At 71.6% G+C, this 56,707-nt stretch carries 51 protein-coding genes and 1 tRNA gene (2 of these 52 only partly in view); 25 read left to right on the top strand and 27 right to left on the bottom strand.

The annotated features are described in order from the left end of the window. On the bottom strand, window positions 1-1,170 hold the 5' portion of the coding sequence (locus V4Y03_RS05980; protein ID WP_332434244.1) for an exo-beta-N-acetylmuramidase NamZ family protein. 81 nt of this gene lie to the left of the window's left edge; only the first 1,170 of its 1,251 coding nucleotides appear in the window; it begins with the start codon at window positions 1,168-1,170; its stop codon lies beyond the left edge, outside the window. A gap of 141 nt (window positions 1,171-1,311) precedes the next feature. Here V4Y03_RS05980 and V4Y03_RS05975 point away from each other — a divergent pair, with 141 nt between their 5' ends. Further along, window positions 1,312-2,088, top strand: coding sequence for an SDR family oxidoreductase (locus V4Y03_RS05975; RefSeq protein ID WP_317874109.1), 777 nt, complete (start codon window positions 1,312-1,314; stop codon window positions 2,086-2,088). Between the two features lie 106 nt (window positions 2,089-2,194). Further along, a complete protein-coding gene (locus V4Y03_RS05970; RefSeq protein ID WP_056566227.1) occupies window positions 2,195-2,788 on the top strand; it encodes a TetR/AcrR family transcriptional regulator in 594 nt (197 codons plus the stop codon). 61 nt (window positions 2,789-2,849) lie between these two features. Here V4Y03_RS05970 and V4Y03_RS05965 read toward each other — a convergent pair whose 3' ends face one another. From V4Y03_RS05965 to V4Y03_RS05955, 3 genes are all read right to left on the bottom strand, one after another. Then, window positions 2,850-4,064, bottom strand: coding sequence for an acyl-CoA dehydrogenase family protein (locus V4Y03_RS05965; protein WP_332434243.1), 1,215 nt, complete (start codon window positions 4,062-4,064; stop codon window positions 2,850-2,852). A 6-nt stretch (window positions 4,065-4,070) separates the two neighbouring features. Then, window positions 4,071-5,093, bottom strand: a complete 1,023-nt coding sequence (locus tag V4Y03_RS05960) for a phosphotransferase family protein (RefSeq protein ID WP_317874111.1) — start codon at window positions 5,091-5,093, stop codon at window positions 4,071-4,073. Window positions 5,094-5,280: 187 nt separating this feature from the next. Continuing rightward, entirely contained in the window at window positions 5,281-6,192 is a 912-nt protein-coding gene (locus V4Y03_RS05955; RefSeq protein ID WP_332434242.1) for an MBL fold metallo-hydrolase, read from the bottom strand. Between the two features lie 189 nt (window positions 6,193-6,381). Between V4Y03_RS05955 and V4Y03_RS05950 the strand changes: the two genes are divergently transcribed. Continuing rightward, the gene (locus V4Y03_RS05950; RefSeq protein ID WP_317874113.1) at window positions 6,382-7,311 is read left to right on the top strand and encodes an NADP-dependent oxidoreductase; all 930 of its coding nucleotides are present in this window, start codon (window positions 6,382-6,384) and stop codon (window positions 7,309-7,311) included. A gap of 52 nt (window positions 7,312-7,363) precedes the next feature. Here V4Y03_RS05950 and V4Y03_RS05945 read toward each other — a convergent pair whose 3' ends face one another. The 5 genes from V4Y03_RS05945 to V4Y03_RS05925 form a co-directional block, all read right to left on the bottom strand. Further along, window positions 7,364-7,690 (bottom strand): DUF202 domain-containing protein, encoded by a 327-nt coding sequence (locus V4Y03_RS05945; RefSeq protein ID WP_317874114.1) that lies wholly within the window; start codon window positions 7,688-7,690, stop codon window positions 7,364-7,366. After that, window positions 7,687-8,082, bottom strand: coding sequence for a YidH family protein (locus tag V4Y03_RS05940; RefSeq protein ID WP_332434241.1), 396 nt, complete (start codon window positions 8,080-8,082; stop codon window positions 7,687-7,689). Before V4Y03_RS05940 ends, V4Y03_RS05945 begins: the two co-directional genes overlap by 4 nt. Window positions 8,083-8,118: 36 nt before the next feature. After that, window positions 8,119-8,640, bottom strand: coding sequence for an NUDIX domain-containing protein (locus V4Y03_RS05935; protein WP_332434240.1), 522 nt, complete (start codon window positions 8,638-8,640; stop codon window positions 8,119-8,121). Between the two features lie 89 nt (window positions 8,641-8,729). Continuing rightward, window positions 8,730-9,494 (bottom strand): glucose 1-dehydrogenase, encoded by a 765-nt coding sequence (locus V4Y03_RS05930; RefSeq protein ID WP_317874117.1) that lies wholly within the window; start codon window positions 9,492-9,494, stop codon window positions 8,730-8,732. Further along, window positions 9,491-10,141 carry a TetR/AcrR family transcriptional regulator gene (locus tag V4Y03_RS05925; protein WP_317874118.1) on the bottom strand — a complete coding sequence of 217 codons (651 nt, stop codon included), beginning with the start codon at window positions 10,139-10,141 and terminating at the stop codon, window positions 9,491-9,493. Before V4Y03_RS05925 ends, V4Y03_RS05930 begins: the two co-directional genes overlap by 4 nt. A 93-nt stretch (window positions 10,142-10,234) precedes the next feature. Between V4Y03_RS05925 and V4Y03_RS05920 the strand changes: the two genes are divergently transcribed. After that, window positions 10,235-11,890, top strand: a complete 1,656-nt coding sequence (locus tag V4Y03_RS05920; RefSeq protein WP_332434239.1) for an FAD-binding dehydrogenase — start codon at window positions 10,235-10,237, stop codon at window positions 11,888-11,890. Window positions 11,891-11,910: 20 nt separating this feature from the next. On the opposite strand, the gene V4Y03_RS05915 is transcribed toward V4Y03_RS05920, so the two are convergent. The 3 genes from V4Y03_RS05915 to V4Y03_RS05905 are packed head-to-tail and all read right to left on the bottom strand — an operon-like array spanning window position 11,911 to window position 14,328. Further along, window positions 11,911-12,342, bottom strand: a complete 432-nt coding sequence (locus V4Y03_RS05915; RefSeq protein ID WP_332434238.1) for an ASCH domain-containing protein — start codon at window positions 12,340-12,342, stop codon at window positions 11,911-11,913. A gap of 52 nt (window positions 12,343-12,394) precedes the next feature. After that, complete coding sequence (locus V4Y03_RS05910) at window positions 12,395-13,792, bottom strand: GntT/GntP/DsdX family permease (RefSeq protein WP_332434237.1); 1,398 nt, start codon at window positions 13,790-13,792, stop codon at window positions 12,395-12,397. Window positions 13,793-13,809: 17 nt separating this feature from the next. Beyond that, window positions 13,810-14,328, bottom strand: coding sequence for a gluconokinase (locus V4Y03_RS05905; protein ID WP_317874122.1), 519 nt, complete (start codon window positions 14,326-14,328; stop codon window positions 13,810-13,812). Window positions 14,329-14,475: 147 nt separating this feature from the next. Between V4Y03_RS05905 and V4Y03_RS05900 the strand changes: the two genes are divergently transcribed. The 3 genes from V4Y03_RS05900 to V4Y03_RS05890 all read left to right on the top strand — a co-directional run bounded on the left by V4Y03_RS05900 (window position 14,476) and on the right by V4Y03_RS05890 (window position 16,994). Next, a complete protein-coding gene (locus tag V4Y03_RS05900; RefSeq protein ID WP_317874123.1) occupies window positions 14,476-15,177 on the top strand; it encodes a FadR/GntR family transcriptional regulator in 702 nt (233 codons plus the stop codon). 102 nt (window positions 15,178-15,279) lie between these two features. Next, window positions 15,280-16,365, top strand: a complete 1,086-nt coding sequence (locus V4Y03_RS05895; RefSeq protein WP_317874124.1) for an S-(hydroxymethyl)mycothiol dehydrogenase — start codon at window positions 15,280-15,282, stop codon at window positions 16,363-16,365. Beyond that, complete coding sequence (locus V4Y03_RS05890; RefSeq protein ID WP_332434236.1) at window positions 16,365-16,994, top strand: MBL fold metallo-hydrolase; 630 nt, start codon at window positions 16,365-16,367, stop codon at window positions 16,992-16,994. The genes V4Y03_RS05895 and V4Y03_RS05890 overlap by 1 nt, the downstream gene beginning before the upstream one ends. Here the strand turns inward: V4Y03_RS05890 and V4Y03_RS05885 are convergent. Next, entirely contained in the window at window positions 16,978-17,907 is a 930-nt protein-coding gene (locus V4Y03_RS05885) for a pseudouridine synthase (RefSeq protein WP_317874126.1), read from the bottom strand. The two genes, V4Y03_RS05890 and V4Y03_RS05885, sit on opposite strands and share 17 nt — an antisense overlap. Before the next feature lie 71 nt (window positions 17,908-17,978). Then, a tRNA-Leu gene (locus V4Y03_RS05880) sits at window positions 17,979-18,066 on the bottom strand. Between the two features lie 218 nt (window positions 18,067-18,284). Here V4Y03_RS05880 and V4Y03_RS05875 point away from each other — a divergent pair. The 3 genes from V4Y03_RS05875 to V4Y03_RS05865 all read left to right on the top strand — a co-directional run bounded on the left by V4Y03_RS05875 (window position 18,285) and on the right by V4Y03_RS05865 (window position 20,876). Further along, entirely contained in the window at window positions 18,285-19,610 is a 1,326-nt protein-coding gene (locus V4Y03_RS05875; protein WP_332434235.1) for a M20/M25/M40 family metallo-hydrolase, read from the top strand. A 141-nt stretch (window positions 19,611-19,751) separates the two neighbouring features. After that, entirely contained in the window at window positions 19,752-19,985 is a 234-nt protein-coding gene (chpH, locus tag V4Y03_RS05870; RefSeq protein ID WP_030218232.1) for a chaplin ChpH, read from the top strand. A gap of 141 nt (window positions 19,986-20,126) precedes the next feature. Beyond that, entirely contained in the window at window positions 20,127-20,876 is a 750-nt protein-coding gene (locus V4Y03_RS05865) for a chaplin (protein ID WP_332434234.1), read from the top strand. 71 nt (window positions 20,877-20,947) lie between these two features. Here V4Y03_RS05865 and V4Y03_RS05860 read toward each other — a convergent pair whose 3' ends face one another. Next, window positions 20,948-21,136 carry a DUF5703 family protein gene (locus V4Y03_RS05860; protein WP_030692832.1) on the bottom strand — a complete coding sequence of 63 codons (189 nt, stop codon included), beginning with the start codon at window positions 21,134-21,136 and terminating at the stop codon, window positions 20,948-20,950. 47 nt (window positions 21,137-21,183) lie between these two features. Here V4Y03_RS05860 and V4Y03_RS05855 point away from each other — a divergent pair, with 47 nt between their 5' ends. Then, window positions 21,184-21,855: a hypothetical protein gene (locus V4Y03_RS05855; RefSeq protein WP_332434233.1), complete on the top strand. Its 672-nt coding sequence runs from the start codon at window positions 21,184-21,186 to the stop codon at window positions 21,853-21,855. 243 nt (window positions 21,856-22,098) lie between these two features. Here V4Y03_RS05855 and V4Y03_RS05850 read toward each other — a convergent pair whose 3' ends face one another. Together V4Y03_RS05850 and V4Y03_RS05845 are read right to left on the bottom strand one after the other, a co-directional pair. Then, the gene (locus V4Y03_RS05850; RefSeq protein ID WP_332434232.1) at window positions 22,099-24,378 is read right to left on the bottom strand and encodes a helix-hairpin-helix domain-containing protein; all 2,280 of its coding nucleotides are present in this window, start codon (window positions 24,376-24,378) and stop codon (window positions 22,099-22,101) included. Next, window positions 24,375-25,352 carry an aldo/keto reductase gene (locus V4Y03_RS05845; protein WP_317876820.1) on the bottom strand — a complete coding sequence of 326 codons (978 nt, stop codon included), beginning with the start codon at window positions 25,350-25,352 and terminating at the stop codon, window positions 24,375-24,377. Before V4Y03_RS05845 ends, V4Y03_RS05850 begins: the two co-directional genes overlap by 4 nt. Before the next feature lie 130 nt (window positions 25,353-25,482). Here V4Y03_RS05845 and V4Y03_RS05840 point away from each other — a divergent pair, with 130 nt between their 5' ends. Together V4Y03_RS05840 and V4Y03_RS05835 are read left to right on the top strand one after the other, a co-directional pair. Next, the gene (locus V4Y03_RS05840; RefSeq protein ID WP_317876822.1) at window positions 25,483-26,532 is read left to right on the top strand and encodes an LLM class F420-dependent oxidoreductase; all 1,050 of its coding nucleotides are present in this window, start codon (window positions 25,483-25,485) and stop codon (window positions 26,530-26,532) included. A gap of 231 nt (window positions 26,533-26,763) precedes the next feature. Further along, complete coding sequence (locus V4Y03_RS05835) at window positions 26,764-27,549, top strand: ferritin-like domain-containing protein (RefSeq protein WP_317876819.1); 786 nt, start codon at window positions 26,764-26,766, stop codon at window positions 27,547-27,549. Window positions 27,550-27,604: 55 nt separating this feature from the next. On the opposite strand, the gene V4Y03_RS05830 is transcribed toward V4Y03_RS05835, so the two are convergent. Further along, window positions 27,605-28,597, bottom strand: a complete 993-nt coding sequence (locus V4Y03_RS05830; RefSeq protein ID WP_317876821.1) for a magnesium and cobalt transport protein CorA — start codon at window positions 28,595-28,597, stop codon at window positions 27,605-27,607. A gap of 141 nt (window positions 28,598-28,738) precedes the next feature. Here V4Y03_RS05830 and V4Y03_RS05825 point away from each other — a divergent pair, with 141 nt between their 5' ends. The 5 genes from V4Y03_RS05825 (at window position 28,739) to V4Y03_RS05805 (ending at window position 35,460) form a co-directional block, all read left to right on the top strand. After that, window positions 28,739-29,428 (top strand): histidine phosphatase family protein, encoded by a 690-nt coding sequence (locus V4Y03_RS05825; RefSeq protein WP_317876818.1) that lies wholly within the window; start codon window positions 28,739-28,741, stop codon window positions 29,426-29,428. Window positions 29,429-29,496: 68 nt separating this feature from the next. Continuing rightward, a complete protein-coding gene (locus V4Y03_RS05820) occupies window positions 29,497-30,087 on the top strand; it encodes a DUF3090 domain-containing protein (RefSeq protein WP_317876817.1) in 591 nt (196 codons plus the stop codon). Then, entirely contained in the window at window positions 30,051-30,887 is an 837-nt protein-coding gene (locus V4Y03_RS05815) for an SCO1664 family protein (protein WP_443079862.1), read from the top strand. The genes V4Y03_RS05820 and V4Y03_RS05815 overlap by 37 nt, the downstream gene beginning before the upstream one ends. Before the next feature lie 151 nt (window positions 30,888-31,038). Then, window positions 31,039-32,268 (top strand): cysteine--1-D-myo-inosityl 2-amino-2-deoxy-alpha-D-glucopyranoside ligase, encoded by a 1,230-nt coding sequence (gene mshC / locus V4Y03_RS05810; protein ID WP_317876815.1) that lies wholly within the window; start codon window positions 31,039-31,041, stop codon window positions 32,266-32,268. Window positions 32,269-32,382: 114 nt separating this feature from the next. Further along, window positions 32,383-35,460, top strand: a complete 3,078-nt coding sequence (locus tag V4Y03_RS05805; RefSeq protein WP_332434230.1) for an NPCBM/NEW2 domain-containing protein — start codon at window positions 32,383-32,385, stop codon at window positions 35,458-35,460. A gap of 62 nt (window positions 35,461-35,522) precedes the next feature. Here the strand turns inward: V4Y03_RS05805 and V4Y03_RS05800 are convergent, their stop codons facing one another. The 6 genes from V4Y03_RS05800 to V4Y03_RS05775 form a co-directional block, all read right to left on the bottom strand. Next, window positions 35,523-36,614, bottom strand: coding sequence for a PAC2 family protein (locus tag V4Y03_RS05800; protein ID WP_332434229.1), 1,092 nt, complete (start codon window positions 36,612-36,614; stop codon window positions 35,523-35,525). Window positions 36,615-36,755: 141 nt separating this feature from the next. Beyond that, window positions 36,756-37,817, bottom strand: coding sequence for an LLM class flavin-dependent oxidoreductase (locus tag V4Y03_RS05795; RefSeq protein WP_317874920.1), 1,062 nt, complete (start codon window positions 37,815-37,817; stop codon window positions 36,756-36,758). Between the two features lie 123 nt (window positions 37,818-37,940). Continuing rightward, window positions 37,941-39,545 carry a glycerol-3-phosphate dehydrogenase/oxidase gene (locus V4Y03_RS05790; RefSeq protein ID WP_332434228.1) on the bottom strand — a complete coding sequence of 535 codons (1,605 nt, stop codon included), beginning with the start codon at window positions 39,543-39,545 and terminating at the stop codon, window positions 37,941-37,943. A 5-nt stretch (window positions 39,546-39,550) separates the two neighbouring features. Next, window positions 39,551-41,077 (bottom strand): glycerol kinase GlpK, encoded by a 1,527-nt coding sequence (glpK, locus tag V4Y03_RS05785; protein ID WP_317874918.1) that lies wholly within the window; start codon window positions 41,075-41,077, stop codon window positions 39,551-39,553. 35 nt (window positions 41,078-41,112) lie between these two features. After that, the gene (locus tag V4Y03_RS05780) at window positions 41,113-41,871 is read right to left on the bottom strand and encodes an MIP/aquaporin family protein (RefSeq protein ID WP_317874917.1); all 759 of its coding nucleotides are present in this window, start codon (window positions 41,869-41,871) and stop codon (window positions 41,113-41,115) included. Between the two features lie 297 nt (window positions 41,872-42,168). Further along, window positions 42,169-42,933, bottom strand: coding sequence for an IclR family transcriptional regulator (locus V4Y03_RS05775; protein ID WP_317874916.1), 765 nt, complete (start codon window positions 42,931-42,933; stop codon window positions 42,169-42,171). Between the two features lie 242 nt (window positions 42,934-43,175). Between V4Y03_RS05775 and metH the strand changes: the two genes are divergently transcribed. The 3 genes from metH to V4Y03_RS05760 all read left to right on the top strand — a co-directional run bounded on the left by metH (window position 43,176) and on the right by V4Y03_RS05760 (window position 49,574). Then, window positions 43,176-46,694, top strand: coding sequence for a methionine synthase (gene metH, locus V4Y03_RS05770; RefSeq protein WP_317874915.1), 3,519 nt, complete (start codon window positions 43,176-43,178; stop codon window positions 46,692-46,694). Window positions 46,695-46,822: 128 nt separating this feature from the next. Next, window positions 46,823-47,521 (top strand): HAD family hydrolase, encoded by a 699-nt coding sequence (locus V4Y03_RS05765; protein WP_317874914.1) that lies wholly within the window; start codon window positions 46,823-46,825, stop codon window positions 47,519-47,521. A gap of 463 nt (window positions 47,522-47,984) precedes the next feature. Further along, on the top strand, window positions 47,985-49,574 hold the full coding sequence (locus V4Y03_RS05760) for an ABC transporter substrate-binding protein (RefSeq protein ID WP_317874913.1): 1,590 nt from the start codon (window positions 47,985-47,987) through the stop codon (window positions 49,572-49,574). Window positions 49,575-49,704: 130 nt separating this feature from the next. Here the strand turns inward: V4Y03_RS05760 and V4Y03_RS05755 are convergent, their stop codons facing one another. Both V4Y03_RS05755 and V4Y03_RS05750 read right to left on the bottom strand, forming a co-directional pair. After that, entirely contained in the window at window positions 49,705-50,382 is a 678-nt protein-coding gene (locus tag V4Y03_RS05755; protein ID WP_317874912.1) for a response regulator transcription factor, read from the bottom strand. Window positions 50,383-50,424: 42 nt separating this feature from the next. Then, window positions 50,425-51,327 (bottom strand): RecB family exonuclease, encoded by a 903-nt coding sequence (locus tag V4Y03_RS05750; protein ID WP_317874911.1) that lies wholly within the window; start codon window positions 51,325-51,327, stop codon window positions 50,425-50,427. A 122-nt stretch (window positions 51,328-51,449) separates the two neighbouring features. Between V4Y03_RS05750 and V4Y03_RS05745 the strand changes: the two genes are divergently transcribed. The 3 genes from V4Y03_RS05745 (at window position 51,450) to V4Y03_RS05735 (ending at window position 54,482) form a co-directional block, all read left to right on the top strand. Next, entirely contained in the window at window positions 51,450-52,640 is a 1,191-nt protein-coding gene (locus tag V4Y03_RS05745) for a site-2 protease family protein (RefSeq protein WP_443079748.1), read from the top strand. 18 nt (window positions 52,641-52,658) lie between these two features. Further along, complete coding sequence (locus V4Y03_RS05740; protein ID WP_056566344.1) at window positions 52,659-53,546, top strand: tRNA (adenine-N1)-methyltransferase; 888 nt, start codon at window positions 52,659-52,661, stop codon at window positions 53,544-53,546. Between the two features lie 318 nt (window positions 53,547-53,864). Beyond that, window positions 53,865-54,482: a hypothetical protein gene (locus V4Y03_RS05735; protein WP_332434227.1), complete on the top strand. Its 618-nt coding sequence runs from the start codon at window positions 53,865-53,867 to the stop codon at window positions 54,480-54,482. 4 nt (window positions 54,483-54,486) lie between these two features. Here the strand turns inward: V4Y03_RS05735 and V4Y03_RS05730 are convergent, their stop codons facing one another. Continuing rightward, complete coding sequence (locus V4Y03_RS05730) at window positions 54,487-54,798, bottom strand: ferredoxin (RefSeq protein ID WP_332434226.1); 312 nt, start codon at window positions 54,796-54,798, stop codon at window positions 54,487-54,489. A gap of 299 nt (window positions 54,799-55,097) precedes the next feature. Here V4Y03_RS05730 and arc point away from each other — a divergent pair, with 299 nt between their 5' ends. Then, window positions 55,098-56,707: the 5' portion of a proteasome ATPase gene (arc, locus tag V4Y03_RS05725; RefSeq protein ID WP_317873649.1), read on the top strand. Its footprint extends 157 nt past the window's final position; the window shows 1,610 of its 1,767 coding nt (coding positions 1-1,610); it begins with the start codon at window positions 55,098-55,100; its stop codon lies off the right edge, out of view.

The raw sequence follows: 56,707 nt of genomic DNA, 5'->3' as shown, positions 1-56,707 counted from the left end.
ACCCGCCCCCGCGTCGATCAGCGTCCGCACCCGGGTCGAGCCGGTCAGCTTGTCGATCCAGTGGTCCGCGCGCCAGGCGAAGCCGGACCACGAGTTCCTGGCGGTGACGAGGAGGCCGATGCCGGTCCGTACCGGGTCGAAGGACTCGCGGTCGTCGACGTGCAGCTGCACCCCGCCCACGGTCCTCCCCTGGAACTTGGAGAAGGTCGGCGCGAAGTACGCCTCCCGGAAGCGGACCCCGGGGAGCCCGAGGGCGTTCGCCGCCTCCGCCCACCGCCGGTCGATCCCCTCGGCGCCGAGGAGTTCGAACGGGCGGGTGGTGCCCCGGCCCTCGGAGAGGTTCGTCCCCTCGAAGAGGCAGGTGCCCGAGTAGACGAGCGCGGTGTCGGCCGTCGGCATGTTCGGGCTGGGCGGCACCCAGGGCAGCCCGGTGGCGTCGAAGAACTCCGTACGCCGCCAGCCCGTCATCCGTACGGTCTCCAGGGCGACCGGCGCGGCCAGGAACTCCCCGTTGAAGAGCAGGGCCAGCTCGGCCACCGTCATGGCGTGCGCCTGAGCGATCGGCTCGCGCCCGACGAACGTGGCGAAGGCCCGGTCCAGGACGGGGCCGAGTGCCGCCCGCCCGGTCACCGGGTTCGGCCGGTCCAGGACCACGAACCGCTTCCCGGCCAGGGCGGCGGCCACCATGCAGTCGTACAGCGTCCAGATGTAGGTGTAGAAGCGGGCGCCGACGTCCTGGATGTCGAAGACGACCGTGTCCACGCCGGAGGCGGTGAAGACGTCCGCGAGCTGCTGCCCGCTCTTCAGATACGTGTCGTAGACGGGCAGCCCGGTCGCCGGGTCGTCGTACCGGCCCTCCGAGCCGCCCGCCTGGGCGGTACCCCGGAAGCCGTGCTCGGGGCCGAAGACGGCGGTCAGGTCCACCCGCTCGTCGCCGTGCATCTCGTCCACCACGTGCCGTGCGTCCGGGGTGATCCCGGTCGGGTTGGTGACGATGCCGACCCGCTCGCCGGCCAGGAGCGCGTACCCGTCGGCGGCGAGCCGCTCGAAACCGGTCCGCACCCGGCCGGGCCCCGGCGGCCGTCCCGCCGCCGATGCGGTGGGCACGGCGGCCGTCACCGCCCCGACGGCACCTCCGGCGGCCAGCAGACTCCGACGCGACAGGCTCATGCGGGACCTCCCAGGAGTGACATGGGCACGCACGCTAGCGCTCCTGACCGCCCCGGGGAACGAGGCGTGCGGGCCGGGTCTTCCACGACTCCATACCGACTGGTTAGTCTGTCCCGGTCGTCACAGCCGAGAGGTGGGTCCATGACCGAGGACACGAACGAGCTCAGGGGCGCCGGCGTGGTGGTCACCGGAGCGGGCGGCGGCATCGGAGCCGCCCTCGCCCGCCGGTTCGCCGCCGAAGGGGCCCGGGTCGTCGTCAACGACCTCGACCCGGTGCGCACCAAGGCCGTCGCGGAGGAGATCGGCGCCCTCGCCGTCCCCGGCGACGCCTCCGACGTCGTCGACGAGGCCAGGGAGGCCCTCGGCGGCACCGTCGACATCTGGTGCGCCAACGCCGGACTCTCCTCGCCCGGCGACGTCTTCGCGGACGAGGAGGTCTGGGCCGCGGCCTGGGACGTCAACGTCATGGCCCACGTCCGCGCGGCCCGTGCCCTGCTCCCGGACTGGCTGGAACGCGGCAGCGGCCGGTTCGTCTCCACGGTCTCCGCCGCCGGACTGCTCACCATGATCGGCGCGGCGCCGTACAGCGTCTCCAAGCACGGCGCCTACGCCTTCGCGGAATGGCTCTCCCTCACCTACCGCCACCGCGGCCTCAAGGTGCACGCCATCTGCCCGCAGGGCGTCCGTACGGACATGCTGACCGCCGCCGGATCGGCCGGCGAGCTGGTCCTCGCCCCCACCGCCATCGAACCGGAGGACGTCGCGGACGCCCTGATCGAGGCCGTCGCCGCCGACCGCTTCCTGGTCCTGCCCCACCCCGAGGTCGCGGACTACTACCGCAACCGGGCCACCGACCCCGAGCGCTGGCTCGGCACCATGAACCACGTCCAGCGGACCTGGGAGACGGGCACCCGGTAGCGGGGAGACGGGCACGCGGTGACCGGAGCCCCGGCGGATGGGAAGATCTACGGGCGGGAACACGTTCCGCTGACCGAAAACGATCACCAAGGAAGGCGGCGGAAGCATGGCCAGGACGACGGACGGGAACGGCACGCCCGTCCCCCAGAGGCTCCTCGCCGCCGCCACCCGGCTCTTCGCCGAGCAGGGCTACGACCGCACCTCCGTCCAGGAGATCGTCGAGGCCGCCGGGGTCACCAAGGGCGCCCTCTACCACTACTTCGGCTCCAAGGAGGACCTCCTCCAGGAGGTCTACGCCCGGGTCCTGCGCCTCCAGCAGGAGCGCCTCGACGCCTACGCGGACGCCGACGAGCCCATCGAGGACCGGCTGCGCGCCGCCGCCGCCGACGTCGTCGTCACCACCATCGAGAACCTCGACGACGCCGCCATCTTCTTCCGCTCCATGCACCACCTCAGCCCGGAGAAGAACAAGCAGGTCAGGTCGGAGCGGCGCCGCTACCACGAGCGCTTCCGGGCGCTGGTCGAGGAGGGGCAGCGGGCCGGGGTGTTCTCCTCCGCGACCCCCGCCGACCTCGTCGTGGACTACCACTTCGGCTCGGTGCACCACCTCTCCACGTGGTACCGCCCGGACGGCCCGCTCACCCCCGAAGAGGTGGCGGGCCATCTCGCCGATCTGCTGCTGCGGGCGCTCCGCCCCTGAGCCGCTGCCAGAGGCACCGGAGGCGCCAGGGGCACCAGGGGCACCAGAGGCGCCAGAGGCACTAGAGGTACTTCTTCAGCTCCCGGCGTGCCAGCGACCGCTGGTGCACCTCGTCCGGGCCGTCCGCGAGCTTGAGCGTCCGCGCCGCCGCCCAGAGCTCGGCCAGCGGGAAGTCCTGTGAGACCCCGCCCGCGCCGTGCGCCTGGACCGCCTTGTCGATGATGTCGACGACCGCGCGCGGGGTCGCGATCTTGATGGCCTGGATCTCGGTGTGCGCACCCCTGTTGCCCACGGTGTCCATCAGCCAGGCCGTCTTGAGGACGAGGAGCCGCAGCTGCTCGATCGTCACCCGGGCGTCCGCGATCCAGTTCTGCACGACGCCCTGCTGGGCGAGCGTCTTGCCGAAGGCGGTACGGGTGACCGCCCGCCGGCACATCAGCTCGACGGCCCGCTCGGCCATGCCGATGAGCCGCATGCAGTGGTGGATGCGGCCGGGGCCGAGCCGGGCCTGGGCGATGGCGAAGCCGCCGCCCTCCTCGCCGATCAGGTTCGCCGCGGGGACCCGTACCCCGTCGAAGACCACCTCGGCGTGGCCGCCGTGGTAGTGGTCCTCGTACCCGTAGACCCGCATCGCGCGCCGCACCTCGACGCCGGGGGTGTCGCGGGGCACGAGGATCATCGACTGCTGGCGGCGGGGGTCGGCCCCGTCGGGGTCCGTCTTGCCCATGACGATGAAGATCTTGCAGTCGGGGTTCATCGCCCCGGAGATGTACCACTTGCGGCCGTCGACGACGTAGGAGTCGCCGTCCCGCCGGATCCGGGTCTCGATGTTCGTGGCGTCGGAGGAGGCGACCTCCGGCTCGGTCATCGCGAAGGCCGAGCGGATCTCGCCGGCGAGCAGCGGCTCCAGCCACTGCTTCTTCTGCGCCTCGTCGCCGAACTGGGCGAGCAGCTCCATGTTCCCGGTGTCGGGGGCGGCGCAGTTGAGGGCGGTCGGGGCGAGGTGCGGGCTGCGGCCGGTGATCTCGGCGAGCGGCGCGTACTGGAGGTTGGTGAGCCCGGCACCGTACTCGGCGTCGGGAAGGAAGAGGTTCCACAGGCCCTGGCGCTTGGCCTCGGCCTTCAGTTCCTCCACGACGGCCGGGGTGTCCCAGGGGGAGGCGAGCAGGGCGCGCTGTTCCTCGGCGACGGCCTCGGCCGGGTGGACGTGCTCGTCCATGAAGGCGAGGAGCTTCGCCCGCAGTTCCTCGGTGTGTGCGTCGTACGCGAAGTCCATGGCGGTTCAGCCTTCCTGAAGGGTGGTCAGGCCGTGCTCGATGAAGAGGGGGACGAGTTCCCCGATGCGGTCGAAGCCCGCGCCGACCGTCTGCCCGAGGGTCCAGCGGTAGTGGATGCCCTCCAGGATCACGGCGAGCTTGAACCAGGCGAAGGCCGTGTACCAGGCGAGGGCCGAGGTGTCGCGGCCCGAGCGGGCGGCGTAGCGCTCGGCCAGTTCGGCGGCGCTCGGGTGCCCGGGGGCCGTGGCGGTGGTGGAGATGGGGGAGTCCGGCAGGTCGAGCGGCGTGCTGTACATGACGAGCAGGCCGAGGTCGGTGAGCGGGTCGCCGAGGGTGGACATCTCCCAGTCGAGGACGGCCCGGATGCGGTCGTCCTCGCCGATGAGGACGTTGTCGAGCCGGTAGTCGCCGTGGATGACGGTGGGCGGGGGAGACACGGGGAGCGCGCGGCCCAGCGCGGAGTGCAGCTCGTCGATCCCGGCCAGCTCCCGGCCGCGCGAGGCGTCGAGCTGCTTGCCCCAGCGGCGCAGCTGCCGGTCGAGGAAGCCCTCGGGGCGGCCGAAGTCGCCGAGCCCCACCGCCTCCGGGTCGACGGCGTGCAGGTCGACGAGGGTGTCGACGAGGCCGAGGAGGGCGGCGCGGGTGCGCCCGGGGCCGAGCGGGGCGAGTTCGGCGGCCGAGCGGTACGGGGTCCCGTCGACGAACTCCATGACGTAGAACGGCGCCCCGAGCACGGAGTCGTCCTCGCAGAGCAGCAGCGTCTCCGGCACGGGGACGGCCGTGGTGTGCAGGGCGCTGATGACGCGGTGCTCGCGCCGCATGTCGTGGGCGGTGGCGAGGACGTGGCCGAGGGGAGGCCGGCGGACCACCCAGCGGCCGGCGCCGTCGGTCACGACGTACGTCAGGTTCGACCTGCCGCCTTCGATTAGCCGGGCTTCGAGGGGGCCGGACACCAGGCCGGGGCGCTCGCGGTCGAGGTGGCGGCGCAACTGCTCGGGGTCGAGACCTGGCGGCGGGGCGGAACTCATACGTGCGTACCTCCGGATCGACTGCGGTCGGCATTCATGATGACCGACCAGTCGGTATGTCGTCCAGAGGGGTGTGCTCCAGGCGACTCCCGCGCCCCCCGCCCACAGGGCGAGGAGCTGCCGGGCCCAGCGCGGAAACGCGCGCGCCCCGGACCGGTGGACCCGGTCCGGGGCGCGTCCGCGCCGGTCAGGCGTGGCAGGCCACCGGCACCCCGCCGTTCATCGCCGCCATGTCCCCGAAGACCGCCGCCGGGTCGAGCGGCGACCCCTCCGGCAGACCCTCCAGCTCCGCGTACGCCCGGTGCAGGTTCGCCACCAGCCGCTCGCTCTCCCGCCACTCGGCGAACTCGCCCAGCTCCGTCCGCCGCGCCGTCTCCAGCGGCGTCGCCCCGCGCGCGTACCCCTCCGCGGCCACCTCCCGCACCCAGAGCAGATACCGCTCCGTGGCGTCGTACGCCGAGGGGTCGGTCACCCGGCCGTGCCCCGGCACCACCGTCGGCGTGTCGAGGGAGCGCAGCAGGGCGAGCGCGCGCAGCGAACCGGCCAGCGACCCCATCGGCAGGAACGGCGTCCCGCCGTGGAAGACCAGGTCGCCGGTGAAGACCACACCCTGCTCGGGCAGGTGCACGATCGAGTCGCCGGTGGTGTGCGCGGGCCCCGGGTGGATCAGCCGTACCTCGATGTCCCCGACGTGCAGCGTCAGCCGCTCCCGGTAGGTGACGGACGGCGGCAGGATGTCGACGTCCCCGAAGTCGGTCGCCGGCCACAGCAGATGGAGCTGGTGCCCGGCCGCGAGCTGCTCGGTGCGGCAGTTCTCGTGCCCCACGATCCGGGCCTCGGGCAGGAACACCCCGTTGCCGTAGGTGTGGTCGCCGTGGTGGTGGGTGGAGACGACGGTGCCGGGCAGCGCGAGGCCCTCGGCGAGGACCGCCTCGCGGAGCAGCCGGGCCCGGCGCTCGGTGGCGGCGGTGTCGACGAGCAGCGACTCGCGCGCGTCGCCGAGGAAACCGGCGTTGTTCAGGCACCAGCCGCCGTCGGGCTGGACGAAGGCGTGGACGTTCGGCGCGAGCGCGACCACATAGGGATCGGTGGCAGACAAAGGGAATTCCCCCGGGTGAGAGCCCAACTGGACAGGGGAAGAGTGCCAGTTGCCCGGCCCGCGAGGAAACCGGCGCCCGGCAGGACCGCCGCCCGCCAGCAGGCCGCGCCCCCTCACGAGCCGCATCGGCCCCCCCACCCGTACCGCCTCCGCTTGCGTGCGCGCCTCCGCGCACCGAGGGTCGAAGGTATGAAGGCGATCAGCTACAGCCGGTACGGCGGCCCCGACGTCCTGGAGTACGGCGAGCTGCCCGACCCCAAGGTCGGCCCCGACGGCGTCCTGGTCAAGGTGCGGGCGGCGTCCGTCAACCCCGTCGACTGGAAGTGCCAGGCCGGATACCTCGACGGGATGCTCGACGCGGTCTTCCCCGTCATCCCCGGCTGGGACGTGTCGGGAGTCGTCGTACGGCCCGGGGTCTCCGTCACCGAGTTCGCCGAGGGCGACGAGGTCATGGGGTATGTCCGTGAGGACTTCCTGTCCCGTGGCACCTTCGCCGAGTACGTCGCCGCCCCCGTCCGCACCCTCGCCCGCAAGCCGCGCACCCTGGGCTTCGAGGAGTCCGCTGCCCTCCCGCTCGTCGGCCTCACCGCCTACCAGGCGCTCCGCCAGGCCCTCGCGGTCCGCCCGCACGACACCGTCCTGGTCCACGCGGCGGCCGGCGGCGTCGGCTCGATGGCCGTGCAGATCGCCAGCGACCTCGGCTGCCGGGTCATCGGCGCGGCCCGGGGCGCCGGTCTGGAGCGGGTCGCGGAGCTCGGCGCCGAACCCGTCCGCTACGACGAGACGACCTTCGCCGCCCAGGTCAGGGCCATCGCCCCGCTGGGCGTGGACGCCGTCCTCGACACCATCGGGGGACCGTTCCTGCGGATCTCCGCCGGACTGCTCGCCCCGGGCGGCCGGCTCGCCTCGATCGCCGACGGGGAGGTCCTCGCCCTCGGCGGCCGCTACTTCTGGGTGCGGCCGGACCCCGTCGACCTCGCGGCCCTCGCGGACCTGGTCGACGCGGGCGTGCTCACCGTACGGGTGGCGAGGACGTTCCCGCTGGAGCGGGCGGCCGACGCCCAGCGCGCCAACGCCGCGGGCGGCCTCAACGGCAAGGTCGTGGTCACGGTCCCCTGAGACCGTCCCCGCCGAGCCCTCGGGCCCGGTGGTACCGGACCCGGGGCCCGCGTCACCAGATGAGCGCGGCCCCGAACACCGCGAGCGCGATCGTGCACCCCGTCGCCAGCCACGCGCCCCGGTACGAGAGCGGTCCCGGCCGGGCCGCGCTCAGGGAGCGGATACGGCGGTGGGCGACGGCCAGGAAACCGATCCACACGAGGGCCGACAGCGCGAGCCCGGTCACGCCCACCGCCGTGATCTCGTCATGGACGGCCAGCTTGACGGCGAGCACCGCGACCACCGTGCAGGACAGCGTCGTGCGCCGCCACGCGAGCCGGGTCCGCTCCGGCTGGAGCCCGGGATCCCGGGCCTCGGGCGCGGAGTCCGCCGCCGTCAACGCCCCGCCCAGCCGAAGAGCACGACCACCACCATGGTGAGCGCCACCACCGCGACCACGAAGCTCAGCACCGCGGGGAAGCGCGACATCGGCAGGTCCTCGCCGCGCCGCATCGCCCGCTCGCAGCGCACCCAGTGGTTCACCGCCCGCAGCGCGCACAGCACCCCGGCGGCGAGCAGCGCGAGCGCCAGCCCGACCCGTACGCCCCACCGCAGGTCCGGCAGGAACTGGTCGACGGCGAAACCACCGCCGACCAGGGCGAGCGAGGTCCGGATCCAGGCGAGGAAGGTCCGCTCGTTGGCGAGGGAGAAACGGTAGTCGGGGGTCTCTCCCTCGTCCCGGACCCGCTGCGGCGCGAACCACAGCCGCAGGCTCTGCACGAAATCGCTCACCCGAGCACCCTAACGGCCGGGTGACCGGCCGGCCCGTCACGCCCCCTCCGCCGCCCTCGCCCGCAGCAGCTCGTACGCGGCGAGGCCGTCCGGCACCCACTCCCAGGTGCCGAGCCGCGCGGCCAGTTCGTCGTCCGTCAGGAATCCGTGCCAGGCGACCTCCTCCACCTGCGGGTGGACGGGCAGGGTGCAGCGGACCTCGTAGACCGCCGACCACCACTTCCCGGCGACGCCCCCGGAGTCGTACAGGAACCGCAGCACCGGCTCGGGGCGGGGGAGCCCCGACACCCCCAGCTCCTCCTCGGCCTCCCGCAGCGCGGCCTCGTCGTAGGACTCGCCCGCGCCGACGACCCCGCCGACGAACATGTCGTACTGCGAGGGGAAGACCAGCTTGGTCGGCGTCCTGCGGTGCACGAAGACCCGGCCCTCCGCGTCCCGGACCCGGACGAAGACACAGCGATGGATCAGGCCCCGCGCGTACACCTCACCGCGCGGGGCCTGTCCGGTCACCCGGTCGTGCTCGTCGACGACATCGAGAATCTCTTCTGCGGCGCTCATGCCGCCATCCAAGCAAAGCCGCCGCCGGAGCCATCGCCCCGGTCACCGGGGTCACGCCCCAGACGGAGTCACCGCCCCGGCTGTCCGGCTCACTGCCCCATGACGTACTTGACCGTCGGACCGGTGGTCCAGCCGCCGTCCACCGCCAGCTCCGCGCCCGTCACGTACGAGGCGGCGTCCGACAGCAGGAAGACGACCGCGCCCGCGATCTCGTCGGCCTCGCCGACCCGGCCCATCGGCGTGTTCGGGTAGTTGCCCTCGCCGCGCTGGATGCCGACGGAGGCGGTCATCGGGGTGTACGTCATGCCCGGGTGGACGGAGTTGACGCGGATCTTCGCCGTGCCCAGCTCCACCGCGCCGATCTTCGTCAGACCGCGCACGCCCCACTTGGAGGCGCCGTACCCGGCGGTCAGGGCCAGGCCCATCAGGCCCGCGGCCGAGGAGATGTTGACGATCGAGCCGCCGCCGGCCTCCCTCATCGCCGGGATCGCGGCCTTCATGCCGATGAAGACGCCGGTCAGGTTGATGTCGAGGACCTTGCGGAAGTGCTCGACGGACTCGGTCTCGAGGAGGGCGCCGGTGGAGATGCCCGCGTTGTTCACCAGACCGTGCAGCCCGCCGAACTCCGCCACCGCGAACGCGACGGCCGCCGCCCACTCCTCCTCGGAGGTCACGTCGTGGTGGAAGAAGCGCGCCTTCTCGCCGAGCGCCTCGGCGGTCGCCTCGCCCTCCTCGTCGAGCACGTCGGTGAGGACGACGTTCGCGCCGGCCGCGACCGCCTGGCGGGCGGCCTCGGCGCCCAGCCCGCGGGCGCCGCCGGTGATGATCACGGTCCTGCCGGTGAGGTCGTTCATGAGAGGTCCTTTCGGTGGTGCGCCTGCTCCGGCTGTGCGGCGCGCAGCAGGGCGGTGGTGGTCTCGACCAGATCGGCGAGGAAGAGCGCCTCACCGGTGAGAGGTTCGGTGCCGGCCAGGTACTGCCGGGCCCGGTCCGCCATCGCCGCGCCGACCACGGTCAGCGCCAGGTCGAGGCGTTCCAGGAGGAGCGGCTCGGGCAGCCCGTCGGCGGCCAGCCGGTCCGCGATCCGCTCGATCAGGCGCCAGTAGTCGGTGCCCGCGAGCGTCGGGTGGGGGGTGCGGGCGCGCACGCCGCTCTCGTGGCTGAGCTGCGCGGATATCCGCAGGCAGCGCCGGCCCCGGTCGGTGCGCAGCTCGCTGGCCTCGGCGGTGACGAGGGCCTCGACGAGGGCGCGCGGTTCGTCGGCGGCGACCGCGAGCAGCGGGGCGAGCACGCTCTCCGTACGGGCCTGGCGGCCTGCCATCACGGCGTCGAGGAGTCCGGCGCGCGAGCCGAAGTGGTACTGCACGGCGGACGGATTGGCCTGTCCCGCCCGTGCGACCACGTCCCGCAGCTGTGCGCCGTCGACGCCCTGGGCGGCGAAGATCTCCTCCGCCGCGCGGATCAGTCTGTCCCGGGTCTCGGGCCCCGATGTCCTCGCCATGCATTCATATTAATGCTCGACATTAGAAAACGGGAGCGCCGGGGGCGGTCAGGACGGTTGACTCGATACATCCGTGTATCCAAGATGCGGTCCATGCCCTACGACGCTGATGTGATCGTGATCGGGGCCGGCCTCGCCGGGCTCGTCGCCACCGCCGAGCTGGTCGACGCCGGCCGCACCGTGATCCTCCTCGACCAGGAACCCGAGCAGTCCCTCGGCGGCCAGGCCCACTGGTCCTTCGGCGGTCTCTTCCTCGTCGACTCGCCCGAGCAGCGCCGGATGCGCGTCAAGGACAGCCACGCCCTCGCCCTCCAGGACTGGCACGGCACCGCCGGCTTCGACCGCACCGAGGACCACTGGCCCCGGAAGTGGGCCGAGGCGTACGTCGACTTCGCCGCCGGCGAGAAGCGCGCCTGGCTCCACGCGCGCGGGGTGCGCTTCTTCCCGGTCGTCGGCTGGGCCGAGCGCGGCGGCTACGACGCCAACGGCCACGGCAACTCCGTCCCCCGCTTCCACATCACCTGGGGTACGGGCCCCGGCCTCGTCGCCCCCTTCGAGCGGAAGGTCCGCGAGGGCGTCGCACGCGGCCTCGTCCGGTTCCGCTTCCGCCACCGGGTCACCGGCCTCGGCCGTACCGCCGGAGCCGTCGACACCGTCACCGGCGAGATCCTGGAACCCTCCGACGCCGAGCGCGGCACCGCCAGCTCCCGCACGTCCACCGGCACCTTCGAACTGCGCGCCCAGGCCGTGATCGTCACCTCCGGCGGCATCGGCGGCAACCACGACCTCGTCCGCGCCCAGTGGCCCGAGCGGCTCGGCACCCCGCCCGCCCGGATGCTCTCCGGCGTGCCCGCGCACGTCGACGGCCTGATGCTGGGCGTCGCCGAGAAGGCCGGGGCCCACCACATCAACCGCGACCGGATGTGGCACTACACCGAGGGCATCGAGAACTGGAACCCGATCTGGGCCAAGCACGGCATCCGGATCCTCCCCGGACCGTCCTCGCTCTGGCTGGACGCCACCGGCAAGCGGCTGCCCGTGCCGCTCTTCCCCGGCTTCGACACCCTCGGCACCCTCGAACACATCATGCGGACCGGCCATGACCACACCTGGTTCGTCCTCGACAAGCGGATCATCGGCAAGGAGTTCGCCCTCTCCGGCTCCGAACAGAACCCCGACCTCACCGGCAAGTCGATCCGCGACGTCATCGGCCGTGCCCGCGCCGATGTGCCCGGCCCCGTCCAGGCGTTCATGGACAAGGGAGCCGACTTCGTCGTCGAGAACGACCTGTCCGCCCTCGTGCGGGGCATGAACCGGATCACCGGCGAAGACCTCATCGACGAGACCGCGCTGCGCCGCGAGATCACCGCACGCGACCGGGAGATCGCCAACCCCTTCACCAAGGACCTCCAGGTCACGGCGATCCGAGGGGCCCGCAAGTACCTGGGCGACAAGCTCATCCGCACCGCCGCGCCGCACCGCATCCTGGACCGCAAGGCGGGCCCGCTGATCGCCGTACGCCTCAACATCCTCACCCGCAAGTCACTCGGAGGCCTGGAGACGGACCTCGACTCCCGTGTCCTCACTTCGAGCGGTGAGCCGCTCGAAGGCGTGTACGCGGCGGGCGAGGCGGCCGGCTTCGGCGGCGGCGGGGTCCACGGCTACCGCTCCCTCGAAGGCACCTTCCTCGGCGGCTGCATCTTCTCGGGAAGGGCGGCGGGGCGAGCGGCGGCGAAGGCGTTGGGCTGACGGGGCGCCCCTCGGTCCCCTCAGTCCCCCTGAATCAGCTCCACCACCCTGAACCGCTCCACCACCGCGATCGTCCCGTCGTCCACCACGAAGTCCGGGTCGCCCAGCCCCTCCCGCATCTCCTCGCTGTGCCAGAAGTGCTCGTGGGCGGCACGCCACTCCGCGACCGACCGGAACCCCTCGCCCTCGTCGAGGGCGAGCCGGAGGTCCACCTCGCCCAGCGGCAGCGACCGGACCTCCGTCACCTCCACGATCGCGACCTCGCGACCGTCCGAGTCGACGAGCGCCGAGCGCTCGCCCACCTCGGGCAGCTCCTCGTTCTCGGCCTCCCACTCCACGAGGAGTCCCGTCGTGGCGGTCTTCTCGCCGGCGAGGACGGCGGCGACGAGCCGGTCCCGGACCGGGCCGGGGAAGGCGAGGAGGAAGGGCTTGAGCGCGTGAGGGCCGGTCATGGGCGACATTCTGTCAGCCACGACCGGCCCTCACCTGCGATCCGGGCGGGCGCTACAGCACCAGCGACAGCAGCAGGACGAACACGATGCCGACCACCGAGATGATCGTCTCCATCACCGACCAGGTCTTGATCGTCTGGCCGACGCTCATCCCGAAGTACTCCTTCACCAGCCAGAACCCGGCGTCGTTGACATGGCTGAAGAAGAGCGAGCCCGCGCCGATCGCGAGGACGAGCAGCGCCGTGTGACTGGTCGACATGCCCTCCGCCAGCGGCGCCACGAGGCCCGCCGCCGAGATCGTCGCGACGGTCGCGGAGCCGGTCGCCAGCCGGATCGCGACGGCGATCAGCCAGGCGAGCAGCAGGGCAGGGATCGACCAGTTCTCGGAGAAGTCCAGGATCATCTGGCCGACGCCGATGTCGATCAGGGTCTGCTTGAAGCCGCCGCCCGCACCGACGATCAGCAGGATGCCCGCGATCGGGGCGAGGGACTTCTCGACGGTCGAGGAGAGCCGGTCCTTGGTGAAGCCGGCCGCCCGGCCCAGGGTGAAGAGCGCGACTATGACGGCGGCGAGCAGCGCGATCAGCGGGGAGCCGATGACGTCGGTGACCTTCTGGAGGCCGTTGTCCGGGTCGTCGACGACGATGTCGACGAGCGCCTTGACCAGCATCAGGACGACGGGCAGCAGGATGGTCGCGACGGTGACGCCGAAGCCGGGGCGCTTCTCCAGGTCCTCGGAAGGACGGGTGGGGATCATCTTCTCGGGGGCCGGGATGTCCACCCAGCGGGCGGCGTACCGGGAGAAGACCGGTCCGGCGATGATCACGGTCGGGACGGCGACGACGAGACCGAGAGCGAGGGTGACCCCCAGGTTGGCGCCGACCGCGTCGATCGCGACGAGCGGGCCGGGGTGCGGCGGGATCAGCCCGTGCATCACGGAGAGACCGGCGAGGGCCGGGATGCCGATCCGCATCAGGGAGTAGTTGCCGCGCTTGGCGACGAGCAGCACGACCGGGATCAGCAGCACGATGCCGACCTCGAAGAAGAGCGGCAGGCCGATCACGGAGGCGATGAGGACCATCGCCCACGGCATGGCCCGGCCGCTCGCCCTGGCGAGGATCGTGTCGACGATCTGGTCGGCGCCGCCCGAGTCGGCGAGCAGCTTGCCGAGGATCGCGCCGAGGGCGATCAGCACGCCCACGCCGGCGACGGTGGCGCCGAGGCCGGTGGTGAAGGACTTGATGGTGTCCGCGAGCGGGGCCCCCGCGAACGCGCCGAGGGCGAGCGACCCGATGGTCAGGGCCAGGAACGCGTGCAGCTTGAACTTGGTGATGAGCAGGACGATGACGGCGATGCCGGCGAGTACGGCGATGCCGAGCTGGGCGTTGCCTGCCGAGGTGATGGGTTCGGCGGCGTCCGCTGCCAGGATCTCGACGCTGAGACTGGTCACGGTGGAGTCCTCGGGGGTCAGTGGGTGAGCCGGCGCAGCGCGGCGGCGGCCCTGGCGGTGATCTCTTCGGGGGTGCCGGAGACGTCGACGGCGACGCCGGCCTCGTCGTCCTGCAGCGGCTGCAGGGTGGCGAACTGGGAGTCGAGGAGTGCCGTCGGCATGAAGTGGCCCTTGCGGCCGGCCATGCGTTCCTCGATGAGCTTCCGGTCGCCGGTCAGATGGAGGAAGACGACACCGGGAGCGGCGGCCCTCAGCCGGTCCCGGTAGCTCCGCTTCAGCGCGGAACTGCTCACCACACCGCCGAGCCCGGCCCGGCCGTGCGCCCACCCTCCGATGGCGTCGAGCCAGGGCTCGCGGTCGGTGTCGTCCAGGGGGATGCCGGCCGTCATCTTTGCCACGTTCGCCGCCGGGTGGAAGTCGTCGCCCTCCGCGTAGGGGAGGCCGAGGGCTTCCGCGACCAGCGGGCCGATCGTGGTCTTGCCGGTTCCGGCGACGCCCATCACGACGACGACCTGAGGGTGGGGGGTGGTGCTCATGGGTGGTGCCTCGCTGTCTTCTTCGACATCGATCCGTCGCGCCCATGAAACCCATTGGGTACGACGTATTCAAGAGGCTGTGATCTAAAAGTAGTACTTTTAATTCCCGATGTGATCATCCAGGCGGGCACGCATAGGCTTGCCACCATGACGACACCGGCCCAGGGGCTTCACTCCCACGTCCTCGCCACCCTGGGTCTCGCGATCACCGCGGGGGAGTACCCGCCCGGCACGGTGCTGCGCACCGACGAGCTGGCCCAGCGCTTCGACGTGTCCCGGACGGTGGTCCGCGAGGTCGTCCGCGTCCTGGAGTCCATGCACCTCGTCGAGTCCCGCCGCCGCGTCGGCGTGACCGTGCTCCCCACCGCCAGCTGGAACGTGTACGACCCCCAGGTCATCCGCTGGCGCCTCGCCGGCGCCGACCGCCCCCGCCAGCTCCGCTCGCTGACCGTGCTCCGCTCCGCCGTCGAGCCCGTCGCCGCAGGCCTGGCCGCGGTGAACGCCACGCCCGAGCAGTGCCGCGAGCTCACCGAGCAGGCCCTCGGCATGGTCGCCACCTCGCGCGGCCGGCGTCTGGAGGAGTACCTCGTCCACGACATCGCCTTCCACCGGGTCGTGCTCAACTCCTCGGGGAACGAGATGTTCGCCCGCCTCGGGGACGTCGTCGCCGAGGTCCTCACCGGCCGCACCCACCACCACGTGATGTTCGAGGACCCCGACCCGGCCGCCGTCACCCTCCACGTCCAGGTCGCCGAAGCGGTACGGGAGCGGGACGCCGTCCGCGCCGAGGAACTCACCCGGCAGATCGCGGTCGGCGCCCTCCAGGAGCTGGACGTACTGGCTCCGTGAGGACCCCGTACGCCACCGGGAATCGGCCCGTCTCGCGTTTTGTCGGGAGATAGTGGTACCCAAGAGTCTTGCAAGATCCGTTCGGAGGAAGGAAAGTTCGCCATGCCGCAGCACGTCCAGGGGGTCATCGCCCCCGGCAGGAACGAACCGGTACGGGTCGAGACGATCGTCATCCCCGACCCCGGCCCCGGTGAAGCCGTCGTGAAGATCCAGGCCTGCGGTGTCTGTCACACGGACCTGCACTACAAGCAGGGTGCCATCAACGACGAGTTCCCCTTCCTGCTCGGCCACGAGGCCGCCGGAATCGTGGAGTCGGTCGGCGAGGGCGTCACCGACGTCGAGCCCGGCGACTACGTGATCCTCAACTGGCGTGCGGTGTGCGGCCAGTGCCGCGCCTGCCGCCGGGGCCGCCCCTGGTACTGCTTCGACACCCACAACGCCAAGCAGCGGATGACCCTGCTCGACGGCACCGAGCTCTCCCCGGCCCTCGGTATCGGCGCCTTCGCCGAGAAGACCCTCGTCGCCTCGGGGCAGTGCACCAAGGTCGACCCCGCCGTCGCCCCCGAGGTCGCGGGCCTCCTCGGCTGCGGCGTCATGGCCGGCATCGGCGCCGCCATCAACACCGGGAACGTGGGCCGCGGCGACACCGTCGCCGTCATCGGCTGCGGAGGCGTCGGCGACGCCGCGATCGTCGGCTCCCGCCTCGCCGGAGCCGCGAAGGTCATCGCCGTCGACATCGACGACCGCAAGCTGGAGACGGCGAAGACGATGGGTGCCACCCACACCGTCAACTCCCGCTCCACCGACCCCGTCGAGGCCATCCGCGAGCTCACCGGCGGCTTCGGCGCCGATGTCGTCATCGAGGCCGTCGGCCGCCCGGAGACGTACAAGCAGGCCTTCTACGCCCGCGACCTCGCTGGCACCGTCGTCCTCGTCGGCGTCCCCACCCCCGAGATGCAGCTCGAACTGCCCCTCCTCGACGTCTTCGGCCGCGGTGGCGCGCTCAAGTCCTCCTGGTACGGCGACTGCCTGCCCTCCCGCGACTTCCCGATGCTGATCGACCTGCACCAGCAGGGCCGCATCGACCTCGCCGCCTTCGTCACCGAGACCATCGGCCTCGGCGACGTCGAGAAGGCCTTCGCCCGCATGCACGAGGGCGACGTCCTCCGCTCGGTGGTGGTGCTGTGATGAGCGCCCGCATCGACCACCTCGTCACCTCCGGCACGTTCAGCCTCGACGGCGGCACCTGGGAGGTCGACAACAACGTCTGGATCGTCGGCGACGACACCGAGGCCATCGTCGTCGACGCCGCCCACGACGCCGACGCCATCCTCGCCGCCCTCGACGGCCGCGCCCTGCGCGCCATCGTCTGCACCCACGCCCACAACGACCACGTGGACGCGGCCCCGGCACTCGCGGCCGCCACCGGCGCCCGCATCCTGCTCCACCCCGCCGACCAGCCGCTCTGGAAGCAGACCCACCCCGACCACAGCCCCGACGGCGAACTCACCGACGGCCAGGTCCTCACCATCGCCGGCACCGACCTCACCGTGCTGCACACACCCGGCCACGCCCCCGGCGCGGTCTCCCTGTACGCCCCGGAGCTGGGCACGGTCTTCACCGGCGACACCCTCTTCCAGGGCGGCCCCGGCGCCACCGGCCGCTCCTTCTCGGACTTCCCCACGATCGTCGACTCGATCCGCGGGAAGCTCCTCACCCTGCCCCCGGAGACGGTGGTACGGACGGGGCACGGCGACACCACCACCATCGGCGCCGAGGCCCCGCACCTCCAGGAGTGGATCAGCCGAGGCCACTGAGAGCCAGCCGGCTCTCGAAACGCAGTCCCTCACCCGTGAACGGGTCGGTGAACTCAAGCGTCCGCGCGAGCAGTTGCAGCGGAAGCGAGAAGTCCTCCGGCCCGTCCGCGCGGACCACCGGATAGACCGGATCGTGCAGGATCGGCAGCCCCAGCGCGTTCATGTGCACCCGCAGCTGATGCGTCCGCCCGGTCTCCGGCACCAGCCGGTACCGCCCGAGCCCGCCCGCGTGCCCGAGCAGCTCGATCCGGCTCTCCGCGTTCGGCTCGCCGCCCGGCACCTCCCGGGCGGCCATCACCCCGCGCTCCTTCTCGATCCGGCTCCGCAGGGTCACCGGCAGCGCCACCGCCGGCTCGTACGGTGCCAGGGCCTCGTACTCCTTGCGCACCCGCCGGTCCCGGAACAGCGTCTGGTACGCCCCCCGGTCCTCCGGCCGTACGACGCAGAGCACGAGTCCCGCCGTCAGCCGGTCCAGCCGGTGCGCGGGCTGGAGGAACGGCAGCCCCAGCTCCCGCCGCAGCCGGGCGAGCACGGTCTCGGTCACATGCCGGCCCCGGGGCATCGTCGCGAGGAAGTGCGGCTTGTCCGCGACCACGATGCGCTCGTCCCGGTACACGACCCCGACCGGGAACGGCACCGGCTCCTCCACCGGGAAGTCCCGGTGGAACCAGAGATACCGGCCCACGGTGTACGGCTCGTCCCCGGCCACGGGCCCGTCGACCCCGACGAACCGGCCCTCGCGCAGCATCTCCTCGACCCGCCCGGCCCCGACGGCCGCCGCGTACCGGTCGAGCAGATGGTCCCGTACGGTCGCCCACGCCCCGTCCGGATCGTCGGGAAGCCGTACGCGGACGGGATCGACCCCGTCCCGCTGGGGCAGCGGCGCGGCCGGCGCCTTCGCTCTCCGTCTCACCGCTCCGCCTCGTGACCGCACATACAAAAGCGGAAGTCCCGGTCGAGATGATCTCGACCGGGACTTCCGTGTGGTGTCCGAGGGGGGACTTGAACCCCCACGCCCGATAAAGGGCACTAGCACCTCAAGCTAGCGCGTCTGCCATTCCGCCACCCGGACAAGGTGTCTGTCTTCCTGGCCGCTCGGCCCTTCCGACGTGGAAAACAATAGCAAACATCTGGGGTGGTCGATCACCACCCCGATCACCATCCCGGCCGGCCCCGTCGTGTGTCGGGCGCATGTCGCCCGAGGGCCGCCCTTGGGCGCGGGCGGGGGCACGCGGGAGGATGGGCGGGCACCGAAGCAATCACGTGGGGCACGTAGTGGGAGGAAGCAGCGTGAGCGAGTCGAACACCGGCCGAACCGTCACCGCGGAGAACGAGGTCGTGGACCTCTGTCGCGACCTCATCCGCATCGACACCAGCAACTACGGGGACCACTCCGGTCCCGGCGAGCGGGCGGCCGCGGAGTACATCGCCGAGAAGCTCGCGGAGGTCGGACTCGAACCGAAGGTCATCGAGTCGCACCAGGGGCGGGCCTCCACGGTCGCCCGCATCGAGGGCGAGGACCCGTCCCGCCCGGCCCTGCTCATCCACGGCCACACCGATGTCGTCCCCGCCAACGCCGAGGACTGGACCCACCACCCCTTCTCGGGGGAGATCGCGGACGGCTGCGTCTGGGGCCGCGGCGCCGTCGACATGAAGGACATGGACGCGATGACCCTCGCGGTCGTACGGGACCGGCTGCGCAGAGGCCGCAAGCCCCCGCGCGACATCGTCCTCGCCTTCCTCGCCGACGAGGAGGCCGGCGGCACCTACGGCGCCCGGCATCTGGTCGACAAGCACCGGGACCTCTTCGACGGGGTCACCGAGGCCATCGGCGAGGTCGGCGGCTTCTCCTTCACCGTGAACGAGAACCTGCGGCTCTACCTGGTCGAGACGGCGCAGAAGGGCATGCACTGGATGCGCCTGACCGTCGAGGGCACGGCGGGCCACGGCTCGATGACCAATGACGACAACGCCATCACCGAGCTGTGCGAGGCCGTCGGCCGGCTCGGCCGCCACCAGTGGCCCGTCAGGGTCACCAAGACCGTCCGCTCCTTCCTGGACGAGCTGTCGGACGCGCTGGGCACCCCGCTCGACCCCGAGGACATGGACGGCACCCTCGCCAAGCTCGGCGGCATCGCCAAGATGGTCGGCGCCACCCTGCGGAACTCGGCCGCCCCGACCATGCTCGGCGCCGGCTACAAGGTGAACGTGATCCCCGGTCAGGCCACCGCGCACGTCGACGGCCGCTTCCTGCCCGGCTACGAGCAGGAGTTCCTGGCCGACCTCGACCGGATCCTCGGACCGAACGTGAAGCGCGAGGACGTGCACGGCGACAAGGCCCTGGAGACCGACTTCGACGGCGCCCTGGTCGACGCCATGCAGCTGGCGCTGCGCGCCGAGGACCCGATCGCCCGCGCCGTCCCGTACATGCTCTCCGGCGGCACCGACGCGAAGTCCTTCGACGACCTCGGCATCCGCTGCTTCGGCTTCGCCCCGCTCCAGCTGCCGCCGGAGCTGGACTTCGCCGGCATGTTCCACGGCGTGGACGAGCGGGTGCCCGTGGACGGGCTGAAGTTCGGCGCGCGGGTTCTGGACCGGTTCATCGACGCCTGCTGACGGAGTCCGCCGAATTCGTTCGCGCGTTTGTATGTGACCAGAAAGAGTGAATGAACTCGGAGGCTCGTAGCCCCCACCATTCCCCCTCGTTACAGGTGTTGCGGTCCGCGGCTGGGACCGCGTTTCCAACTAGGAGGAATAATGATCAAGAAGGTCGTCGCTGCTGCGGCTGCCACTGGCGGTCTCGTTCTCGCGGGTGCGGGCATGGCCGTTGCCGACGCGGGTGCCCAGGGTGCCGCCATCGGTTCCCCCGGTGTCCTCTCGGGCAACGTCGTCCAGGTTCCGGTTCACGTCCCCGTGAACCTGTGCGGCAACACGGTCTCCGTGATCGGCCTGCTGAACCCCGCCTTCGGCAACACCTGCGTCAACGCCTGACGTTGTGCCTCGCCCCGTGAGGGTGTGAGCCGGTCCGGCCCCGGAGTGCGTGCCATGCACTCCGGGGCCGGTGGCCATTTCCGCCCCGGGTCCTCGGCCCGGTGGCACTCGTTCGAAGCCGAGCAGGCAGGGAAACAAGCTATGCGACAGGTCACGCGCAAGGGTCTGGTCATCGTTGCGGCAGCCGGAGGCGTTCTCGCCGCCGTCGGTGGCGGTTACGCGCACGCCGATTCCGGTGCGTACGGTACGGCCACGAATTCCCCGGGCGTCGCGTCCGGAAATTCCGTCCAGGTCCCGGTGCACGTTCCGGTGAACGCCTGCGGAAACACCGTCAATGTCGTCGGAGTACTGAATCCGGCGATGGGAAACACCTGTGCCAACACCTCCAGGCCCGGCGGTCCTGGCGGCGGTTCGTCCGCCGGTGGGCACACCAGCCACTCTTCCGGGGTCGCCTCCGGCAACACCGTCAAGGTGCCGGTCGACGTCCCGGTGAACGTGTGCGGCGACAGTGTCACGGGCATCGGCCTGGGCAACGCCGTCGCGGGCAACGACTGCGCGAACGGCGCGGACGGGGGGTACGGCGAGGACGGCGGGGACACGGGTTACGGGGAGGAGACCCCGGGGACCCCTGGTACTCCCGGCACTCCTGGTACTCCTGGGACCCCGGGCACCCCCGGTACTCCCGGCACCCCCGGCACCCCCGGTCACCCGGGTACCCCCGGCGGCGAGGTCGGGCCGAACACTCCCGGTACACAGGTCCTCACTCCGCCGCGCGGCGTCGAGGAACTCGCCGAGACCGGTTCCGGGCCGCTCGGCGTGATCGTCCCCGCCGGTGCCGGTCTGCTGCTCGCCGGATCGCTGATCTACCGCCGCGCCCGCAGCGCCGCCTGAGGCACCGCGGTCACGCACCACGCACAAGGGGCCCCGCACACCGCGGGGCCCCTTCTCGTCGTCCTGTTCCGCTACCAGGTCGCCCGGACCTGGCGGATGATCCGCCGCTTCAGCCGCACCCTGCGGCTCCCGTCCCGGTGCAGGCTCAGACGGTCCAACTCCCAGTGTCCGTACTCGGCATGGTCGGTCAGCAGCCGCGCCGCCTCCTTGCGGGAGACGCCGCGCGGCACGTACACGTCGACAAATTCGTATTCCGGCATCGCATCTATTGTGCGGGCACCGGCCCGGTACGGATAGCGTCTGTCCCATGTCTGATGCTGCGCAGCCCACCGCTGCCGAGGTACGCGCCGCCGCCGAGGCGGTCAAAGCCGCACTGGACCGTCACCTCGCGGCGGTCGAACGCCGCACGGGGGACGACGACCCGGCCGTCTACGAAGCCTTCAACGCCCTCGCCACGGCGGCCGAGGCGTACGACGAAATCCTCTACGACCGCTACGACGAGGTCACCCCCTTCGAGATCCCCGGAGCGGACGGCGCCCTGCCGCCCTACGCCGGACCTGACGAACCCCATGCCCTCAGCGTGCTGATCCGCCGCGACTACGCCGTGGCGGAACCCCAACGACTGCTCGCCCAGGCCCGCCGCGTCGCCGAGATCGACGGCCCGGCGGACACCACGGGCCCGGCCGCCAGGGCCGGCGTCTCGCCGCTCGCCGCGCTGGGCGTGCTCTTCGGCGAGTTCGAACCCGACGAGATCGCCTCCCGGCACAAGGAGTTCGGCCTGGAGGAGGGCGACTCCACGCTCTGGGTCACCGCCGCCGAGGAACTCCCGGAACCGGGGGAGTGGCTCAACGCCCCCTTCGACCACGCCGATCCGGAACGGATCATCTGCCGCTTCGACGTCAGCTCCGTCTTCGACGAGGACGAGGACGAGGGCGGCGACGGCGACGGGGAGGACCGGGCCGGCGGCTCCGGCTCCTGACGGTACGGAGAGCCGGGGGAGACGGCGGAGGGCCGGGACACCGATCGTGGTGTCCCGGCCCTCCGGCGGCTCTTCCCCGTTCTTAGACCGACCGGCAAATGGGGGGCAGCGTCGCGGGGCTGGGCACGCACATCTGCCGCGTTGTCGTCAATCACCATGGCTCCGCCATGCCTCAATCCTCCGCCTCGCAGCTGCACGCACCCAGCCCCGCTCCTTCTTCCACCCCCCATTTGCCGGTCGGTCTTACTCCTCGTCCGCGGCGAGCAGGGCTTCGAGGAGCGGCCGAAGCCGCGTCGTACGCTCCGGGGCCACCCCCTCGGCCACCGCACGCGGCAGCGCCTGGTCCACGCCGTGCACGACCGACAGATGGCGCTCCGCCCGGCCGAAGGCCGTGTACACCCACGGCCTGCTCAGGCCCCCGGCGGCGTCCCCGGGCAGCACCACGACCACCGCGGGCCAGCGTGCCCCGGCCGCCTGGTGGGCGGTGAGGGCCCAGCCGTGCCGCAGCGCCGACTCCACCCGGTCCCGGGGTACCAGGACCTCCTCGTCCGCGCACCGCAGCCGCAGGCCCTCGGCGTCGGCCGACAGGACCGTGCCCGTCACCGTCCGCCCCGGCACGGGCGCGTACGCCACCCTGTCCCCCGGGTCGTAGCCGCCGAAGCGGCCCGGTCCGGGGTTGAGCCGCTGCTTGAGCGCCGCGTTCAGCGCGCGCGTACCCGCCGAGCCGCCGTGGCCGACCGTGAGGACCTGCGTCTGCTCCGGGGGCACCCCGATCGCCCGGGGCACCGAGTCGGCCACCAGCTGGACCGTACGGTGCACGGCCTCGCCGGCGTCCCGCACGGGGACGATCACGATCTCCTTGCCGGGGGCCTCGACCTGGTTCAGCTCTCCGGCGCCGATGCCCGAGACCAGCTCGCCGAGCGGCCCCGGGTCCGGCAGCCGGGAGGCGATCCGGGGGCACACCCGGGCGGCGAGCGCGTCGGAGAAGACCCGCCCCGCACCGGGCGCGCCCAGGACCTCCGGGTCGCCGCTCAGCACCAGACGGCAGCCGTCCGGAAGGGACTCCACGAGCATCGCGGCCGTCTCCACGTCCAGCTGCGGCGCGTCGAGCACCACCAGGAGGTCCAGCGCGAAGGCGCCCTCCTCGTCGCGGCCGGGACCCGCCGTACCGGAGAGCAGCGCGGCGACCGTCACCGCGTCCGCCCCCTCGGTCCCGAGGGCGCGGCGTCCGCCGTCGGCGTGGACGGCGACCAGGGTGCGCAGCCCGCGCGCGCGGGCCGCCGCCGCGAGGGCCACCGGCTCGGCGCGGGAGGCCTCGCCGCCGGTGTGCAGCACGAGGCCGTGCGTACCGGCGGCGCGCTCCAGCTCGGAGCCGTCCCAGTCGTCGGCCGTCGCCGTCTTGACCAGCCGGGCGAGACCGTCCGCGAGGCTCTCCTCCGCGAGCGCGTACCGGTCGAGCCCGAGCAGCACGGGCGGGGCGGGCTCCTCGGAGACGGGCGGCTCGGGCTCCTCGTCCGTCTCGTCCGCCTCGGGCTCCTCCGCCGGGGTCTCCTCCTCCTGGAAGACGAGGACCGCGCCCGTGGAGATCGACTCCTCGACCGCCGCCTCGGGGTCGGGCACCCGGTGCCCGGTGAGTCCGGCGCGCACGGCCTGGACCTCCAGGGCGGTGTGCCCCTGGAGCGCGGCCCGCTCCAGCAGCCACACGGTCAGGGCGACCGTGCGGCGGGGGTCGTCGGGGCCGCAGGCGGCACCGAGCAGCGCCCGCGCGAAGCCGTCGGCCTGCTCCGGGCGCACCCCGGGCACCGCGAGCAGCTGCCAGGGGTCGTCGAGCAGGGCCGAGGCGGCGCCCTCACCGAGGGTGTCGGCGACCTGCCCGGCCAGCGCCTCGGGTGCGCCGCCCTTGGCCAGGACCTCCCGTACGGCCTCGGTGGTGCCGGGGGCCGGTGCGGGGGCGTGCGGGGGCGCGGGGGACCGTACGGTCGCGGTCGGCGACGCCTCGGGGGAGGGGCGCCGGGGGGCGGGCTCGGAGGCCTCGTAGAACGCGGTGCCCGAGGCCGAGCCGCCCTCGACGGCCCGTACGGCCGCGAGGAGGTCGGCCGCTGTGCCGCTCAGCTTGGCGCCGCTGGCGAGCGGCCCTTCCTTCTCGGCCTTCCGCGCCTCGATCCTGGCCCGCAGCTCCCGCTGCGCGGCGAGCTCGGCCTGCGCGTCACTCAACTCGGGCGTGTCGGCGGCCTCGGCGACGGCCTCGACGGTCTCGGCACCCGCCGCGTCGGCACCTTCGGCGCCGGTCTCGTCGGCACCGGCCGCGTCGGCCGCGTCGGCCTCGTCCGCGGCCTCGTCCGCGGCCCCGGCCTCGTCCGTCGGCTCATCGCTCGGCCCGTCGCTCGGCCCGTCCTGCGCGGCGGGCTCCTCGGAGGGGTCCCCGACCGCGACCGGTGCCGTGGTGTCGGCCTCCTGCGCGTCCTCGGTCGGCTCCACGTCCTCGGGTGCCTCGGGCGCGGTCTCCCCGGAAGGCTCGGTCACAAGGTGCTCCAGTCGTGATCCGGATAGCGGTGCACGGGCGCCGACACATCGTCCAGCGCCCGACAGATCTCGTCAGGAAGACTAAGGGTCTCCACCGACAACGCGGCCGTGAGCTGGCGTGCGGTGCGCGCGCCGACGATCGGCGCGGTCACTCCGGGCCGGTCGCGGACCCAGGCGAGCGCCACGTGCAGCGGGGTCGTCGAGAGGCCGTCGGCGGCGGTCGCGACCGCGTCCACGATCCGGCTCGCCGCCTCGTCCAGGTACGGCTCCACGAACGGCGCCATGGTCTCCGAGGCGCCCCGCGAGTCCGTCGGGGTCCCGGAGCGGTACTTGCCCGTCAGGACCCCCCGTCCGAGCGGTGACGAGGGCAGCAGGCCTATCCCGAGGTCCTGGGCGGCGGGCAGCACCTCGCGCTCCACGCCCCGCTGGAGCAGCGAGTACTCCAGCTGCGCCCCGGCGAGCCGGGTGCGGTCCCCGGAGAGCTGCCAGGTGCCCGCCTTCGCGAGCTGCCAGCCGCAGAAGTTCGACACGCCCGCGTACCGCGCCCGCCCGCTGCGTACGGCGATGTCGAGGGCCTGGAGGGACTCCTCCAGGGGCGTGTACGGGTCGAAGGCGTGCAGCTGCCACAGGTCGACGTGGTCGGTGCCGAGCCGGGCGAGGGAGGCGTCGAGCGCGGCGAGCAGGTGCCCCCGCGAGCCGTCCGTGCGCCGATCGGGGTCCGGCACGCTGCCCGCCTTGGTCGAAAGGACGAGGTCCTGCCGGGAGACGAGCCGCTCCATCAGACGTCCGAGCAGATACTCGGCTTCGCCTCCGCCGTACACGTCGGCGGTGTCCACGAGCGTGCCGCCCGCGTCCCAGAACGCCTTCAACTGCTCGGCGGCGTCGTGCTCGTCGGTGTCCCGGCCCCAGGTGAGGGTGCCGAGTCCGATGCGCGACACACGCAGGCCGGTACGTCCGAGATGCCTCTGCTCCATGGGCGCGAGATTACTGGCCAGGGCACCACGCGGAGAGAGCCTGTGGACAACCACGTCCTGACGGATGCCCCGGCCGCGCGCTAGAGTCCGGCCCAAAGGGACGTTACTGATGGGTAAGGGGTGCGTGGACATGCGGCTCGGCATCAACCTCGGCTACTGGGGTGCGGGCATGGACGGCGACAACCTCGCCGTCGCCCAGGAGGCGGACCGCCTCGGCTACGACGTGTGCTGGGCCGCCGAGGCCTACGGCTCCGACGCCCCCACCGTCCTCGCCTGGGTCGCGGCGAAGACCGAGCGGATCGACGTGGGCTCGGCGATCATGCAGATCCCGGCCCGTCAGCCCGCCATGACGGCGATGACCGCCGCCACCCTGGACTCGCTCACCGGCGGCCGGTTCCGGCTCGGCCTCGGCGTCTCCGGACCTCAGGTCTCCGAGGGCTGGTACGGCGTGAAGTTCGACAAGCCGCTGTCCAGGACGCGCGAGTACGTCGAGATCGTCCGCAAGGCCATGTCCCGCGAGCGCCTCACCCACGAGGGCGAGCACTGGACGCTGCCGCTGCCCGGCGGCCCCGGCAAGCCCATCAAGCTCACGGTGCACCCGGAGCGCGAGCACATCCCGCTCTACATCGCCGCCATCGGCCCCAAGAACCTGGAGCAGACCGGCGAGATCGCCGACGGCGCCCTGCTGATCTTCCCCTCCGCCGCCCATCTCGAGGAGACCGCGCTCCGGCACCTGCGCGCGGGCCGCGAGAAGGCCGGACTGACGATGGACGGCTTCGACGTCTGCCCGACCCTGCCGCTGGCACTCGGCGAGGACGTCGACGCCCTGGCGGACGTGTTCCGCCCGTACACCGCGCTGTACGTCGGCGGCATGGGCAGCCGCAAGCAGAACTTCTACAACCAGCTCGCGCAGCGCATGGGCTACGAGAAGGAGGCCGCCGAGATCCAGGACAAGTACCTGGCCGGCGACAAGACGGGCGCGGCGGCGGCCGTGCCGCAGAGCCTGATCGACCAGACCACCCTGCTCGGCTCCGTGGAGCGGATCGCCGAGCGGATGACGGCGTACGCCGAGGCCGGGGTCACCACCCTCACCCTTGCCCCGGCCGGCTTCACCCTGGACGAGCGGCTGACGGCCCTGCGGGCGGGCGTCGAGGCGATGGAGCGGGCGGGCCTGGCGTAACACCGGGAGCGCCGTCGAGAAGTGGTTCCGCGGCCGTGGTGGGGGCTCGGGGGTCTTCCCCGCCACGGCCGTCATGCAGCACAACGCTCCACGGGCCCCCCGGTTACGCCTTCCGGGCTCACTCTTTCGGCCGAGCCGTGGGAGCCCTCCTGTTGCCCCTCGGCGCCGACCGCATTTGACTCGGTCTCCCGGGACGTACGGAACGCGGACGTCCGCACGGAGGTGGCGGCGATGCTCACGGCCAGGAGCCTGTTCCAGGAAATCATCGACGAGGACGAGTCCTTCCGGCTCTTCTGCTCGATCGCGGCGAGCGGCGAGTCACAGGGCGGCTGGGAGAACGCCCGGATCGCGGCCCTCGTCGCCCCCGGCATGAAAGAGCTCACGCCCAAGATCACCCGGCACGGCGCCGACGAGGACAAGCACGGGCGGATCTTCAACGCGTTGATGAAGAAGCGCGGCCTCGAACCCGTCGCCGTACCGCCGGACACCGACTACACGATGCTGCTCGAACAGCGCGGCATCGGTCTCGCGCACGACAAGCTCCGCCGGGACCAGCGGCTGACCGAGAAGGACGTGATCGTCTACCTCGCCCACAGCAGGGTCACCGAGCAGCGGGCCGCCGACCAGATGACCATGCTCGTCACGTACTTCGGGGACCACTCCGAACTGGGCCGGGCCATCCGCATGATCGACAACGACGAGGCCAACCACCTCGCCTACTGCCACGAAGAACTCCTCCGCCTCGCGCGCGCGGGCCACGGCCGGCTGATCCAGCGGACCCTGCGCGACTCGGCCCTCGCCGAGATCCGGGTCTACCGCGACGTCAGCCTCGCCGTCATGCGCCACATGGGCCGCATCCTGGACTGGCCCCGCCCCAAGGCGGCCGTCCTCGCCGCCGGGATCCATGCCATGTACGCGTACGAGCGGGCCGCCGGGTGGCACCGGATGGTCGACCTGCGGATGCCCGAGCGACTCGACGCCCTCGGCGGCCCCGCGACCCCCGCCCCCGCCTTTTGACCCGTGCCCGGGGTCCCGGCTCCGAGGCCGCGCCCCGGGGTCCCGGGGCGCGGCCTCACATCCAGCCGCGCCGCTTGAACATCCGGTACAGCGTGAGGACGATGCCCGCCATCAGGCCGATCACCACCGGGTACGACCACGCCCAGTGCAGCTCCGGCATGTGCTCGAAGTTCATTCCGTAGATCCCCGCGACCATCGTGGGGACCGCGGCCATGGCCGCCCACGCCGAGATCTTCCGCATGTCGTCGTTCTGCCGCACGCCCATCTGCGCCAGATGCGCCGACAGCACGTCCGACAGCAGCCGGTCGAGCCCCTCCACCTGCTCGTTGGAGCGCAGCAGATGGTCGTTGACGTCCCGGAAGAAGGGCTGCGAGTGCTCGTTCACGAACGGCACCGAGCCGGCCGTCAGCCGGGCCATCGGCCCGGCGAGCGGACCGCTGGCCCGCCGGAACTCCAGGACCTGCCGCTTCGCCGTGTAGATCCGCGCCGCGGTGTTCGTCGGATTGCCCCCGGAGGGCGCGAAGACGTCCGCCTCCAGCTCCTCCAGGTCGACCTGGAGCTCGCCCGTCACATCGAGGTAGTGGTCCACGATCGTGTCGCTCACCGCGTACAGCACCGCCGTCGGCCCGTGCTTCAGCACCTCCGGGTCGGCCTCCAGCCGCCGGCGCACCTCCGCGAGCGGCGCGCCCTCGCCGTGCCGCACCGTCACCACGAACGAGTCGCCCATGAACAGCATCAGCTCGCCCGAGGAGACCCGGTCGCTCTCCGGCTCGTACACGATCGGCTTGAGCACCGCGAACAGCGAGTCGTCGTAGACCTCCAGCTTGGGCCGCTGGTGGGCCTTGAGCGCGTCCTCGACGGCGAGCGGGTGCAGGGCGAACTCGGAGGCCACATGGTCGAACTCCGCCTCCGTGGGCTCGTGGAGCCCCACCCAGAGGAAGGCGTCCCCGGTGGCGCGTGCCTCCGCCAGGGCGTCGGAGAGGTCGGAGGGCCCAGCCGTACGGCGCCCGTCCCGGTAGATGGCAGAGTCCACGATCACGGGCCGTATTCTCCATCGAACGGCCCCGGTACGCACGCGTGGATCCGCCCGGACCTCCCCGACCGCCCTCCGGCCCCGCCGTGAGAACGACCGGACGACCGACTTCCCCGCCCGCCGGGGAACCGCCGGACACCGCCTAGGCTGGCGGCCATGGCCACGCTGATCCTCGTCCGGCACGGACGCTCCACCGCCAACACCTCCGGGGTCCTCGCCGGGCGCACGCCCGGGATCGCCCTCGACGAGCGCGGGGCCGCGCAGGCCGCCGCGCTCCCCGGACGCCTCGCGGACGTCCCGCTCGCCGCCGTCGTCTCCAGCCCGCTCCAGCGCTGCCGGGAGACCGTACGGCCCCTCCTCGAAGCCCGCCCGGACGTTCCGCTGTACGTCGAGGACCGCGTCAACGAGTGCGACTACGGCGACTGGTCCGGCCGCAAACTGGCCGAGCTGAACGACGAACCCCTGATGGAGATCGTCCAGGCGCACCCCTCCTCCGCCGCCTTCCCCGGCGGCGAGTCCATGCGCGCGATGCAGGCCCGCGCCGTCGACGCCGTCCACGACTGGAACGCCCGGATCGACGCCGAGCACGGCGAGGACGCCTGCTACGTCATGTGCTCGCACGGCGACATCGTCAAGTCGCTCGTGGCGCACGCCCTCGGCCTCCACCTCGACCTCTTCCAGCGCATCCACGTCGACCCCTGCTCGGTCACCGTGATCCGCTGGACGCGCACGCGTCCCTTCCTCCTCCGCCTCGGCGACACCGGGGACTTCGCCGGGTTCGGCCCCCGCGAGCACCCCGACAGCAGCGGGACGGCCGCCGTCGGGGGCGGTGCGGGCGCACCGTGATCCCTTCGCGCAGTAGGGTGGACGCGCCGCCGTAGTACGACTGTCGAGACGCAAGGGAGCCGGGAAACGTGTCCCGTCAGGTGTTCCTCTACGACCCACCGGAGCGTTTCGTGGCCGGTACGGTCGGGCTGCCTGGCCGCCGTACGTTCTTCCTCCAGGCGTCCGCGGCCGGCCGGGTCACCAGCGTCGCCCTGGAGAAGACGCAGGTCGCCGCGCTCGCCGAGCGCATGGACGAACTCCTCGACGAGGTCGTCCGCCGCACCGGGGGCAACGCGCCCGTCCCCGCCGTCGCCCCCGCCGAGGTCTCGGACAGCGCGCCCCTCGACGTACCGGTCGAGGAGGAGTTCCGGGTCGGCACCATGGCACTCGCCTGGGACGGCGAGGAGCAGCGCATGATCGTGGAGGCGCAGGCGCTCGTCGAGCTCGACGTGGACTCCGAGGAGGACCTCGCCGAGGCCGAGGAGCGCATGCTCCAGGACGAGGAGAACGGCCCGCCGATGCTCCGGGTCCGCCTCAGCGGCGCCCAGGCGCGGGCCTTCGCCAAGCGGGCCCTGGACGTGGTCAACGCCGGCCGTCCGCCCTGCCCGCTCTGCAGCCTGCCGCTGGACCCCGAGGGCCATGTCTGCCCGCGTCAGAACGGATACCGCCGCGGAGCATGAGCAGCCCTTCGACGCCCCAGGACGCCGAGCTGCTCGCCCACGGTGAGCTGACCGTCCGCGGCCAGGTCCGCGAGGCCTCCAACGCCGTCCTGTACTGCTCCGTCGCCCACGAGGGACGCGAGGCGGCCTGCGTCTACAAGCCGGTCGCGGGGGAGCAGCCCTTGTGGGACTTCCCCGACGGCACCCTCGCGCAGCGGGAGGTCGCCGCGTACGAGATCTCCGAGGCGACCGGCTGGGGCCTGGTGCCGCCGACGGTGCTCCGCGACGGACCGTACGGCGAGGGGATGGTCCAGCTGTGGATCGAGGCCGATCCCGGGGCCCGGCTGCTCGCCCTCACCGAGGACGACGAGCCGGGAGAGGGCTGGAAGGCCGTCGGGCCCGCCCAGGTGGACGAGGACCGGACCGCGCTGCTGGTCCACGCGGACACCCCGGAGCTGCGGCGGCTCGCCGTCCTGGACGCCGTGATCAACAACGGCGACCGCAAGGGCGGGCATCTGCTCCCGGCCCCCGACGGGCACCTCTACGGCATCGACCACGGGGTCACGTTCCACGTGGACGACAAGCTGCGCACCCTGCTGTGGGGCTGGGCGGGCGAGGAGCTGCCCGCCGAGGCCGCCGGGGTGCTCGACGGGCTCGACCGCTCCCTGGCCCCCGGGGCGCCGCTCGCCACCCGTCTGGCGGAACTGCTGACCGGCGCCGAGGTGGCGGCGGTACGCGCCCGCGTGGGGGCGCTGCGCGCCACCGGACGGCATCCGGAGCCCTCGGGGCAGTGGCCGGCGATCCCTTGGCCGCCGGTCTGAGCCCGACCGAAAAGTTTCGGCCAAGGCGCGGGGAATGTGCGTGCACCCCTGGGGGGTATGCACGCACGCCTCCGACCCGCAAGAGCGCCTAATCGGTCAAGATCCCGGATCCGGTTCGTATCCGGAACACCTGTCCGGTTACGCTCGGGTCATGCATGCCTGGCCCGCTTCTGAGGTCCCCGCCCTTCCCGGCAAGGGCCGCGACCTCCGGATCCACGACACCGCGACCGGCGGACGAGTCACCCTCGCCCCCGGCCCCGTCGCCCGTATCTACGTCTGCGGCATCACGCCGTACGACGCGACCCACATGGGTCACGCGGCGACCTACAACGCGTTCGACCTCGTTCAGCGCGTGTGGCTCGACACCAAGCGGCAGGTGCACTACGTCCAGAACGTCACGGACGTGGACGACCCGCTCCTTGAGCGCGCGATCCGCGACGGCATCGACTGGGTCGGCCTCGCCGAGCGCGAGACCGCCCTCTTCCGCGAGGACATGACCGCCCTGCGGATGCTGCCCCCGCAGCACTACATCGGCGCCGTCGAGGCCATACCCGGCATCGTCCCGCTCGTCGAGCGCCTGCGTGACTCCGGTGCCGCCTACGAGCTGGAAGGCGACGTCTACTTCTCCGTCGACGCCGACCCGCACTTCGGGCAGGTCTCGAACTACACCAACGAGCTGATGCGCCACCTCTCCGCCGAGCGCGGCGGGGACCCGGAGCGCTCCGGCAAGAAGAACCCGCTCGACCCGATGCTCTGGATGGCCGCCCGCGAGGGCGAGCCGAGCTGGGACGGCGCCAGCCTCGGCGCAGGCCGCCCCGGCTGGCACATCGAGTGCGTCGCCATCGCCCTCGACCACCTCGGCATGGGCTTCGACGTGCAGGGCGGCGGGTCCGACCTGATCTTCCCGCACCACGAGATGGGCGCCTCCCACGCCCAGGCCCTCACCGGCGAGTTCCCCATGGCCAAGGCGTACGTCCACGCCGGCATGGTCGGCCTCGACGGCGAGAAGATGTCCAAGTCGCGCGGCAACCTGGTCTTCGTCTCGAAGCTCCGCCGCGACGGCGTCGACCCGGCCGCCATCCGGCTCGCGCTCCTCTCCCACCGCTACCGCGACGACTGGGAGTGGACCGACCAGGTCCTCCAGGACGCCGTGGAGCGCCTCGGGCGCTGGCGCGCCGCCGTCTCCCGCCCCGACGGCACCCCCGCCGACGCGCTCGTCGAGGAGCTCCGCGAGGCGCTCTCCGACGACCTCGACACCCCCACCGCGCTCGCCGCGGTGGACCGCTGGGCCGCGCTCCAGACGGCCGAGGGCGGCGACGACGACTCCGCCCCCGGACTCGTCTCCCGCGCCGTCGACGCGCTCCTGGGCGTCGCCCTGTAGTACCCCTCCCGCGCAACTCCCGTTTGTGCAACCGCCCTTGGACTTCCTGACGAAGTCCGGGGGCGGTTCCTTTTTGCCCTGTCGCGATGCTCGAATCTGCGCTAAATAAGCCCCATGCAATCATCAATGCGCATGAGAGCTGCGGTCGCCGGTGCACTGCTCGGGCTGCTCACCGCCTTCGCGGGCCCCGGTGCCACCGCCACCGCCGAACCGTCCGACACCTCCGCACCGGCCCCCGGCACCACCGTCGGCGAGGTCACCGCCTTCGCCGCCGACGGAGCCGTCTACCGGCTGACCGCCGGCCAGGCCCAGGCCCGGGTCAGCTTCGTCACCGCCGACACCTTCCGCATCGAACTGGCCCCCGACGGCACGTTCACCGACCCCACCGGCACCGACATCACCCTGCCCCAGGGCCCGCCCCCGGCCACCCGCTGGCGCGACCGGGGCGACCGCTACGAACTGAGCACCGCCAAGGTGACCCTGCGGGCCTACAAGTCCCCGCTCCGCTTCGCCGCCGTCCGCGCCGACGGCACTCCCCTGTGGAGCGAGACCAGCGGCCTCAGCTGGACCGCCGACCGCACCACCCAGACCCTCGACCGCGGCGCCACCGAGCAGTTCTACGGTGCCGGGATGCAGAACGGGCGCGGCAACACCTCCCACCGCGACAAGACCGTCGAGGTCGGCGTCGACTACGACTGGAACGACGGCGGCCACCCCAACTCGGTCCCCTTCTACCTCTCCTCCGCCGGATACGGCGTCTACCGCAACACCTACGCCCCCAACACCTACGCCTTCACCGAGCCCGTCACCACCAGCGCCAAGGAACAGCGCTTCGACGCCTACTACTTCGCCGGCACCGGCCGCGACGCCGTCAAGGACGTCATCGGCCAGTACACCCGGCTCACCGGCAAGCCCTTCCTGCCGCCCGTGTACGGCCTGGAGATAGGCGACGCCGACTGCTACCTCCACAACGCCAACCGGGGCGAGCGCCGCACCCTCGACGCCCTGAAGGTCGCCGACGGCTACGTCGCCAACGACATGCCCAACGGGTGGATGCTCGTCAACGACGGCTATGGCTGCGGCTACGAGAACCTCCCCGAGGCCTCCGCGGGGCTCGGGGAGCACGGCATGAAGCTCGGCCTCTGGACCCAGGACGGCATCGACAAGCTCGAAGAGCAGGTCAAGGCCGGCCAGCGGGTCGCCAAGCTCGACGTCGCCTGGGTCGGCGAGGGCTACAAGTTCGCCCTCGACGGCTGCAAGGACGCCCACGCCGGCATCGAGGCCCACAGCGACGCCCGCGGCTTCACCTGGGCCCCCGAGAGCTGGTCCGGCGCCCAGCGCTGCGGTGTCCAGTGGTCCGGCGACCAGTCCGGCAGCTGGGACTACATCCGCTGGCAGATCCCCACCTACGCGGGCGCGTCCATGTCCGGACTCGCCTACACCACCGGTGACGTCGACGGCATCTTCGGCGGCAGCGCCAAGACGTACACCCGCGACCTCCAGTGGAAGACCTTCCTGCCCGTCACCATGACCATGGACGGCTGGGCGGCCAACGACAAGCAGCCCTTCCGGTACGGCGAGCCCTACACCACGGTCAACCGCGCCTCCCTCAAGCTCCACGAGGCACTGCTCCCGTACATCTACAGCCACGCGTACCGGGCCACGAAGACCGGCGTCGGCCTCGCCCGGCCGCTCGCCCTGGAGTACCCGGACGACGCGAAGGCCGCGACCGAGGCCGCGAAGTACGAGTTCCTCAGCGGCGAGGACTTCCTCGTCGCCCCCGTGTACAAGGACGCGGTGGAGCGCGACGCCATCTATCTCCCGAAGGGCACCTGGATCGACTACTGGAACGGGCGCACCTACGAGGGTCCCGTCACCCTCGACGACTACAGCGCCCCGCTCGACACGCTGCCCCTCTTCGTACGGGCCGGGGCGACCGTCCCCATGTGGCCCGGCGGCATCCGCTCGTACACCGACCGCGCCCCCGGCGACCCGATCGCCTGGGACGTCTACCCCAAGGGCAGCTCCTCCTTCGAGCTGTACGAGGACGACGGCGTCACCCGCGACCACCGCACCGGCCGGTACGCCACCCAGCGCGCCGAGGTGCGTGCCCCGAACGGCGGCCCCGGCGACGTGACCGTCCGGATCGGCGCGAGCCGTGGCGCGTACCCGGGCAAGCCGGCCGCCCGGCCGTACGCCTTCACGCTCCACACCGGCGACGCCCCCGGCACCGTCCGGCTCGACGGGCGCGAGCTGCCCGCCCTCGGCTCCCGGGCCGCCTTCGAGGCCGCCTCCCAGGGCTGGTGGTACGACCGCGACGAGCGTGGGGGAGTGGTCCGGGTCAAGACAGCCGCCCTGTCCACCGGCCGCGCCTTCGAACTGCGCCTGACCGACACCAGCGCGGTCGGCGGCGCCGTACCGGGCGCCTCCGCCGTCCTGGCCGCACCCACCGGGCAGGAGCTGGGCGCCGGGGTGCCCGGCACCGTCGCCGTGGACGTCACCGCGGGCACCCGGGACGCCACCGACGTACGGGTCTCCCTGGACGTCCCGGCCGGCTGGCGGGTCACCCCGGCCGCGCCGGTCGACCGCGTCCCGGCCGGCACCACCCGCCGGGTCGAGGTCGCCGTCACCCCCGCCGCGGACGCCACACCCGGCGAGGCGACCCTCACGGCGACCGCCCGCCACCGCGCCGGGGACACCGACCGCACCGCCGTCCAGCGGTTCGCGGCCGGCGTGATGCCCCCGCCGCCGACCGGCGACGCCTGGGCGAGCGACCTGGTCTGGCTCCGGTCCACCAACGGCTGGGGACCGCCCGAACGCGACCGCTCCAACGGCGAGTCCGGCGCCACCGACGGCCGGCCCCTCACCCTGGCCGGACAGACCTACGAGAAGGGCATCGGCGCCCACGCCGACTCCGACATCGAGGTCTACCTCGGCGGCCGATGCACCACCCTCACCGCCGACGTCGGCATCGACGACGAGATCAACGGCTACGGGGAGGTGGCCTTCTCGGTCGAGGCCGACGGCAAGGTCCTGTGGACCTCGCCCCGGCTCACCGGCGCTTCCGCGACCCTGCCCGTGAACGTCGACGTGACCGGGGCGCGGCACGTCCGGCTGCGGATCACGGACACCAACGGGTCCAGGAGCGGCGACCACGGGGACTGGGCGGCGGCCCGGTTCGGCTGCGCCTGACAGGACCGCGCCCGGCACACGTACGGGAGGGGCGCCCTGGGGCACCCCTCCCGTACCGTGCGCTACTTCTCCGAATCGCCGTCCGCGTCGGGCGCATCCGGCCCGGACTCCGTCTCCGGCCCCGTCTCCGGCTCGGACGCCGGCTCGGACGCTGCCTCGGACTCCGGCTCCGCCTCGGCCCCCGGCTCCGTCCCCGGTGCCGACTCCGGACCCGGCCGCTCCGGCTTCGGCGGGCGCGTACGGCCGCTGCCCGGGTCGCGGAGGAAGTCGCCGCCCTCCGTGGCCACGCCCGGACCGGAACCCGGCCCCGAGCCCGGCTCGCGCCGCCGCAGATACCGCTCGAACTCCCGGGCGATGGCCTCGCCCGAGGCCTCCGGCAGCTCCGCCGTGTCCCGGGCCTCCTCCAGCGTCTGCACGTACTCCGCGACCTCGCTGTCCTCGGCCGCCAGCTGGTCCACGCCCAGCTGCCAGGCCCGCGCGTCCTCGGGCAGCTCGCCCAGCGGGATGCGCAGACCGATGAGGTCCTCCAGGCGGTTGAGGAGGGCCAGCGTCGCCTTCGGGTTCGGGGGCTGCGACACGTAGTGCGGCACCGCCGCCCACAGGCTCACCGCCGGCACGCCCGCGTGCGTGCACGCCTCCTGGAGGATGCCGACGATGCCCGTCGGGCCCTCGTACCGCGTCTCCTCCAGGTCCATCGTGCGCGCCAGGTCCGGGTCGGAGGTGACGCCGCTGACCGGGACCGGCCGGGTGTGCGGGGTGTCCCCGAGCAGCGCGCCCAGGATCACGACCATCTCCACGCCCAGCTCGTGCGCGAAGGCGAGCAGCTCGTTGCAGAAGGAGCGCCAGCGCATCGACGGCTCGATCCCGCGCACGAGCACCAGGTCGCGCGGCTTGTCGCCGCCGACCCGGACCACGGAGAGCCGGGTCGTCGGCCAGGTGATCTTCCGTACGCCGTTCTCCAGGAAGACCGTCGGCCGGTTGACCTGGAAGTCGTAGTAGTCCTCGGCGTCGAGCGCCGCGAACACCTCGCCCTTCCATTCCCGGTCCAGGTGGGCGACCGCGGTGGAGGCGGCGTCGCCGGCGTCGTTCCAGCCCTCGAACGCGGCCACCATGACCGGGTCGATCAGCTCGGGTACCCCCTCGAGCTCGATCACCCAGCGCCTCCTTTTCGAAGTTCCTGTCGTACGGACCAACCTTACGGCTTTCCGGAGGCCCGTCCGCAGCCCCCGGACACCCCCGAAAACCCGTGCGGCCTTGATCGACTACCCAGGAACTCGCCTCCGCACACGGAGGTCTCACTCCTCCCAGAGCGTGCTCGGCGCCTCCCTCCGGACCACGGGCGCGATCTCCTCGGCGAACCGCTGGAGCGTCTCGGCCTGCTCGGCCGTCGACTGGCCGAAGGTGTCGACGGTGACGGACTGCAGGTCGTGCCGGTAGTGCGCGTGGTAGCCGAGGATCTTGTCGATGATCTGCTGCGGCGAGCCGATCAGCTGCGGGCCGCCGGCGATCGCGTCCTCGATCGTGCGGAACGGGGTGTTGTAGCCCGCCTTCCCCTCCAGATGCGGCCTGAAGCTCTGCCGCACCTTCGCCTCGTACAGCTCCTTGTACCGGGCGACCGCCTGCTCGGCCGTGTCGGCGATGAGCAGCCCGCCGGAACCGGCCGCCACGCGCGCGTGGGCCGGGTCGTGCCCGTACTCCTCGAACTTCTCCCGGTAGAGGGCGATGAGCTTCGCGTACGCCTCGCGCGGCTGGATCGCGTTGGCGGTGAAGAGCGGGTCCCCGTGCTTCGCCGCGAGTTCGGGGGACCGGGGGCTCGTGGCCGAGCCGTGCCAGATCCGGGGCGGACCGGCGTACGGCCGCGGGATCGTGGTGACGTTCTTCAGCGCGGGCCGGAACTCGCCCTCCCAGTCGACGCCCTCCTCCGTCCAGAGCCGGCGCAGGAGTTCGTACTTCTCCTGCTGGAGGTCCCACTGCCGCTCCTCGTCGAGACCGAAGAGGTCGAAGTGCCCGGCCTCCGCGCCCTTGCCGACGACGAGTTCGAGCCGGCCGCGGGAGAGCTGGTCGAGGGTGGCGTAGTCCTCGGCGACCCGGACCGGGTCGAGGACCGCGACCACGGTGACGCCGGTGAGGAGTCGGATCCGGGAGGTACGGGCGGCCAGCGCGGCGAGCAGCACGGTCGGGGCGGAGGACAGGAACGGGCCCGCGTGCCGCTCGCCGACCGCGTACGCGTCGAAGCCGAGCCGCTCGGCGGTCTCGCCGAGCGAGACGACCTGCTCGAGGCGGTCGGCGGCGGAGAGGAGTTCGCCGGTGAGCGGGTGCGGTGAGTGGTGGACGATCGAGAGCACCTGAAACTTCATGCCGTCCACTCTGCGTGCCGAGTGTTGCGGCGGTGTGGACGGCGTGTGGCACACCTCAGGGGCGGCCCTCCGAAGAGGAACCGCCCCTGTGCGCAGGGGAGTTGCCCCCACGGCCCACCGCTGCTACTTGTCCAGCATCTTCTCGACGTCGTTGCGGATCTCGTCCGTCGCGAGGCCGCGGACGGTCAGCGTCGTACGGCGGCGCAGCACGTCGTCCGCCGTCTCGGCCCACTCGTGGTCGCGGGCGTAGGCGACCTGCGCCCAGATCTCCGGCGCGTCCGGGTGGATGCGGCGGGCCAGCTCGGGGTTCTCGTTCGCCATGCGGGCGATGTCGAAGGAGAGCGAGCCGTAGTGCGTCGCCAGATGCCTGGCGGTGTCGGCGGCCATCCGGGGGCCGGGCGCCGGACCGTCCACGAGCAGCCGGTGCGCGACCGCGTTCGGGTTGGCTATGCCGGGCAGCGGCAGCCGCTTCGGCAGCGACGACACGGGCTCGTAGTCCTCGCCGAGCGGGCGCCCGGGCAGCTGCTCCAGCTTCTTCATCACCGTACGCCCGATGTGCCGGAAGGTCGTCCACTTGCCGCCGGCCACCGACAGCATGCCGCCGCGGCCCTCGGTCACGACCGTCTCGCGCTTCGCCTTGGAGGTGTCGCCGGGACCGCCCGGGAGCACCCGCAGACCGGCGAAGGAGTAGGTGATCAGATCGCGCGAAAGCTGCTGGTCGCGGATGGAGAACGCGGCCTCGTCCAGGATCTGGGCGGTGTCCTTCTCGGTGACCTCGACCTTTCCGGGGTCGCCCTCGTACTCCTCGTCGGTGGTGCCGAGCAGCAGCATGTCCTCCCAGGGGAGGGCGAAGGTGATGCGGTACTTGTCGATCGGGGTGGCCAGGGCGGCCTTCCACGGCGAGGTCCGCTTGAGGACCAGGTGCGCGCCCTTGGAGAGGCGGATGGAGGGGGCCGCGTTCGGGTCCTCCATCCGGCGCAGGTGGTCGACCCACGGGCCGGTCGCGTTGAGCACGAGACGGGCGGAGACACCGAACTCGTCGCCGCTGGTGCGGTCCCTCAGCTCGGCGCCGGTGACCCGGCCCCTGGTGAAGCGCAGCCCGGTGACCTCGGCGTGGTTGAGGACGGTGGCGCCGGCGTCGACGGCCGCGCGGACCGTCATCAGCGCCATCCGGGCGTCGTTCATCTGGTCGTCGCCGTAGACGGCGACGGCCTTGAGGTTGTCGGTGCGCAGCTCCGGCACGTCCTGCGCGGCCTTGGCGGGGGAGAGCAGGTGACCGACGCCGTCGCCGAAGGCCGAGAGGGCGCTGTAGGCGAAGACACCGGCGCCGAGCTTGGCCGCGCCGTGCGGGCCGCCCTTGTAGACGGGCAGGTAGAAGGTGAGGGGGTTGGCGAGGTGCGGTGCCACCTGACGGGAGACCGCACGCCGCTCGAAGTGGTTCTCCGCGACCAGCTTCACCGCGCCGGTCTGCAGGTAGCGCAGACCGCCGTGGAGAAGCTTCGAGGAGGCGGAGGAGGTGGCGCCGGCGAAGTCGCCGGCGTCCACCAGGGCCACCCGCAGGCCCGACTGCGCGGCGTGCCAGGCGGTGGAGATGCCCAGGATGCCGCCGCCGATCACCAGGAGGTCGTACGTCGCCTTGGAAAGCTGGTCCCGGGTCTCGGCGCGGCTCGGGAGGGAGCCGGACGCCGGGTGCGTCCCCAGGGCAGGGACGCTCTGCAGGGTGGTCATGTGTCTTACTCCTCGTCCTCGATCCAGCCCATGGTCCGCTCCACGGCCTTGAGCCAGCTCTTGTACTCGCGGTCACGCTTGTCGGCGTCCATGCGAGGGGTCCATTCCGCCGCCCGGCGCCAGTTGGCGCGCAGCGCGTCGGTGTCCGGCCAGAAGCCGACGGCCAGACCGGCGGCGTAGGCGGCGCCGAGGCAGGTGGTCTCGGCGACCATCGGACGCACGACGGGGGCGTCCAGGAAGTCGGAGAGGGTCTGCATCAGCAGGTTGTTGGAGGTCATGCCGCCGTCGACCTTGAGCGCGGTCAGCTCGACGCCGGAGTCCTTGGTCATGGCGTCGGTGATCTCGCGGGTCTGCCAGGCGGTGGCCTCCAGGACGGCGCGGGCGATGTGCGCCTTGGTGACGTACCGGGTGAGGCCGGCGATGACACCGCGCGCGTCGGAGCGCCAGTACGGGGCGAACAGGCCGGAGAAGGCCGGTACGAAGTAGGCGCCGCCGTTGTCCTCGACCGAGGACGCCAGGGTCTCGATCTCGGCGGCGGACTTGATCAGGCCCATCTGGTCGCGCATCCACTGCACCAGCGAACCGGTGACGGCGATCGAGCCCTCCAGGGCGTAGACCGGCTTCTTGTCGCCGATCTGGTAGCCGACGGTGGTCAGCAGGCCGCTGTAGGAGTTGATGATCTTGTCGCCGGTGTTCATCAGCATGAAGGTGCCGGTGCCGTACGTGGACTTCGCCTCGCCCTCGGCGAAACACGTCTGGCCGAACAGGGCGGCCTGCTGGTCGCCGAGCGCCGAGGCGACCGGGACGCCGGCGAGGACGCCGTCCTTGACGTGGCCGTAGACCTCGGCGGAGGAGCGGATCTCGGGGAGGACGTTGAGGGGGACCCCCATCGACTCCGCGATCTTCTCGTCCCAGGCCAGGGTGTGCAGGTTCATCAGCATGGTGCGCGAGGCGTTGGTGACGTCGGTGACGTGCACGCCGCCGTCGGTGCCGCCCGTGAGGTTCCAGATGACCCAGGAGTCCATGGTGCCGAAGAGGATGTCGCCGGCCTCGGCGCGCTCTCGCAGGCCCTCGACGTTGTCGAGCATCCAGCGGATCTTCGGGCCGGCGAAGTAGCTCGCCAGGGGCAGGCCGGTCTCGCGGCGGAAGCGGTCCTGGCCGACGTTGCGGCCGAGCTCCTTGCAGAGGGCGTCGGTGCGGGTGTCCTGCCAGACGAGGGCGTTGTGGACCGGCTCGCCGGTGTTCTTGTCCCAGAGCAGCGTGGTCTCGCGCTGGTTGGTGATGCCGATGGCCTTGACGTCGGAGGCGGCGATGCCGCCCTTCGTCAGGGCGCCCGCGACGACCTCCTGGACGTTGGTCCAGATCTCGGCGGCGTCGTGCTCGACCCAGCCCGGCTTCGGGAAGATCTGCTCGTGCTCCTTCTGGTCGACCGAGACGATCCGGCCGTCCTTGTCGAAGACGATGCAGCGGGAGGAGGTGGTGCCCTGGTCGATGGCCGCGATGAAGGGGCCGGAGGTGTGTGCGTCGGTCACGGTGTGCTCCAAGGGAGGTCTGGAAGAAGGACGGCTCAGGCGAACGCGATGTTGTAGATACCCGCCGCGAGGGCTCCACCGATCAGCGGACCGGCGACCGGGATCCAGGCGTAGCTCCAGTCGGAGCCGCCCTTGTTCGGCAGGGGCAGCAGGGCGTGCACGATGCGCGGGCCGAGGTCACGCGCCGGGTTGATCGCGTAGCCGGTCGGGCCGCCGAGCGACAGGCCGATGGAGACCACGACGAACGCGGTGATCAGGGCGCCCAGGGTGCCGAGGCCCTTGCCGCTGTCGTTGAGGCCCTGGGTGAGCACGGCCAGGACGAGCACGACGGTGCCGATGATCTCGGTGGCGAGGTTCTGCCAGGTGTTCCGGATCTCGGGGCCGGTGGAGAAGATGCCGAGCACCGGGCCGGGGCCCTCGATCGGCGTCTTCGCGGCGGCCTCGGGGTCGTTCAGGTGGGCCTGGAACTGGCCGTAGTACGCCACCCAGACCAGGGTCGCGCCGATCATCGCGCCGAGCAGCTGGCCGGCGAGGTAGTAGGGGACGTTGCCCCACTCGCCGTCCTTGATCGCGATTCCGACCGTGACGGCGGGGTTCAGATGGGCGCCCGAGAGGGAAGCGGTCATGTAGACGGCCGTCATGACGGCGAAGCCCCACCCGAAGGTGATCGCGAGCCAGCCCGCGTTGCGGGCCTTGGAGCCCTTGAGCGTCACGGCGGCGCACACACCGCCGCCGAGCAGAATGAGAACGGCGGTACCGATGGTCTCGCCGAGGAAGATGTCGGAGCTGGACACCCGCGACTCCTTTGTCCTTCGTCCAGGGGAAGGCGAACCCCGGGTCCCTCCGGTGGTCCGCGCCCTCGTGTGAGGGCGTTACCGGCCCTTGGCACTGCCACACTCTAGCGTGTATTGCCGTTAACTGTTCGGCAATGCCGACCGATGAACGGAAGTTTTGCCCCCGGCTCAACAGCGCGTCAAGGCTTCGGGAAGTGAAAAACCCGCCGATAACGGGATCGTTACCGGCGGGTTCGGTGCGGCTGTGCTGCTGTTACGGCGCTGCTCAGGTGCCGCTTCGGTGCCGCTTCGGGTCGGCTAGAAGCGCCCGGCCCCCAGGTCCCGGGACACCGCGCGGGCGCAGTCCCGTACCGCCGCGATCAGCTCCGGGCGCAGCTCTCCGGACGGGCAGAGGCGCTCCACGGCCCCGGTGACCGCCACCGCGCCCACCGGCATCCGGCGCCGGTCGTGGATCGGCGCCGCCACGGAGGCCACGCCCTCCCAGGTCTCCTCCTGGTCCGCCGCCCAGCCCCGGGCCCTCGTCAGGTCGAGCACCGACTCGAAGTCCGCCAGGGCCGTCGTCGTGCGCGGTGTGAACGCCTCGCGCTCGACCTCGACGACCTCGCTGTGCGCCACCGGGTCGTACGCCGAGAGCACCTTGCCCAGGGCCGTGGAGTGCAGCGGCTGCATGGCCCCCACCTCCAGGACCTGGCGGCTGTCGTCCGGCCGGAACACATGGTGGACGATCAGCACGCCCCGCTGGTGCAGCACGCCCAGGTGGACGCTCTCGCCGCTGGACCGCGCCAGGTCGTCCGTCCATACCAGGGCCCGCGCCCGCAGCTCGTGCACATCCAGATAGCTGTTGCCGAGGCGCAGCAGCTCCGCGCCGAGCTGGTACCGGCCGGAGGCCGCGTCCTGCTCCACGAAGCCCTCCGCCTGGAGGGTGCGCAGGATGCCGTGGGCCGTGCCCTTGGCGAGCCCGAGCGAGGACGAGATGTCGGACAGGCCGAGCCGGCGCTCGCCGCCCGCGAGCAGTCGCAGCATGGCCGCCGCTCGTTCAAGCGACTGGATGTTCTTCGCCATCGCCCGGCCTTCTCCCTCTCACGCTGTTCGACAATGCTGAACACTATCGGTCGATGCCGACCTTTCGTTACACCTGACAGTGTCGGTCAAGAACGGGCAGAACCGGGAGTCCCCGCACACAGGATGCCGTCCGGCCCGTGGGACGCCGTGTCCACCCCGGCCGATGCGCGGTTACGCTGGCCCCGTGCACCCTCCACCGAGCGTGCAAAGCCGACAGCCGTCGCATCCCAGGGAGCTCATCCATGGCCTCGTTGCCGACCCCTTCCGCTGACAGCCGGAACCGCGCCGCAGCCCTCCGTGAGGCACTCGCCAGCCGAGTGGTCGTCGCCGACGGCGCCATGGGCACCATGCTCCAGGCCCAGGATCCGACGCTCGAGGACTTCCAGGACCTCGAAGGCTGCAACGAGATCCTGAACGTCACGCGGCCCGACATCGTCCGTTCGGTGCACGAGGCGTACTTCGAGGTCGGCGTCGACTGCGTCGAGACGAACACCTTCGGCTCCAACCACTCGGCCGCCGGCGAGTACGAGATCGCCGACCGGATCTTCGAGCTTTCCGAGGCGGGCGCCCGGATCGCCCGCGAGGTCGCCGACGAGTTCGGCGCCAAGGACGGCCGCCAGCGCTGGGTGCTCGGCTCCATCGGCCCCGGCACCAAGCTGCCGTCGCTGGGCCACATCGCGTACGACGTGCTGCGCGACGGCTACCAGCGGAACGCCGAGGGCCTGCTGGCCGGCGGCGCGGACGCGCTGATCGTGGAGACGACCCAGGACCTGCTGCAGACCAAGTCGAGTCTCATCGGCGCGCGCCGCGCGATGGACGCCCTCGGCATGGACGTGCCGCTGATCTGCTCCCTCGCCTTCGAGACCACCGGCGTCATGCTGCTCGGCTCGGAGATCGGCGCGGCGCTCACCGCCCTGGAGCCGCTCGGCATCGACCTGATCGGTCTGAACTGCTCCACCGGCCCCGCCGAGATGAACGAGCACCTGCGGTACCTCGCCCGCCACTCCCGTACGCCGCTGATGTGCATGCCGAACGCCGGCCTGCCGGTGCTGACCAAGGACGGCGCGTACTTCCCCCTGACACCGCCGGAGATGGCCGACGCGCAGGAGAACTTCGTCCGCGACTACGGCCTCTCCCTGGTCGGCGGCTGCTGCGGCTCCACCCCCGAGCACCTGCGCCAGGTCGTCGACCGCGTCCGGGGCCTCGCCCCCGCCCCGCGCGACCCGAACCCCGAGCCCGGCGCGGCCTCGCTCTACCAGACCGTGCCGTTCCGCCAGGACACCGCGTACATGGCGATCGGCGAGCGCACCAACGCCAACGGCTCCAAGAAGTTCCGCGAGGCGATGCTCGACGGCCGCTGGGACGACTGCGTCGAGATGGCCCGCGACCAGATCCGCGAGGGCGCGCACATGCTCGACCTCTGCGTGGACTACGTCGGCCGCGACGGCGTCGCCGACATGGAGGAGCTGGCCGGCCGCTTCGCCACCGCCTCCACCCTGCCGATCGTCCTCGACTCCACCGAGGTCGACGTCCTGCGCGCCGGCCTGGAGAAGCTCGGCGGCCGGGCCGTCATCAACTCCGTGAACTACGAGGACGGCGACGGCCCCGAGTCCCGCTTCGCCAAGGTCACCCGGCTGGCCCAGGAGCACGGCGCCGCGCTGATCGCCCTCACCATCGACGAGGAGGGCCAGGCCCGCACCGTCGAGCACAAGGTCGCCATCGCCGAGCGGCTCATCGAGGACCTCACCGGCAACTGGGGCATCCACGAGTCCGACATCCTCATCGACGCCCTGACCTTCACCATCTGCACCGGCCAAGAGGAGTCGCGCAAGGACGGCATCGCCACCATCGAGGCGATCCGCGAGCTGAAGCGCCGCCGGCCGGACGTGCAGACCACGCTGGGCCTCTCCAACATCTCCTTCGGCCTCAACCCGGCCGCGCGCATCCTCCTCAACTCGGTCTTCCTCGACGAGTGCGTCAAGGCCGGTCTCGACTCGGCCATCGTGCACGCCTCGAAGATCCTGCCGATCGCCCGCTTCGACGACGAGCAGGTCACCACCGCGCTCGACCTGATCTACGACCGCCGCAGTGAGGGCTATGACCCGCTGCAGAAGCTGATGGCCCTCTTCGAGGGCGTCAACACCAAGTCGATGAAGGCCGGCAAGACCGAGGAACTCCTCGCCCTGCCCCTGGACGAGAGGCTGAAGCGCCGCATCGTCGACGGCGAGAAGAACGGCCTGGAGGCCGACCTCGACGAGGCCCTGACGGTCCGCCCCGCCCTGGAGATCGTCAACGAGATCCTGCTCGACGGCATGAAGACGGTCGGTGAGCTGTTCGGCTCCGGCCAGATGCAGCTGCCGTTCGTGCTCCAGTCCGCCGAGGTCATGAAGACGGCCGTGGCGTACCTCGAACCGCACATGGAGAAGTCCGACGCCGAGGGCAAGGGCACGATCGTCCTCGCCACCGTCCGGGGCGACGTCCACGACATCGGCAAGAACCTCGTCGACATCATCCTGTCCAACAACGGCTACAACGTCGTCAACATCGGCATCAAGCAGCCGGTCTCCGCGATCCTCGAAGCGGCGGAACAGCACCGGGCCGACGTCATCGGCATGTCCGGTCTCCTGGTGAAGTCCACCGTGATCATGAAGGAGAACCTCCAGGAGCTGAACCAGCGCGAGCTGGCCGCCAAGTACCCCGTGATCCTCGGCGGCGCCGCCCTCACCAGGGCCTACGTCGAGCAGGACCTGCACGAGATCTACCAGGGAGAGGTCCGCTACGCCCGCGACGCCTTCGAGGGCCTGCGCCTCATGGACGCGCTCATCGGCGTCAAGCGCGGAGTCCCCGGTGCCGTACTCCCCGAGCTCAAGCAGCGCCGGGTCGCGAAGACGACCCCCGCGGCGGCCGACGCCACCGGCGCGGAGCCGGAGCCCGGCGGCCGTTCCGACGTCGCCGTGGACAACCCGGTGCCGACCCCGCCGTTCTGGGGCACCCGGGTCGTCAAGGGCATCCCGCTGAAGGACTACGCGTCCTGGCTCGACGAGGGCGCCCTCTTCAAGGGCCAGTGGGGCCTCAAGCAGAACCGGGCCGGCGACGGCCCCTCGTACGAGGAGCTGGTCGAGACCGAGGGCCGGCCCCGGCTGCGCGGCTGGCTGGAGCGCCTCCACACGGAGAACCTCCTGGAGGCGGCCGTCGTCCACGGCTACTTCCCCTGTGTCTCCAAGGGCGACGACCTGATCATCCTCGACGAGGCCGGCAACGAGCGGACCCGCTTCACCTTCCCGCGCCAGCGCCGGGGCCGCCGCCTCTGCCTCGCGGACTTCTTCCGCCCGGAGGAGTCCGGCGAGACCGATGTCGTCGGCCTCCAGGTCGTCACCGTCGGCTCGCGGATCGGTGAGGCCACGGCCGAGCTCTTCGCCTCCGACTCCTACCGCGACTACCTGGAGCTGCACGGTCTGTCCGTGCAGCTCGCCGAGGCCCTCGCCGAGTACTGGCACGCGCGCGTGCGCGCGGAGCTGGGCTTCGCCGGCGAGGACCCGTCCGACGTCCGCGACATGTTCGACCTCAAGTACCGGGGCGCGCGCTTCTCCCTCGGCTACGGGGCCTGTCCCGACCTGGAGGACCGCGCGAAGATCGCGGATCTGCTGCGCCCGGAGCGGATCGGGGTGCACCTGTCGGAGGAGTTCCAGCTCCACCCGGAGCAGTCCACCGACGCCATCGTCATCCATCACCCGGAGGCGAAGTACTTCAACGCCCGGTGACCGGCCGCGGTAAATCCGCGCGCTCCGGGTGATCGGGACGTACACTTGTCGGTCCAGTGCAGGCCGGTCTTCCTCCCCGTACCGGGGAGGGGGGCCGGCCTTCTCGTCCCTCCATGGAGGTGTGCCGGATGACCAGTACGGTCCCCGCGTCCCTGTTCCGTACGAACGGCAGCCCCGCCCTGCAGGCGGTCTTCCTCGACATGGACGGGACCCTCGTCGACACGGAGGGCTTCTGGTGGGACGCGGAGGTCGAGGTCTTCGCCGACCTCGGGCACCGGCTGGACGAGGCCTGGCGGGACGTCGTCGTCGGCGGCCCGATGACCCGCAGCGCGGGCTACCTCATCGAGTCCACGGGCGCAGACATCACCCTCGCCGAGCTGACCGTCCTGCTCAACGAGAAGTTCGAGCAGCGCATCGCGCGCGGAGTGCCGCTCATGCCGGGCGCCGAGCGGCTGCTCGCCGAGCTGGCCCGGCACTCCATCCCCACCGCCCTGGTCTCCGCCTCGCACCGGCGGATCATCGACCGGGTCCTCCACTCGCTCGGCCGCGACCGGTTCACGCTCACCGTCGCGGGCGACGAGGTGGCCCGCACCAAGCCGCACCCCGAGCCGTATCTGACGGCCGCCCAGGGGGTCGGCGCCGACCCCGTGCTCTGCGCCGTCGTCGAGGACACGGCGACCGGTGTGGCGGCCGCGGAGGCGGCGGGCTGCCGGGTCGTGGCGGTGCCCTCCGTCGCCCCCATCGCGGCCTCCCCGGGCCGGGTCGTCGTGCGTTCCCTCGAGGAGGTCGATGTGCCGTTCCTTCGCACATTGATCACGGGAATCTGAGCTTCGTCTGAGCTTTCCCGGCTGAATGCGCTTTCGCGCGGGAAAAGCGATCAGGCCATTCACCGAAAAGGCCCCCGCGTGACCTTGGTCACGCAGAGTGCCCATCGGTGGGTGGCCTTCGTCGTGCCCGGCGCCCGGAAAGAGGGTGTTTCGGTGCCCCCATCTGTACCAGTTCGCTCACCCCCGTCCGCATCCTCCGGCGCATGACTATCGAAGGCGCCGTATTCATGATCACTGTGCGATTACCCCCGGGGCCGCCCGTGGTCCGGAAATAGCGACGCCGCCCACTAATCTTTCGCGAGTACTTCGCCGCATAACCGCGTGCACCGGCGCACACCCAAGTCGCCGTGAACACAGGACCGATCGCAACACCCGGCCCGATCGCTCCCGCCCCGACCGGGCGGCAGGCGGCGGAGTTCCACTGACCGCTGTATCCCAGTGCCGGATGAGGAGATCGTCCCTGATGAACCGCAAGACCCTGGTGCTCCCGGCCGTGGCCGGACTGCTCGCCCCCCTGCTCGCCGCCTGCGGCGGAGCGGAGGACAGCGGAGCGATCGTCGTCGGCACCACGGACCAGTTCATCGCCACCGCGGACGCGCCCGCCCCGCTCGACCCGGCCTTCGCCTACGACACCGGCGCCTGGAACGTCCTCCGGCAGACCGTCCAGACCCTGCTGCACGTGCCCCGCGGCGGCGGCGAGCCCGTCCCCGAGGCCGCCCAGAGCTGCGGATTCTCCGACAAGGCCAGCGAGAGCTACCGCTGCGAGCTCCGCTCCGGCCTCACCTTCGCCGACGGCACGCCCGTCACCGCCGAGGACGTCAAGTTCTCCATCGACCGCGTCCTGAAGATCAAGTCGGACAACGGCACGGCCGCCCTCCTCTCGAACGTCGACACCGTCGAGACCCAGGGCGCCGACGAGGTCGTCTTCCACCTCAAGACCCCCGACGCCACCTTCCCGTACAAGCTCTCCACCCCCGTCGCCGGCATCCTCAGCAAGGACAAGTACGCCGCCGACAAGCTCCGCGACGGCTTCGACGTCGACGGCTCCGGCCCGTACACCATGAAGGCCGAACGCGACGGTGAGAAGGCCACCCGCTTCGTCTTCAGCAGGAACCCCGCCTACAAGGGCGACATCACCCTGCGCAACGACAAGGTCGAACTGCGCTCCTTCGCCGACGCCGGAACCATGGGCAAGGCCCTGGAGGGCGACGACATCGACATGGTCGCCCGCTCCCTGTCGCAGCAGCAGATCAAGAACCTCACCGAGACGCCCCAGGACGGCATCGAGGTCGTCGAGGTCCCCGGCCTGGAGATCCGCTACCTCGGCTTCAACACCAAGGCCCCCTCCGTCAAGGAGAAGGCCGTGCGCCAGGCCATGGCCGCCGTCATCGACCGGGGCGCCCTCGTCAACCTGGTCTACGGCCCCACCGCCGAGCCGCTCTACTCGCTGATCCCCTCCAGCATCACCGGCCACGCCACCCCGTTCTTCGACGAGTACGGCGAGCCCGATCCCGACCGCGCCGCCAAGCTCCTCAAGGACGCCGGCGTGAAGACCCCCGTCAAGGTGACCCTGAACTACACCACCGACCACTACGGCGCCGAGACCGCCCAGGAGTTCGAGGCGCTCAAGAAGCAGCTCGTCGCCAGCGAACTCTTCGACGCCAACGTCAAGGGCGCCGACTGGTCCACCTTCCGCACCGCCCAGAAGCGCGGCGACTACGCCGTCTACGGCCTCGGCTGGTTCCCGGACTACCCGGACCCGGACAACTACATCGCGCCGTTCCTCGACAGCGACAACTTCCTCAACACCCCGTACGTGAACAAGGTCGTCCGCGACCAGCTCATCCCGCGCTCGCGCCGCCAGGCCGACCGCACCGCCGCGAGCCCCGAATACAACCAGATCCAGAAGATCGTCGCCCAGGACGTACCCGTCCTGCCCCTGTGGCAGGGCAAGCAGTACGTCGCCGCCCGCGACGACCTCAACGGAGTCGAGTACGCCCTCAGCACCTCCTCCGACCTGCTGCTCTGGGAGCTCGGCCGCGGCGCCGTCTGACCCCGTCGACCGGAAGGGCCGACCGCGCCAGGCACGGACCCGACACCCCCAAGCCCCCATGCGACAGGAGGGGCCCGGCGCGCGACACGCGCACCGGGCCCCTCCTGTCGTCTCCGCCGCGCCCGGGGAGCTACTGACCGGCGGCGCCCGGCCGCACCAGGCCGCTCTCGTACGCGTACACCGCGGCCTGCACCCGGTCCCGCAGGCTCAGCTTCGTCAGCACATGACCCACGTGCGTCTTCACCGTCGTCTCACTGACGAACAGATCCGCGGCGATCTCCGCGTTCGACAGGCCCCGCGCCACCAGCTTCAGCACCTCCACCTCACGGTCGGTCAAGGTGCCCAGCGTGTCCGGGACCCGCTCCTCGCCCGTCGGCAGATGCGCCGAGTACTTGTCGAGCAGCCGACGCGTGATCGACGGCGCCAGCATCGCCTCGCCGGCCGCCACCACCCGGATCGCCTGCACCAGCTCGGTCGCCGGCGCGTCCTTCAACAGGAAACCGCTCGCCCCCGCCCGCAGCGCCTCCACCACGTACTCGTCGAGGTCGAAGGTGGTCAGCACCAGTACCTTCGCCGGACCGTCCCGGCCCGGACCCGTGATCTGCCGGGTCGCCTCCACCCCGTCCATCCGAGGCATCCGGATGTCCATCAGGACCACGTCCGGCTGGAGCGCCCGCACCTGCTCCTGCGCCTGGAGGCCGTCCCCGGCCTCACCCACCACCGCGATGTCCTGCTCCGCCTCCAGAATCATCCGGAAGCCGGTGCGCAGCAGCGGCTGATCGTCGACCAAGAGGACGCGGATCGTCACAAGGGCTCCTTCACGGGGCTGAGCTCACGAGGTACGCCGGCACTACGGCGCCGGCGGGGCCGGGTCCATTCTGCCCTGCCCGGATTCGCCCGACTCCGGCGGGCGCGCTGAAACGATCTTCAACGGGTACACCGGGGGCGTACCGCCGAACTCCGGACAGACCGCCTGATGATCACACCAACCGCACAGCTTCGTCGGACGCGGCCGCCAGTCACCCGACTCCGTCGCCAGCCGGATCGCGTCCCACAGCGCGAGCAGCTTCCGCTCCACCCGCAGCAGATCCGCCTCCACCGGGTCGTACGTCAGCACCTCCCCACTGCCCAGATACACCAGCTGCAGCCGCCTCGGGATCACCCGCTTCAGCCGCCACACCACCAGCGCGTAGAAGGTCATCTGGAACAGCGCGCCGTCCCGGTACTCCGGGCGGGGCGCCTTGCCCGTCTTGTAGTCGACGATCCGCACATCACCCGAGGGCGTCACATCGATCCGGTCGATCACCCCGCGCAGCCGCAGCCCCGAATCCAGCTCCGTCTCCACGAACAGCTCCCGCTCGGCGGGCTCCAGACGCGTCGGATCCTCCAGCGTGAACCACCGCTCGACCAGCCGCTCCGCCTCACCCAGCCAGCCCGCCAGCCGCGCCCCCTCCGGATCCTCCGCGAACAGCTCGCCCAGCTCCGGCTTCGACTCGAGCAGCCGGTCCCACTGCCCGGGAACCATCGCCCGCGCCCGCGGCGCCGTCCGGTCCACCGCCGGATCGTCGAAGAGCCGCTCGAGCACGGCGTGCACCAGCGTGCCCCGGGTCGCCGCCTCGCTCGGCCTCTCCGGCAGCCGGTCGATCACCCGGAACCGGTACAGCAGCGGACACTGCATGAAATCGCTCGCCCGCGAAGGCGACAACGACATGGGCGCCCGGGGCTCCGCCGGCACCTGCTCGCTCGTACTCATGTCGAAGACCCTACGACCCGCCACCGACAGCGCGCGGAATACCATCGACCTGTGACCCTGTCGCACTGCATGATCGAACCGTGACCCGGCGACGCGGTCACACCACGCGACGAAAGGAACCCGTGAACCAGGACGAGCCCAAGCCGCAGCGGACCGAGGAGCCCGGGGGCGGCATCCTCATGGGCCGGCCCTTCGGCGTGCCCGTCTACGTCGCCCCCAGCTGGTTCCTCGTCGCCGCCCTGATCACCTGGGTCTTCGGCGACCAGATCCAGCGCGTCCTGCCCGAACTCGGCGCCGCGCGCTACCTGGTCTCCCTCTTCTTCGCCATCGCCTTCTACGCCTCCGTACTGGTCCACGAACTGGCCCACACCATCGCCGCGCTCCGCTTCAAACTCCCGGTGCGCCGCATCCAGCTCCAGTTCTTCGGCGGCGTCTCCGAGATCGAGAAGGAGACCGAGACCCCCGGCCGCGAGTTCGTCCTCGCCTTCGTCGGCCCCCTCCTCTCCCTCGTTCTCTCCGGCCTGTTCTACCTCTCCCTGTACGCCGTCGAGCCCGGCACCGTCCCCGGCGTCCTGCTCGCCGGCCTGATGATCTCCAACCTGATCGTCGCGATCTTCAACCTGCTCCCCGGCCTCCCGCTCGACGGCGGCCGCATGCTCCGCGCCGTCGTCTGGAAGATCACCGGCAAGCCGATGAGCGGCACCGTCGCCGCCGCCTGGGTCGGCCGCTTCCTCGCCGTCACCGTCCTCATCGGCCTCCCCCTGCTCACCCGCACGGGCTGGCTCGGCAACTCCACCGAGAACATCGACGGCTTCACCACCGTCACCGACGCCCTGCTCGCCGCGATCCTGGCCGCCATCATCTGGACCGGCGCCGGCAACAGCCTCCGCATGGCCCGCCTCCGCGAACATCTCCCCGAGCTCCGCGCCCGCAGCCTCACCCGCCGCGCCATCCCCGTCGAGCCCGCCACCCCGCTCTCCGAGGCCCTCCGCCGCGCCAACGAGGCCGGCGCCCGCGCCCTGGTCGTCGTCGACGGCCACGGCGACCCCACCGGCATCGTCCGCGAGGCCGCCATCGCCGCCGTGCCCCAGCACCGCCGCCCCTGGGTCGCCGTCAGCACCCTCGCCCAGGACCTCACCGACGGCATGCGCGTCCCCGCCGAACTCACCGGGCAGCCCCTCCTCGACCACCTCCGCGCCAGCCCCGCCACCGAGTACCTCGTCGTCGAGGACACCGGCGAGATCTACGGCGTCCTCGCCACCACCGACGTCGAGCGCGCCTTCGTCAAGGCCATGGCACGACCCACCTCTTAACCCCGGTACTCTGGTCGTATGTCCGAACCGACCGGTGCCGCCCGCCGCCGCGGGCCCTTCAAGGTCGGGGACCAGGTTCAGCTGACCGACCCCAAGGGCCGCCACTACACGTTCACGCTCGAAGAGGGAAAGAACTTCCACACCCACAAGGGTTCTTTCCCCCATGACGAGCTGATCGGCGCACCCGAGGGCAGCGTTGTCCGTACCACCGGAAACGTCGCCTACCTCGCGCTGCGCCCCCTGCTCCCCGACTACGTCCTGTCCATGCCCCGCGGTGCCGCCGTGGTCTACCCGAAGGACGCGGGGCAGATCCTCGCCTTCGCCGACATCTTCCCCGGCGCGCGCGTCGTCGAGGCAGGCGTGGGCTCCGGCTCGCTCAGCAGCTTCCTGCTCCGCGCCATCGGCGACAGCGGCATGCTGCACTCCTACGAGCGCCGCGAGGACTTCGCCGAGATCGCGAAGGGCAACGTCGAGCGCTACTTCGGCGGTCCGCACCCCGCGTGGCAGCTGACCGTCGGCGACCTCCAGGACAACCTGTCCGACACCGAGGTCGACCGCGTCATCCTGGACATGCTCGCCCCCTGGGAGTGCCTGGAGGCCGTCTCCAAGGCGCTCGTCCCCGGCGGCATCCTCTGCTGCTACGTGGCGACCACCACCCAGCTCGCCCGCACCGTGGAGTCCATCCGCGAGTTCGGCTGCTACGCCGAGCCGCAGCCCTGGGAATCCATGATCCGCAACTGGCACGTCGAGGGCCTCGCCGTCCGCCCGGACCACCGGATGATCGGTCACACCGGCTTCCTCGTCACCGCCCGCCGCCTCGCGGACGGGGTCGAGCCCCCGATGCGCCGCCGCCGCCCCGCCAAGGGCGCCTACGGCGAGGACTACGAAGGCCCCAACAAGGGCTGACGTCCCGACATCCACGGCACGCCGCCGTCGAGTTCCCGCCCTACTGCGGGGAACTGGACGGCGGCGTCCTCATGTTCGGACCGACTGACCGACTGACCGACTGACCGACTGACCGACTGACCGACTGACCGACTGACCGGCCGGAGCCGCTCCGCTTGAGCCGCCCGTCTCCGGGACCCCCGGCTGCCCGCCGCGAGTAACGCCCGCCCCCGGCTCCAGGCCGTGTCCGGATATACCCGCCCCCGCGCGCTCGCCGCGACCGGAGCGCCCCCGCCGGGTCCGACCCGGCTGTTCCGTCCCCCTGTGACGTGTGGCACGATGCCGGAAACCCGCCGCACCACCCCACAGGAGACGTCTCGCGTGCAGCCCTCCGCCGCCCCGGACCTCGTGGACCTCGCACACACCCGAGCCCGGCCGGCCCACTGGCTGGCCACCGCCGCGGCGACCGCCGCCGTCGTCGCCCTCGCCGGACTCCTCCAGCCGGGCCCCGCCGGAGCCTCCGCGGCCCCCGCCGCCCCGCGTCCGGCACCCGCGCCCGAGGCCACCGGAGTCGACTACCCCCTGGAATGCCGAGGAGCCCCGCACACCGTCGCCAAGCGGGTGTCGGGGGACCTGGACGGGGACGGAAACCCCGAGACCGTTGCGGTCGTGCACTGCGAAGCCGGCTCCGGCACCCCGCCCAGCGGCGTCTACGTCCTCACCCGCGGCAAGGAGGCCGGCGCACCCGCGCGCGTGGTGGCCACGCTCGTCGCGCCCGAGCAGCTCAAGAGCGTCGGAGCCCTCGCCGTACGCGACGGAGCGGTCCACGCCACCCTGCTCGGCTACTCGTCCCTCGACGTACCCAGCTGCTGCCCCGACGAGAAGGAGCAGGTCAGCTGGCGTTGGCAGGGCGGCGCCTTCGTCCGCGCCGGACAGGCCGACGCGCGGAGCGCCTGACCCGTCACTCGGCGTCGGGGCCGTACACCTCTACCTTGTCCGCGGCCCGGCGCACATGAATGCAGTCGCCGGGGCACTCCTTCACGGAGTCCACCACGTCCTGGAGCAGCGTCAGCGGCACCGGGGTGGTCGCCCCCGCGTCCTGGAGGAGTTCGTCGTCGGCGCTCTTCACATATGCGAGCCCGTCGATGTCCAGCTCGAAGACCTCGGGAGCGTACTGCGCGCAGATCCCGTCCCCGGTGCACAGGTCCTGGTCGATCCAGACCTCCAGGGCCTCGTCGACGCCCGTGGACGGAGCCTCGTGCTGCACGGTCATATCTCCTGCCGTTCCTGCATCTCGTTCTGCATCTGTTCCGCGCCTGATCCGCGACGCATTCCGCGACCCGTTCCGCTTCTCGCGGGTAAGTCGGGCCCCCTCTGACGGGTGTTGGCCCAGGACGACGATACAACCGCCCGCATTCAAGTCGTGAAGGGTGGGTATTCCCCTGGCGAGAGGGGAAGCGCAAGGGTGAAGATCGGACACACCTCGGAGTCTTTTTGATCTAGGGGTTTCAATCACCACCCACGCAGGTAGGGTCAGGAAGCGTCCAGCTCCCCTTGGAGGAGGTGAGGACCGTGGCAGCCCACGACGACGACATCAACCGCGGCATCCGGCCGGGGCGAGGGTCTGAAGACCCCGCCGGTCAGGTTGCCTATCTCGAGCAGGAAATCGCCGTCCTGCGCCGCAAGCTCGCCGACTCTCCGCGTCACACGAGGATTCTCGAAGAGCGGATCGTCGAGCTGCAGACAAACCTGGCCGGCGTGTCCGCGCAGAACGAACGTCTGGCGAACACGCTCCGTGAGGCCCGCGACCAGATCGTGGCCCTCAAGGAGGAGGTCGACCGGCTCGCGCAGCCGCCGGCCGGCTTCGGTGTCTTCCTGCAGGCCAACGAGGACGGCACCTGTGACATCTTCACCGGGGGCCGCAAGCTCCGGGTGAACGTCAGCCCGAGCATCGAGCTCGACGAGCTCAAGCGCGGCCAGGAAGTCATGCTCAACGAAGCGCTCAACGTGGTCGAGGCCATGGAGTTCGAGCGCGCCGGGGACATCGTCACCCTCAAGGAGATCCTCGAGGACGGCGAGCGGGCCCTGGTGGTCGGGCACACCGACGAGGAGCGGGTGGTGAGGCTCGCCGAGCCTCTGCTGGACGTCACCATCCGCCCCGGCGACGCCCTGCTGCTCGACTCCCGCTCCGGCTACGTCTACGAAGTGGTCCCCAAGAGCGAGGTCGAAGAACTCGTCCTCGAAGAGGTCCCGGACGTCGACTACGAGAAGATCGGCGGCCTGGGCAACCAGATCGAGCTGATCCGCGACGCGGTCGAGCTCCCGTACCTCTACCCGGACCTCTTCAAGGAGCACGAACTGCGGCCGCCCAAGGGCATCCTGCTCTACGGGCCCCCGGGCTGCGGCAAGACGCTGATCGCGAAGGCCGTGGCCAACTCCCTGGCCAAGAAGGTCGCCGAGGTGACCGGACAGCCCGCGGGGAAGTCCTACTTCCTCAACATCAAGGGCCCCGAGCTCCTCAACAAGTACGTCGGTGAGACCGAGCGGCACATCCGCCTCGTCTTCCAGCGTGCCCGGGAGAAGGCGAGCGAGGGCACCCCCGTCATCGTCTTCTTCGACGAGATGGAATCCCTCTTCCGCACCCGCGGCTCCGGTGTCAGCTCGGACGTGGAGAACACCATCGTCCCGCAGCTGCTCGCCGAGATCGACGGCGTGGAGGGCCTGGAGAACGTCATCGTCATCGGCGCCTCCAACCGCGAGGACATGATCGACCCCGCGATCCTGCGGCCCGGCCGGCTCGACGTCAAGATCAAGATCGAGCGTCCGGACGCGGAGGCCGCGAAGGACATCTTCGCGAAGTACCTCACGGCCACCCTGCCGCTCCACACGGACGACATCTCCGAGCACGCCGGCTCCAAGGCCGCCGCGGCCCACGGAATGATCCAGTCCGTCGTCGAGCAGATGTACGCCGAATCCGAGGAGAACCGCTTCCTCGAAGTCACGTACGCCAACGGCGACAAGGAAGTCCTGTACTTCAAGGACTTCAACTCCGGCGCGATGATCCAGAACATCGTCGACCGGGCCAAGAAGATGGCCATCAAGGCCTTCCTCGACCACAACCAGAAGGGCATCCGGGTCTCCCACCTCCTCCAGGCGTGCGTGGACGAGTTCAAGGAGAACGA

The sequence above is a fragment of the Streptomyces sp. P9-A4 genome, assembly GCF_036634195.1.
Taxonomy (GTDB): Bacteria; Actinomycetota; Actinomycetes; order Streptomycetales; family Streptomycetaceae; genus Streptomyces.
Note: the sequence above shows the minus strand (reverse complement) of the source record. Positions and strands in the feature narration are given on the sequence as shown.

Bases quoted from the DNA above. Each gene is read 5' to 3' on its own strand.
- V4Y03_RS05975 (WP_317874109.1), top strand. From the start codon at position 1,312: ATGACCGAGGACACGAACGAGCTCAGGGGCGCCGGCGTGGTGGTCACC.
- V4Y03_RS05970 (WP_056566227.1), top strand. From the start codon at position 2,195: ATGGCCAGGACGACGGACGGGAACGGCACGCCCGTCCCCCAGAGGCTC.
- V4Y03_RS05965 (WP_332434243.1), bottom strand. From the start codon at position 4,064: ATGGACTTCGCGTACGACGCACACACCGAGGAACTGCGGGCGAAGCTC.
- V4Y03_RS05960 (WP_317874111.1), bottom strand. From the start codon at position 5,093: ATGAGTTCCGCCCCGCCGCCAGGTCTCGACCCCGAGCAGTTGCGCCGC.
- V4Y03_RS05950 (WP_317874113.1), top strand. From the start codon at position 6,382: ATGAAGGCGATCAGCTACAGCCGGTACGGCGGCCCCGACGTCCTGGAG.
- V4Y03_RS05935 (WP_332434240.1), bottom strand. From the start codon at position 8,640: ATGAGCGCCGCAGAAGAGATTCTCGATGTCGTCGACGAGCACGACCGG.
- V4Y03_RS05930 (WP_317874117.1), bottom strand. From the start codon at position 9,494: ATGAACGACCTCACCGGCAGGACCGTGATCATCACCGGCGGCGCCCGC.
- V4Y03_RS05925 (WP_317874118.1), bottom strand. From the start codon at position 10,141: ATGGCGAGGACATCGGGGCCCGAGACCCGGGACAGACTGATCCGCGCG.
- V4Y03_RS05920 (WP_332434239.1), top strand. From the start codon at position 10,235: ATGCCCTACGACGCTGATGTGATCGTGATCGGGGCCGGCCTCGCCGGG.
- V4Y03_RS05915 (WP_332434238.1), bottom strand. From the start codon at position 12,342: ATGACCGGCCCTCACGCGCTCAAGCCCTTCCTCCTCGCCTTCCCCGGC.
- V4Y03_RS05905 (WP_317874122.1), bottom strand. From the start codon at position 14,328: ATGAGCACCACCCCCCACCCTCAGGTCGTCGTCGTGATGGGCGTCGCC.
- V4Y03_RS05900 (WP_317874123.1), top strand. From the start codon at position 14,476: ATGACGACACCGGCCCAGGGGCTTCACTCCCACGTCCTCGCCACCCTG.
- V4Y03_RS05895 (WP_317874124.1), top strand. From the start codon at position 15,280: ATGCCGCAGCACGTCCAGGGGGTCATCGCCCCCGGCAGGAACGAACCG.
- V4Y03_RS05890 (WP_332434236.1), top strand. From the start codon at position 16,365: ATGAGCGCCCGCATCGACCACCTCGTCACCTCCGGCACGTTCAGCCTC.
- chpH (WP_030218232.1), top strand. From the start codon at position 19,752: ATGATCAAGAAGGTCGTCGCTGCTGCGGCTGCCACTGGCGGTCTCGTT.
- V4Y03_RS05865 (WP_332434234.1), top strand. From the start codon at position 20,127: ATGCGACAGGTCACGCGCAAGGGTCTGGTCATCGTTGCGGCAGCCGGA.
- V4Y03_RS05860 (WP_030692832.1), bottom strand. From the start codon at position 21,136: ATGCCGGAATACGAATTTGTCGACGTGTACGTGCCGCGCGGCGTCTCC.
- V4Y03_RS05855 (WP_332434233.1), top strand. From the start codon at position 21,184: ATGTCTGATGCTGCGCAGCCCACCGCTGCCGAGGTACGCGCCGCCGCC.
- V4Y03_RS05845 (WP_317876820.1), bottom strand. From the start codon at position 25,352: ATGGAGCAGAGGCATCTCGGACGTACCGGCCTGCGTGTGTCGCGCATC.
- V4Y03_RS05840 (WP_317876822.1), top strand. From the start codon at position 25,483: ATGCGGCTCGGCATCAACCTCGGCTACTGGGGTGCGGGCATGGACGGC.
- V4Y03_RS05835 (WP_317876819.1), top strand. From the start codon at position 26,764: ATGCTCACGGCCAGGAGCCTGTTCCAGGAAATCATCGACGAGGACGAG.
- V4Y03_RS05825 (WP_317876818.1), top strand. From the start codon at position 28,739: ATGGCCACGCTGATCCTCGTCCGGCACGGACGCTCCACCGCCAACACC.
- mshC (WP_317876815.1), top strand. From the start codon at position 31,039: ATGCATGCCTGGCCCGCTTCTGAGGTCCCCGCCCTTCCCGGCAAGGGC.
- V4Y03_RS05805 (WP_332434230.1), top strand. From the start codon at position 32,383: ATGCAATCATCAATGCGCATGAGAGCTGCGGTCGCCGGTGCACTGCTC.
- V4Y03_RS05795 (WP_317874920.1), bottom strand. From the start codon at position 37,817: ATGAAGTTTCAGGTGCTCTCGATCGTCCACCACTCACCGCACCCGCTC.
- V4Y03_RS05790 (WP_332434228.1), bottom strand. From the start codon at position 39,545: ATGACCACCCTGCAGAGCGTCCCTGCCCTGGGGACGCACCCGGCGTCC.
- V4Y03_RS05775 (WP_317874916.1), bottom strand. From the start codon at position 42,933: ATGGCGAAGAACATCCAGTCGCTTGAACGAGCGGCGGCCATGCTGCGA.
- metH (WP_317874915.1), top strand. From the start codon at position 43,176: ATGGCCTCGTTGCCGACCCCTTCCGCTGACAGCCGGAACCGCGCCGCA.
- V4Y03_RS05765 (WP_317874914.1), top strand. From the start codon at position 46,823: ATGACCAGTACGGTCCCCGCGTCCCTGTTCCGTACGAACGGCAGCCCC.
- V4Y03_RS05760 (WP_317874913.1), top strand. From the start codon at position 47,985: ATGAACCGCAAGACCCTGGTGCTCCCGGCCGTGGCCGGACTGCTCGCC.
- V4Y03_RS05750 (WP_317874911.1), bottom strand. From the start codon at position 51,327: ATGAGTACGAGCGAGCAGGTGCCGGCGGAGCCCCGGGCGCCCATGTCG.
- V4Y03_RS05740 (WP_056566344.1), top strand. From the start codon at position 52,659: ATGTCCGAACCGACCGGTGCCGCCCGCCGCCGCGGGCCCTTCAAGGTC.
- V4Y03_RS05735 (WP_332434227.1), top strand. From the start codon at position 53,865: ATGCCGGAAACCCGCCGCACCACCCCACAGGAGACGTCTCGCGTGCAG.
- V4Y03_RS05730 (WP_332434226.1), bottom strand. From the start codon at position 54,798: ATGACCGTGCAGCACGAGGCTCCGTCCACGGGCGTCGACGAGGCCCTG.